Below are 56,416 nucleotides of genomic sequence, written 5' to 3'. Positions count from 1 at the left end.
GGTCGACGACTACATCCGCGAGCAGGTCGAGCGCCAGGAGGCCGCCTGATGCCGGGTCGCTCTCGCGCCAACGGCGAAGGCTCGATCTTCCCGTACCGGAACGGCTTCGCTGCATACGTCTGGGTGGAGAAGCCCGATGGGAAGCGGGGCCGGAAGTGGGTCTATGGCAAGACCCGCGAGGAGGTCCACGACAAGTGGATCAAGCTGCATGGGCAAGCGAAGGCCGGCCCCGTGGCGACCCACTCCCCGACGGTAGGGGAGTACGCCGGCTACTGGCTGCGCGAGATCGTCAAGCCGAACCTCACCCCGGGCAGCTACGTCACCTATGAGGTGGTGGTCCGGCTCTACCTCGTGCCTGGACTGGGCCGGAAGCGCCTCGACAAGCTCCGGGTCAGCGACGTGCAGACCTGGATCAACGAGGTCGGGCGGACCTGCCAGTGCTGCGCCCAGGGCAAGGACGAGCGGCGGAAGCCTGTCCAGCGTCGCTGCTGTGCCCTTGGCCGCTGCTGCCAGGATCTGCCCTCGGCGACCAGTGTCACGCATCTGCGGACGGTGCTCCGGACGGTGCTGTCCCAGGCGATCACCGAAGGGCTGATCACCCGCAACGTCGCGTCCCTGGTGAAGCTGCCACCGGTGCGGAAGCGCAAGCGGAAGGCGTGGACGAGCGACGAGGCGCGGCGCTTCCTGGAGTCGGCCCGTGCCGACGACGACCCGCTCTATGCCGCCTACGTCCTGGTCCTGGTGCTCGGTCTGCGCAAGGGCGAGATGCTGGGGCTCACCTGGGCTGACGTCGACCTCGACGCGGGCGAGCTGACCATCGATAGGCAGCTCCAGCGGGTCGGTGCCGAACTGCTGCACCGGGAGACGAAGACGGCCGCCTCGGACGCCACCCTGCCGCTGCCGGACATCTGCACCGTGGCCCTCAGCCGTCGCCGTGTCGCGCAGGCCGCTGCCCGCGATGCCGCCGGCCCCGCATGGCAGCCCTCGGACCTCATATTCACCACCCGCTACGGCCGGCCGGTCGAGCCGCGCAACTTCAACCGCTTCTGGGACCGGCGCTGTGACGCAGCTGGAGTCCGACGCATCACGGTGCGAGACGCCCGGCGGACTTGTGCCTCGCTCCTGGCGGACCTGGACGTGCACCCCCGGGTGGCGATGCAGATCCTCCGGCACGCCCAGTTCGCCATCACCATGGAGATCTACACGGTGGTTTCCTCGGCGGCCACCCGCGACGCCCTCAAGCGGCTCGGCAGCGCACTCGACCGGTGAGCCGTGATTCGTCTACGTCATCAAGTCCATAGGTGGTTACTGCTGTACTTCGCTGCTGTACGAGCCGTGCTGACGAAAACAGCGGCCCCGGGAAGGGCCACTGAGCTGGAACGGAGTGGGCCGCCAGGGACTCGAACCCTGAACCTATGGATTAAAAGTCCACAGCTCTGCCATTGAGCTAGCGGCCCGACGACCACCTAGGCTACCCGACCCCCACGGCGAGGCGCGCGGCTCTCAGGGCAGCTGCGCCGCAGCCACGAAATCGGCGGCCTTGCAGCTGTCCTTGCCCGGGGAGCGGAGTAAGCGCCGTCACTCACGCCGGGAGGCGATGAATCGTCTCCAACCTTCTTCCGAGTACGGCCCGGCTGCCCTGGCGGCACGTGTCGACCGGGCCGTGGGGCGCGAGCACGGTCTGGCCGCTGAGCAGACCCGAAGGAAGTTCGGAATCTCCGTCGGCTCCGCCCGAGCCTCGACGCTCGGGCACCGCCGGGTGGATCCGGCGCGTCCGGCACGCGGGCCCTCTTCCTGTTGCCCGGTTGAGATAGCGTGTCGCCCGTCTATCTGGGTTGGCCCCCAGGATCCGTCGGGGAAAGAAGTTGTCGCGTGTCACTTTGGAAGAAGACCACCGTCGTGGCCGTCTCCGCGCTCACCGCGCTCGCGGTCGGCGCCTGTGGCTCCAAGCCTGGGTCGTCGGAGGAGCCGAAGCAGCCCAGCGTGCTGGAGCTGCTGGCCAGCGACCTGAAGGGCTCGTTGCAGAAGACGATCGACGCCACCGACAAGAGCGACTCGGTGACCGTCGCGATGGAGGGCACGGCCGCCGGCCAGAAGCTCTCGATGCAGGGCGTGCTGGACCTCGGTGACCCGGTCAAGGCCGAGATGAAGACGACGGGCCCGGACGGTACCCCGGTGACCGTCCGGATGATCGGCACGGCCGTATACATCGAAGTTCCGGAGGCGGAGCGCGCCAACGCCGACGGGAAGCGCTGGATGAAGCTCGACCTGGCCGCCGCCGGCGCCCCGGCGGGGATGGACTTCTCCAAGCAGTTCGAGGACGTCGATCCGGCCAAGCAGGTCAAGACGCTGCTGGCCACCGACGGCGTGAAGGTCGTCGGCGAGGAGACGGTCAACGGGGCGCGTACGGTCCACTACACCGTGACCGCACCGGTGGCGACGTACCTCGGACAGGTCGACGCCGAGATGCGACCGCAGGTCGAGGAGCAGCTGGCGAAGCAGGGCGTCAAGGAGGTCACGGTCGACCTCTGGGTCGACGAGGAGTACCGGCCGCGCCGGACGCACATGGTCATGGGCACGATGAGCGACATGACGATCGACTACACCGACTACGGCAAGCCGGTGAACATCGACACGCCACCTCCGGCGGAGACGGCCGACCTGGCCGAGATGCTGAAGGGCCTCGGGGATCTGACCGCAGGGAACTGATCAGCGCCGAACGCTGCCCGGCCGGTGATAGTCACCGGCCGGGCGCCGTTTCCGGAACAAATCCTCTCTGGGGCGCGAGCGGCGGCTCTCGGCGAACCACTGTGCGCTCACCGCCCCAGTGATCTCCGTCACTGTCTTCTGTAGACGGACGATGATGCGTAACGGCCCCGACGCTCAGGACGCCGAGTCAGTGGTGGAAGTGAGCTCCACCACGGCCTTCCGATCGGACCGGCCGAACCAGCGACCTGAGGACGTCATGCAAGCCAGCGCACCCTCCCGCTCCATCCGTCGGGCCCTTGCCACCTCCGTGTCCGCGCTCGCCCTCGCCGGGGCCTCGACGGCGCTCGTTCCGGCCGACGCGGCGGCGGCCGGACGTACCGAACCCGACCTGTTCGTCAACCTGATGACGGTCGACGCGTTGAACCCGGCGGAGGGCGAGACCTTCCGCACCCAGATCGACGTACGCAACGGCGGCACGGGCACTTCGGGCCCGGTCAGCCTCACCGTGTCCGTGCCGGAAGGGCTCCGGACGGCGGAGCCCGGTTGGTCCGACGGTGCGTGGACCTGCACGGCGGTGAGCGGCACGAGCTACAGCTGCCTCCACGCGGAGCTGGCCCCCGGATGGGCGGAGCGGGTCTCGCTGCCGTTCGTGGTGGCGGGCGCCGAACCCGGCTCCCGCGTACCGGTCACCGCGACGGTCGAGCCCCAGCACAAGGAGAGCAACATCGAGAACAACACCACCTCGGTAAGGGTGCCGATCTCCGGCACCTGCGTGGTGCGGGGCGTGATCTGGCACGACCTGGACCGGGACGGGCAGCGCGACGAGGGCGAACCGGGCATCGCCCCAGGCCCGGACGGCGTGCTGAGTGTGAAGGTCGGGTCCCAGCAGAACGGGACCACCGGCGGGGGCACGGCCACGGTCAACCCGGACGGGACCTGGTCGCTCACCACCCGCACCGAGCTGCTCTACCGGGTCTGGATCGAGGCTGCCAACACGTACGACACCACTGCCTCGAACGTCGGCGACGACGCCACCGACTCGGACATGGTGAACACGTACGAGCGGGACCCCATCCTGTTGACCGCCAGCGCCGAGTTCAGCGCCACGAACGGCGGGGAGTACGTGGTCGACGCCGGCCTGGTCACCCGCAGCTGACCGGCGCGCATTACGCGGAGCGGCCCCGGTGCCGGTGCACCGGGGCCGTTGCGTCGGCGGCCGCCGGACCATCGGCGGTCGGCCGGTCCAGCGCCGTCAGTGCTGGTCGAGCCAGATCACGATGCCGGTCAGGTCGTTGAGCACGGCCGCCACGCCCGCCCGGATGGCCGCCGCGCAGCGTTCGGCGGTGAAGGAGTTCGCGTCGTACGTCGAGGACATGCCCAGCCCTTCGCCCCGGAACGACGCGCCGGACCAGTCGGCCGCCGTCACGTTCTGGGTGGGCTCGGCGACTTCCGCGCCGACGACGAGGAACTGCTGTGACAGGTGGCTCGCGGTGACCATCGCGAGCGGGTCGATCAGGTCGTTGCCGACGCTGACGATGAGGTCCGGGCTCATCTTGACGGCCCGGTCGATGCTCGGCACGAAGTCGTGCGCGTCCTTGGGGGCCACCGTCCGCAGGTCGACGTCCTCGTCCTCGGCCCATTCCTCGACCGCCTTGACGAGGGCCTTGGTGGGGGCGTCGTCGCCGGTGGTGAGCAGCACCACCCGGTAGCCCTTCGGCGGGTGGACCGAATTCCAGGACCCGGGCCGCGGCGTGATTGTCCCCTCAGGCTTGGGCGGGTCGGTGGGGTCGACGAACCCGGTGCCGAGGGCGCCGACGGGGCTGGGTTTGGGGCGGGGCAGCGACCAGTCGTCGCCGGAGCCACAGCCGGTGAGCAGGGCGGCGACCGCGGCCAGGGTCGCAACGGCCCGAAGCGGGGGACGCAAGGTGGTCGTCGTCCTCTCGAGGCGTACGGAAAGTGCGGGCTCCTTCCTATCCCAGGTCCTGCCGGATACCGACAGTCCAAGGCCTGACCTGGGTCTTTGTTTGCCAACGGTTCGTCGACCGCCCGGTTGCCGTTCATCCGCGACATGCACCGTGCACTGGCCAACAGAAGGAAAGAGCATGTCGCAACGTATTCGCAGGAGCCTCGCCGTCACCGTCGTCGGGCTCGCCGCCGCGGTGATCACCCTGCTGAGCGCCGGGCCGGCCCTCGCGCACGGGTTCACGTCGACCGTGTACGGAGACGTCACAGCCGGTGACGAAGGCCATGTACGGACGAAGCTGGAACTGGAGTACGACCTCTTCGTCGTCTCCGCCGCCGACTACGAGAAGGACGACCCGCTGTTCAAGCAGGGTCAGCCCGCCTTCGACGACCGCGACGCCGCAGGCATGGTCGCGGCGCTGAACGCCCACCGGAAGTCGACGGTCGGGTACGTCACGAAGCGCTTCTCGGTCGCGTCGAACGGTGTGACCTGCGTTCCGACGCAGGTCGGCGACTTCACTCTCGGTGTGCGGGAGGGGGTGCCGTACGCCGGAATGCTGCTCGACTGGGCGTGTGCCGACAGCGGCGCCGAGCACGAGGTGCGCAGCGGCCTCTTTCCCGACTCGGAGGAGTACGTCAAGGGCACCAAGACGATCCTCACGTACGACGTCGACGGCAGTTCGGGCAGTGCCGCGCTGGACGCCGAGCATCCGTCCTTCTCGACGGGCCAGGCCTGGTACGAGCGGTTCTGGGAGTTCCTGCGCCTGGGCGCCGAGCACCTGCTGACCGGGCTCGACCACATCCTGTTCCTGCTGGCGCTCATCGCCGGATCGCGGCGGTTGCGCGAGATCGTGCTCGCGGCCACCAGCTTCACCCTGGCGCATTCGGTGACGTTCATGCTCGCGGCGCTCGGTCTGGTCGACGCACCGGCGGGCATCGTGGAGCCCGTCATCGCCCTGTCGATCGCCGTGGTGGCCGCCTGGCACCTGTTCGGGATCTGGCGTCGCGGCAATCACGCGACGGATCTGGAAGCGGCGGGCCACGGACATTTCAGTCTGGACCGGGCGGGCTGGCTCCGTCTCGGAGTGGTGTTCTGCTTCGGCCTCGTACACGGTCTGGGTTTCGCGGGTGCGTTGGGCATCGACGAGGCTTGGTCCTGGCAGTTGCTGTGGTCGCTGCTGGTGTTCAACGTCGGAATCGAAATCGTTCAACTCGCGATTATCGCTGTCCTCTTTCCGCTGCTGGCGGTGCTGCGTCGGCGGTCGCCGAGGGTCGGCCTCTGGGCCACGGGCGCAGTTTCCGCGGGTGTGGCCGGTATGGGGCTTTTCTGGTTCGTGCAGCGCGTATTCGGATTCTGAGAAAACGCTGGTCTTCCTGGGCGCGATACCGACCGGCCGGACCGCATTCATGATCGGTTCACCGAACACCGCCAGGTTGAGGACGCTCTCGCAACACCTCTCATCCGAAAAGGACGGAAATTGATGAGACTGGGCACCTCGGCACAGGCCGCTCGGCTTGTGCGTCGTCGCGTGGCCACTGGGGCCGCCGCGGCGATCTTCGGCCTCGGCGTGGCCCTCAGCGGTGGCCTGACCACCGCCGCCAGCGCCGCCGACGCCACCTCCTACAGCGGCATCGTCCTCGGGGTGGGCGCCAACGAGACCCAGCGCATCGTCACCTGGTACTCCTCGGGTGACACCGCGCAGAAGGTCCAGGTCGCCCCGACGGCCTCGATCGTCAACGGCGAGTTCCCGGCCGATGCCGTCACCTTCGACGCCACCGGTGCGGCGAACACCTCCACCACCGGGTTCAACCGGCACGCCACGATCACCAGCCTGAAGGAGAACACGGGGTACTCGTACCGCGTCGGCTCCGAGGGCAACTGGTCCACGGCGTACGCCTTCAAGACGCAGGACTTCGAGGGCGACTACGACTTCCTGTTCTTCGGTGACCCGCAGATCGGCTCCTCCGGCGACGTCGCGAAGGACCAGGCCGGCTGGGCGGAGACCCTGCGTTACGCCACCACCGCGAACCCGAACATCGAGATGCTGGTCTCCGGTGGTGACCACGTCGAGTCGGCGAACAACGAGACCCAGTGGGACGCGTTCCTCGCCCCCGACCAGCTGCGGCAGTACCCGCTCGCGGCGACCATCGGCAACCACGACGTCGGTGGTAAGTCCTGGGAGCAGCACCACTTCACCCCGAACACGGACCGCTCGAGCCAGTACTACAACGGCGACTCGGCGACCCGCTCCGGCGGTGACTTCTGGTACGTCTACAAGGACACGCTGTTCATCGACATCAACAGCAACAGCTACGTCAACCCGTCCGACGGCTCGCTCGGCGGCGACGCGGCGCACGTCGCGTACGTCACGGACGTGATCAACAAGCACGGCGCCGAGGCGAAGTGGACGGTTCTGGTCTACCACCACGCGATCTACTCGGCGGCCACCCACTCCACCGACGGGGACAACAAGCAGCGGCGGAAGGACTTCACCACCGCCTTCTCGGAGCTCGGCGTCGACCTGGTGCTGCAGGGTCACGACCACGACTACTCCCGTAGCTACTCGATCAAGAACGGCCAGAAGGAGAACCCGGCCGAGCAGCCGGGCGCGGCCGACGTGTTCCCGGGCCCGGGCGGCGTCATCTACGTGACGGCGAACTCGGCTTCGGGCTCGAAGTACTACGACATCAAAAAGCCGGACAACTCCGGTACCGGTGTCGAGGGCCTGGGTCCGGACCCGCTGAACCCGAGCAACTACTGGTTCAACTCGGTGCAGAACCAGGAGCACGTCCGCACCTACGTCAAGGTTGGCGTGAAGGCCGACAAGCTCGTCGTGGAGAACATCCGCAGCGGCACCTGCGCGGCGCCGAACGCGGCTGTGGAGAAGGGCCTGTCCTGCACCAACACCGCCGAAGGCCAGCCGGTGGGCTCGATCGTCGACAACGTGACGATCCACCCGTACCACGGCAACGGCCAGGACATCCAGGTCAACGTGCCGAACGCGACCGGTGAGTTCGGCTGGACGATCGACGGCTACAACGGCCTGGTGGACCTGGGCACCGCGAAGGAGCGCGACGCGTTCTCCTTCGCGGCGACCGGCAAGATCAACCCGATCCTCGTGTCGGACAGCCGTTTCTCGCTCGCCCCGTGGTCGATCTCGGCCAACGTGAGCGACTTCAAGGACGGCGACAAGACCATCGCCGGCTCGTACCTCGGTTGGGCACCGCAGGTCATCTCGGCCGGGGCCGGTGCCACGGCCGGTGCTCCGGTGGCCTCCGGTTACGACGACCAGGGCCAGGGTCTCGCGATCTCGCGCGGCCTCGGTGCGGCCGACCAGGGTCACGCCCGGGGTACCGCCAAGCTCGGCGCCGACCTCGACCTCAAGTTCCCGAACGAGGTCGCCAAGGGTAGCTACCGCGCCACCCTCACGATCACTGCCCTGAGCAGCTGATCGAACCTGCTCCACCGGCGGGGTAGGCACCTTCGGGGCCTACCCCGCCACCCGTTTCGACCTCCCCAAGATCACATCTAGCAAGGACCAGAGATGCACGCGCCCGCAACGCGCTGGACGACCCGGACCGCCAAGCTCCTCCGTACGACAGTCCTGTCCCTGCTCGCCGCCGTCGCGGCCGCCGGCATGACCGCCGGTCCCGCGCTGGCAGCCGACGGCGACGTCACCTGGACGGTCAGAACGGCCTCCAACAGCTACGGCGCGACCCGGTCCAGCTACAGCTACAACGTCAACCCCGGCGGCACCGTCGAGGACGGGATGGTCGTGGCCAACCGTGGCACCGCCCCGCTGAACCTCACCGTCTACGCCGCGGACGGCTTCACCACCGAAGCCGGCCAGCTCGACCTGCTCACCCGGGACAAGAAGTCGGTCGCCATCGGCGCCTGGGTACACCCGGACAGCGCCAGCGTCGCGATCAAGCCGGGGAAGACCGCGACCGTACCGATCAAGATCAGCGTCCCGGACAACGCCACGCCCGGTGACTACGTCGGCGGCATCCTCACCTCGCTGACTCAGCCCGACCAGGCCGAGGGCATCAACGTGGACCGGCGGCTCGGCATCCGGATCAAGCTGCGGGTCGGCGGCGAGCTGAAGCCGGCCCTCGCGATCGAGGACTTCGACGTCGCCTACCAGGGCACCTGGAACCCGTTCGGCCGGGGCGACGCCACCGTCACCTACAAGATCCACAACACCGGCAACGCCGCACTGTCTAGCCAGCAGGCGGCCTCGGTCTCCGGCCCGTTCGGGCTGCTGCGCACCAAGGCCCACGACCTGCCGAAGACGCCGGAGCTGCTGCCCGGCGAGAGCTGGCAGGTCACCGTGCCGGTCAAGGACGTGAGCCCCGCGTTCCGGCTCGCCGCGACCGCGACCCTCACGCCCCTGCTCACCGACCCGTCGGGCTCCGTCACCCCGCTCGACAAGATCTCGGGCACCGCGCACACCTGGGTCGTCCCGTGGACTCTGTTGCTGCTGATCGTCGTGGTGGTCGCGGCCGTCGTCGTAGCGATCCGCCTCACCCGCCGCAACCGGGTGCGACGCAAGCAGCGCGAGGACGCCCGCGTGCAGGAGTCCGTCGAGCAGGCGCTCCGCGGACAACGGCAGCGGTGACCGCCGCGGAGCCGAGATGCGGCGACCGAATCGGCCACCACGAGACCCGGCGCGCTCTTGGCTTCGGGTCACGACGGTCCGGGACGGCGCGCCGTCCCGGCGCGGACAACGCGGACGGTTCAGCCGCCGGTGAGTCGTACGGTGGCACCAAGGTCAGCCCGGCGCGAAGACCCGGGACCGGTCGACCGCGGCCACCGCGACGAGGACGGCCGTGGTGACCGCGGTCGCCACGAGCAGTGGGAGATCCGCCGCGACGAGCCCCACGACAGCCAACGCGGGCAGCCCGAGCAGCCGGGGCAGCGAGAACCGCCGATCGATGGCGGCGGCGAGCAGCAACCGCCCGGCCAGGAAGAGCGCCGGACCGGCCGCGACGACAGCCACCGCCCCCGGCTCGCCGGGGTGGCCGATGGCCAGCTCTGCCCCCACAGCGGTGGAGACCACGCCAGCGATCATCACGAGGTGCAGAAGGTTGGAGGCCGCGCCGAGTCGCGCCGGTTCGGCGCGCTCGATGGCGGAAGCCAACTGCCGGCCGCCCGGCGTCACGTACAGGAGCCCCAGCAACACCGCCGTCGCGAAGATCAGCAGGAAGGCGCTGGTCTGCGCCACGCTGGTGCCGCTCTGGGCGTACGCGAGACCGGCCGACAGGATCAGCTCGCCGAGCGAGATGATGAAAACCTGCTGGAATCGCTCGGCGAAGTGAGCGCCACGGAGCCGCAGTTCCCCCGGCCGCGCCCGTCCCAGCCGAAGCGTCGGCCACCCCGCGGCCGGCCCGGCGTACTCGACGATCACGGCGAGCGCCCAGAGCGGGACGCGCGCCGCCGGCAGGAACAGCCCGGCCAGCCAGAACACACCGCTGACGGCGAACCAGCACAGGATCCGCGCGATGCGTCGGCGGAGCGGATGGCCGCGCAGTACGAAGAGGCCGAGCAGGCCCCGGACCGCGTTGACCGCGAGGTAGGCGCCGACGAAGAGCGCGGCCCGGCCCTCCAGCGCCGACGGGACGGCTGCTCCCATGAGCAGACCGCCGAGCGCCGACCCGACCAGCACCACTCGCACGACGGGCGCATCCGGGGCGTACCAGTCGGCCGACCAGGTGGTCGTCACCCAGAGAAACCAGACCGCGGCGAGCAGCAGGGTGGTCCGCAGCGCTCCGCCGACGCTCAGATCGGCCAGCAGGACAACGGCCACCTGGTTGAGCGTGAACACGAACGCGAGGTCGAAGAAGAGCTCCAGGAAGGAGGCGCTCACCGGGTCCTCGCGGTGCCGCAGCAGCCGCTCGGGCCTGCTCACCATCCGCGCTCCTCCGCCCGCCTCCCGCTGATGTCCTACCACCCGGCTGAACGCTCGCGTCGCGAAAACAGGGAGACGGCCGCACGGGCCGCGACCGTCCCCCACCTCCACCCGCGTTCTAGTCGAGTCTCGACCAGAACGCGTACGCGTGGTCACGGGTGAAGTCGGTAGCCGTCCAACGTTCCGAGGTCAGCGACTCGACGTACGGGCGACGCGGCGTGAACGCCGTCCAGCCGCGGTCCCTGCCGCCGTTCGGGTCGCCCGCCGTGGCGAACCGGGTCCACGCGCCGGTCAGCCGGTCGGCGAGCCGGTCCTGGGTCCGGTCCAACGGCAGGAAGAGGTCCATGTCGAACAGGTAGGCCAGCTCGGCCATGTGCTGCGCCCGCCACTCGAAGCTCGGTTCCCGGTAACCCGCGAACCATGGGGTGTCCTCCTCGGCGAACTCGAACATGTAGGTCCTCGTCCACCTCGACAGCAGAGCGGCGGTGTCGTAGGTCGGCTTCGCCCAGTTCCGGTCGGTGCCGAGGGTCGACAGCGCCAGGCCGGCCGAGGCGCCGTACGCGGACAGGGGGTAGCGGGCCAGGATCGCGTCGGCGTCGTCGCCGTACTCCGCACGGACCGCCGGCTCGTACGCCTCAGCGGGGATGGGCGCGCCCCCCGGGTTGACCTCCTGCCCGGCGTACCTGCCGTTCTCCTCGTCGTGGTTCGCTCCGATCAGGACGGGAACCCGGTGGAACCGCCCGGTGCGGAAGGCCTCGGCCGGCGAGAGCGGGAGCAGTGGCGTGCCGGACACGGGCCGCGGCTCGCCCCACGGGCCGTACGCCGTCAGCAGTTCGGCGACGGTCGTCTCGTCCGACCGCAGGCAGGCGGCCACGTCGGTGACGCCGGCGCAGCCGACCGCCTGGATCACGGCGGCGCTGTCGGCCTCCGCCTCCGCGCGCGTGCGGGACCCGCCGGTGGCGCAGGGCGCGCTCTGGACGACGGCCCGGTGGAACAGCCCGGCCGACATCGGGGACGCGAGGTGGTCGCAGACGGCGTAGCCGCCACCGGACTGACCCATGATCGTGACGTTGCCCGCGTCGCCACCGAACGCGCCGATGTTGGCCCGCACCCAGCGCAGTGCGGCCTGCTGGTCCTCCAGGGCGAGGCTGCCGGAGCCGTACGCCGTGCCGGCGTCGAGCGCGGGGTCGGTGAGGAACGACATGACGCCGAGCCGGTAGTTCATGGACACCACGACCGTGTCCTCGGCGAGGCGCTCCGGCCCATACATGTCGCCGGTGCCGAACATCATGCTGCCGCCGTGGATCCACACGATGACCGGCAGGTCGTCCCCCTTCCGGCCGGTGGTGGTGACATTCAGGTAGAGGCAGTCCTCCGCCTCGCTCGGCACACCGATCGGCAGCCCCTGGGGTTGGGCGCACGGCGGCCCCGGACGGGTGGCGTCGCGGATGCCCGACCACGGCGCGGCAGGTTGGGGAGACGCCCAGCGGCCGGGCGGCGCGGCGTAGGGGATGCCCTGGAAGCTGCGGACGGCACCGGTCACGGTGCCGCGGACGGCGCCTTTGTCGGTCTCGACCAGGGCGGGCCGACCGGGGGCGGCGGTCGTGGGACCGGCCGCGCCCACCGTCGTCGTCAGGGCGGCCAGGACGAGGCCCGCGAGGACCCGCATCCGGCGCCGGAGTGACGTGTTCATGGCGGTTCTCCTGTCTGGTCATGCGACCTGAGGTGGTGTCGAGGAGAACCGTAGGGCAGATTTGGGCGATCGCGCAAGGCAATCGCCTAAGGCGTGCGCCTAAGTCAATTGATCCAGGGTGTTGGTAGCCTGGCGACATGGGAAACCGGGAGGCCCTGCTGGCCGGGGCGAGGACCTGTCTGCTGGAGAAGGGCTTCGACCGCACCACCGTGCGCGACATCGCGACCGCGGCCGGCGTCAGCATGGCCGCGATCGGCTACCACTTCGGATCCCGGGAGAACCTGCTGTTCCAGGCCCTGTTCTCGATCCTCGACGAGTGGGGTGACCTCGCCGGGCGCGCACTCGTCCCCGCCGAGACGCCCGACCTCAATCCCGCCGGGGCGTACGAACGGATGTGGGACGACCTGCTCGCGCAGGCCCGCGCCTACCCCCGGATGTGGCTGGCCTCCCTGGAGTTGTTCATGCAGGCCCAGCGGCAACCCGACCTGCTCCCCCATCTCATGGAGGGGATCCGGCAGGGGCGTAGCGGCATGGCGGCGATCCTGGAGAGCGTCCCCGAGGCGGACGTGTCCGCGCGTTCCGTACGCACCCTCGGCATGGTCCAGGTCGCGCTGATGTCCGGCGTGGTCATCCAGATGCTCTCCGATCCGGAGAACGCACCCACCGGAGCCGACGTCGTCGAAGGACTCCGCGCGCTCGCGAAGATCACCGGGTAGGTCGACGTACGTGCCGGATCGGCGGCCGGCACGGTGCGGGACGACCCGGTGGGAGGTCGTGTCGTTGATCCGGCTGCACCCCACGACACGCGCGAACCACGGTGGGGGCACCGACCGTCGAGGAGGACGCCGATGACCAGTCAGCGGGAGACCGTCCAGGTCGAACCGGACCTGTTCCGAGCCGTCTACGAATCGCCCGCCGCGCTACCCGGCCGGCACCGCTGGACCACCCCCGAGTCGGACGTACGGCGGTTGGAGAAGTTGCTCGGCATCCCACCGCGCAGCATCGGCGCCCCGCTCTGGGTCAGCGGCGACGAGCCGGACTGCCCGAAGTGCGGCCGGCGGCTGACCTGGTACGACATCGTGTCGTCCGCGCTCGACGGCGTACACGATCGGACGATGATCGCCATGGTGATCCTCGGTGAGCGCAAGTACGTCAACACCGAGGTGCCCGACGCGATCCCCAACATCCGCTGCAGCGACTGCCACACCGCCATCGACGGGCTGCGCAGCTTCAAGTGCCACAACTGGGCGTACGCCTTCGAGGCGCTGGAGAAGGTCCGGGAGCGGATGTCCGGCGGGCTGGAACAGTCCTGATCCTCAGTCGACTCTCCCGGGTCGTGGCCGACCCGCCCGTGCGGCTGGTGGGACCAAGGTCAGGTGAATCTCCTGCCGTTCGGCACTGCCGTTGAATCTCGGTGATCCGTACCCTTCATCAGGATTAACGGAGTATGAACGGTTGGTGAGGTGATTCATGGTGAAGACCGGCACGCTCGATGTACCGGAGTTCAGCGCCGACTGGTATCAGGACATCGTCGACGCGGCGGCAGGCAGCCCGCAACCAGTGCAGTGGTTCGCCGGGCACTTCACCGAGGGGGCGATCGTGCTGCTCGGCCTGCTGCTGCTGGCCGCCGCGGTCACCCGCCTCGGCGCCGGCCCACGGGACCGGGCGCTCGCCCTGGTCGCGCCGATCCCGGTCGTCCTCGCGTACGGCTGCAGCGAAGGGCTCAAGACCCTGGTCGACGAGGAACGGCCGTGTCGCGAGGCCGTTCAGGCGATCATCGCCGGATCCTGCCCGCCGACCGGTGACTGGTCGTTCCCGAGCAACCACTCGACGGTGGCGGGTGCTCTGGCGGTCGCCACGCTGCTGCTCGCCCGCCGGATCGGCCTCGTGGCGCTGCCCGTGGCCGCGCTCGCCGCTTTCTCCCGCGTCTTCGTCGGCGTGCACTATCCGCACGACGTGGTCGCCGGTCTGCTGCTCGGCACGGGCGTGGTCCTGCTGCTCGTCCCGCTGCTGGTGCGGCCGGTCGCCGTGCTGCTGCGCCGCCGGTCGCCCGCCGAACCGCCGCTCGCCGACCCGATCGGTGGTTCCACCCGCCGCTGACCGGTCGCGGCCGCTCGGTGCTCATCCCGTCATGAGCAGCGCGGCGATCGTGCCGAGCACGAGGAACGGACCGAACGGCACATGACCGGACCAGCGGACCCGGCGGGCCGCGAGGAGCCCGAGGCTGACCAGGGCGGACAGCCCGAGCGCGAGCAGCAGCCCGGCCACCAGCACCGGCCAGCCGTGCCAGGCGAGCAGCGCCCCGACGCCGAGCGCCAGTTTGGCGTCGCCCAGCCCGAACCCCCGCGCGCCCAGTAGCAGGGTGGTCACGGCGAAGAAGAGCGCGAGCCCGACGCCGCCCAGCACGGCCCGCAGCCAGGGGCTCGCTCCGACGCCGGTCATCGCCGCCGGCCCGAGCAGCGCCCCGACCCCGGCCGCCGCCGGCCAGGTGAACCGGTCCGGCAGGCGGTGCACGGCGACGTCGATGAAGCACAGCGGCAGAACCCAGCCGAGCCACCAGGCGACGGCGAGCGTCTCGGCCGTGGGCGGACCGAGCAGCACCAGCACCGCAATCGCCGCGATCGCGGCCAGCTCGACGGCGCCTGGTGGCGCCCCCACTCGGGCCCGGCAGCGCCCGCAGCGCGCTGCCGGGCCGAGCTCCGGCCACGGTCGCCGCAGGTCGACGGGCTCACCGCAGGCCGAACATCCGGCGCGGAGGGCGGATCCGGCCGGTACGGAGTGCCGCAGCACCGCCAGCCGCAGCAGCGGGGTGAGCGTGAGACCGGCGAGCGTGGCACGCCGGGCGCCGGGTCGTCCGGCACCGCTGGGCGGTACGCCGCGCGACGTCGACGCACGCTCCCGATCGGATCGGGGCGGGCTACCGCTCAGCTCCATGACCACCGCCAGGCTTGATCACCCGAGCCGCCGAAGGCGAACACGGAACGTAACTTAACGATCGCTTGGGTGTAGCGGATGGCGCGGAAAGTGACCGGGCGCCTCCACTGCGCGACGGCGCGCGCGGCGGCGGCGACCTGCCGGGGCGGGCGCGGCGATCCCGATCGACGACGAGGGGACGGATCGGGCGAGATGCCGCGAGCGGGTCGAGTCGCCTCCACCGTCCGGCCAGCGCGGATCCCACCCGGCGTCGATCCACGCCGCCGGCCGGAGCGCGGGCCGATCCGTCGGTGCGCGACCGGGCCGGACTGGTTGGTCGCCACCCGCCACCACCACCTGTCATTACTCAGCGTATTCACGCGGGTTTCCTCTGTTGCATCGGCGAACGTCAGCCTATGCTCGCCCCTTGGGTGTGACGCAAGCCTCACCGACACGATGGGATGGCATCGAGCTTCGCTTTTACAGGAAATCCGTGAGGGTAAATGCGGTCGCGCATTCCGCAGCCCCGGATGTGACCATTCGGGCGCGCTTCCGCATGCCCGGCGGCGACGAGGAGGTGACCGCCGGGTCGCCACCGAGGAGGCACGGCGGTGCGAGGAAGGCAGCTCAGCCGAGCGGCAATCTGCCTGATGACGGTCACAGCGACGACGTCGATCACGGCGTGCGGCGCGGGCAGGGAGGCGGTCGTCCGGCCGCCGGCACCTGCGGCTGCCGAAGCCGACGCGGACCGGGACGCTGATGAACAGGCCGCGAGAAAAGCCGCGCTCGACGCGTATTCCGGCTATCTCACCGCGTCCCGTACGGCGAGTCGACACAGCGATCCGTACGCGCCGGAACTGTCCAGGTTCCTCGCGGATCCGCTGTTGACCCGGGTCCGAATGGCAATTCGTGACGCGAAGGAGCACGGCGCGATGCGTACCGGAACGTTGAAGTCCGACCCCACCGTGACCGCGGTGAGCCTGATCGGCGTACCGGCCACCGTGGAGATCCAGGACTGCCTTGACGCGACCGGATACCGGCTGGTCTACACGAAGGACCGGCGGGCCGTCCCCGGCAGCGGCGGGAAACGCTACCTCGCCACGGCCACCGCCACCCGGTACCCCGACGGCCGCTGGTTGATCAGCGCCGGCGCCGCCCACCAGGATCAGCCGTGCTGACTTGGGGAGGAACGGCTGCCCCGGCCCGATCCCCGCGGACCGGGGCAGCCCGCCGGGCCGGCACCCGACACCGGACGGCCCGGGTCGCCGGTCTCGGTCTGGCAGTCGCGCTGGTCGCCGCCGGCATCGGGCCGGCGACCGCCGCCAAGCGGGCCGACCCGGGCGGATCGTGCCCGCCGGAGCAGTACGACTGCAGCGTCTGGGACGACGATCCGGGCACCCCCGGCGGAGGCGGGGACGGTGGTGGCGACGGCGGCGGCGGGGACTCCGGCGGCGGGGGCGGCGGCAAGTGCCAGTGGAACGGCCGCACCGTGAAGTGCTACGACGACCTGCTCGGCTGGTTCAACAACGCCGACGGCTGCTACTACAAGCTGGAGCATCCCCAGCCGCCGGACACGCCCGAAGGCAAGCAGTGGTACCTGGTCACCTGCAACGGCGGGGACCGCGGCGACCAGCACCCGGAGTTGCTCGACGGTCCCCCGCCCGGCTACGGCGTCCCGCCCGACCCCGAGGAACTGGCCCGGCGCGCGCTGGCCCGGATCAGCATCCGGCCGCCCCGGATCGCCGTCGCACCCCGCCGCGCCACCGGCCCCGGACTGGTCGGCCTGCCGGTCTGGCTGTGGGGCGAGAACACCCGGCAGACGTTCGGCCCGGTGATCTCCGACGCCGAGACCGAACGGGGATTGACCGTCGAGATCACGGCGGTCTTCGACCGGATCGTCTGGGACATGGACAACGGCGAGCAGGTCACCTGCACCGGCCCCGGCACCGAATACAAGGTCACCGGCCCGCACGCCGGCAAACGCTCGCCGACCTGCGGCTACCACAGCGGCTACCCGAAGGCCGACACCTACGAGGTCAGCGCCACCACGTACTGGACGGTGACCTGGGAGGGCGGCGGCGAGACGGGAGTGATCCCGGTGCAGCGCAGGACGGGGATCGTCCCGATCCAGATCAATGAACTCCAGGTGGTGACGCGATGAGCGCGAGAAACGAGCCGATCGGAACGGCGGTGACCGGGTGAGCCTGGCGACGCGCAACGCAACGAGCCCGGCCGAGGCGCCGGTCACCCCGCCCAGGGTGGTCCGGCAGCGGCGGATACGCCCCGGGCTGCTCGGCCTGGCCGTACTGCTGATCGCCCTCGGTGGGCTGGGCGCCGCGTTCGCGGTCACCTCGGTACGCGCCACCGGTAGCTACCTGGCGGTGGCCCGCCCCGTGGAGGTGGGCCGGCAGCTCAGCGCCGACGACCTGAGGCCGGTGCAGGTGGCCGGCGGACAGGGGCTCAGCCCCGTGCCGGCCGACCGGATCGACGAGGTGCTCGGCAAACGGGCCGCGATGTCGCTGGCCCCGGGCACCCTGCTGACGATGGGGCAGCTGACCGACGCCCCGCTGCTCGGCCCCGACCAGCAGCAGCTCGCGCTCGGCCTGGGCCCGGCCGAGGTGCCCGCCCGGCAACTGCACCCCGGCGACAAGCTGCTGCTGGTCAGCACCCCGGACGGCAGCGCCGGCGGCTCCGCCGCGGCCGGCGGCACCCGCTTCCCGGCCACCGTGATCGACACGGGTACCTCCGACACGAACGACGACATCGTGGTCTACCTGGCGCTGGCCGTCCGGGACGTACCGGCGGTGGTGGCGTTGAACGCGCAGGACCGGATCGCGGTCGTGCTCACCGGGACGGCCTGACCATGGCGATCATCGCGCTCGTCTCCGCGAAGGGCTCACCGGGCGTCACCACCTCCGCGTTGGCCGCCGCACTCACCTGGCACCGACGGCTCGTACTCGCCGAGTGTGATCCGGCCGGCGGTTCGATACTCGCCGGCTTCCTCGGCGGCGCGCTCGACGGGCCACGCGGCATAGGTGAACTCGCCGTCGGCGAACTGCGCGACGGGAACCTGGAGACCGCGTTCTGGTCACAACTGGTCGACCTGGACGCGCCGCGGCGGGAACGGCTGCTGCTGCCCGGGGTGGTCGACCCGGCCCAGTCCGGCAGCGTCGCCCCACTGTGGCAGCGGTTCGCCGACTTCCTCACCGGCCTGGAACGAGGCACACCCCCGTACGACGTGCTGGTCGACTGCGGTCGGCTGCACGTGACCAACCCGCCCTGGCCGCTGCTGCGCGCCGCCTCGGTGGTGCTCGTGGTCACCCGTGCCGAACTGCCCGACCTATCCGGCGCGCAGGCCATGGTCAGGGCGATCGAACGGGACTTCACCGAGCATCGGGTTCCGCCGGGCAACCTGCGGCTGCTGCTGGTCGGTGACGGGCACGGGCGCACCGAGATCAGTCGGGTGCTGCGCCTGCCGGTGATCGCCCGACTGCCGTACGACCCGCGTACCGCCCGGGTGCTCGCGTTCGGCGGAACCGTGCGCGCCGGACGACCGCTGATGCGCGCGGCCGCCGCGCTGGAGGTGCCGGTCGGCGCGCTACTGGACCGGCGCCGGGCCCGGCTGGGCTGGCCCGTCCCGCAGGGAGTCCCCCATGCGCTTTGAGCCCGTCTCAGCCGACCCGCGGCAGCAGCCGCCGGCCGTCGGCCCGGTCGCGCCGCCGAGCGCCACCTCGGTCGCGCCGCCGCTCGCCCCGGCAAACGGCCGGCACCAGGCACCGCCGCTCCCCGGCGCGGCCACCACCTCCCCGCCCCGGCCACGGGTCGACTTCCAGGTGGTCCGGGAACTACGCCGACAGCTCAGTGAACGTCTCACCCTGTGGCAGCGCGGCCGGGAGTTCACACCCGACGAGGAGGACACCGAGCGGGCCCGGCTCGCCGTGGCGGTCGTCTCGGAGTACGCCGACTCGGTCCGCCGGGCCGGTACGCCGATGCCCGCCGACGAGGAACGGAACCTGCTCGACCAGGTGACCGCGGAGCTGGTGGGGCTGGGCCGGCTACAGACGCTGCTGGTCGACGAGACCATCGAGGAGGTGCACATCCTCGGCTGTGACCAGGTGCGCATCACCCGGCACGGCGGCGGCTCCGACTGGGCCGAGCCGATCGCCGACAGCGACGCCGAGCTCGTGGAGATCCTCCAGGCGGCGGCCCGGCGGGCCGGGGCCACCGAACGCTCGCTCTCCACGTCGAAGCCCACCCTGGACCTGCAACTTCCCGACGGCAGCCGGCTCGCCGCGGTGTTCCTGGTCAGCCACCGCCCGTACGCGGTCATCCGCAAGCACAACACGTTGGACGTGAGCCTGGACGACATCGCCGGCTCCCGGCCCGACCTGGACGAGATGATCGATCCGCTGCTGCGCGACTTCCTCCGCGCGTCCATGCGCGCCGGGTTGAACATCATGGTCGCCGGGCTCGCCGGTGCCGGGAAGACGACGGTGATCCGGGCTCTCATGAACGAGATCCCGCCGGACGAGCCGTACGTGCTGCTGGAGGAGAGCCGGGAACTGCTGCCGGCCCGTCGCCAACCGCGGCACCGGGCGGTGATGAGCTTCGAGGCCCGCGAGGGGCACGGCGAACGGGGACACGACGGCCGTCCGGCCGGTGAGGTCACCATCGCCGACCTGATCCCAGTCTCGCTCCGGATGGGCGTACTGCGGATCATCGTCGGCGAGGTCCGGTCCCGGGAGATCGTGCCGATGCTCCAGGCCATGACGACCAGCCGGGGCTCGATGTGCACCATCCACGCCCGTACCCCGGCCGGAGTCGGCGAACGGATCGTGGAGCTGGCCCTGGCGCACGGCCGGGAGATGACCGTCGACCAGGCACGCCGGATGGCGGGCAACGCGCTCGACCTGATCGTCTACGTGACCGTCGAGGACGAGACCGCGATCGGTGGCCGCAAACACCGGTTCGTCTCGCACGTCGAGGAGGTGATCGGTGCCGGCGACGCCGGCCGGATCACCACGACCACGGTGTTCGGCCCCGGTCCGGACGGCCGGGCGGTCCCCCGGCATCTGCCGGAACGCGTACGCGACCAACTGCTCCGGGTCGGGTACGACGCGCGGTTGCTGACCCGCTGGATCGAGGCCGGCGCCGGCGCCTGGCGGCGGCCACGGCAGACCCGACTGGCCCGGCGGTGACGGCGTGCGCGACGACGTCGAACTGATCGCGGTGGTCTCCGGCGCCGCCTGCGTGGCCGGGCTGGTCCTGGCGGTGGTCGCGCTCGTCGGCACCCGGCGCCCGCCCGGACCTGCCCCCGGCGCCGGGCCCGGGCTGCGCCGCCTCTGGTACGGGTCGGGCGGCACCCCCGGCGAGCGGCGCAAACACCAGGCCCTGCTGATCGGCGCGCTGGTGGCCGGAGCGGCGGCGTTCCTGCTCACCGGCCTGCCCGTGGTCGGTCTGCTGGTCGCGGTCGCGGTGCCCGGCACTCCCTGGCTGTTCAACGTGGGCCGGGCCGAGCAACGCGCCATCGCCCGGGTCGAGGCGGTCGGCGAATGGACCCGCCGGCTCAAGGACGTCTCCGCCACCGGGCAGGGACTGCAACAGTCGATCATCCATACCGTCGACACCGCGCCGGAGGAGATCGAGGAGGAGGTACGGCTGCTCGCCGCCCGGCTCCAGGCCGGCTGGCTGGCCCGCGCCGCCCTGCTCGCGTTCGCCGACGAGATCGGCGACCCGGTCTGCGACCAGGTGGTGGCCGCGCTGATCCTGCACCTGACCGACCGGGGCGACCGCCTCGGCGACGTGCTCGGCTCGATCGCCGCCGCGGCGGCCGCCGAGGTGGCCACCCGGCGGGAGATCGAGGCGAAGCGCACCCAGCCTCGGTTCGCGGTGCGGTTCCTGACCGGGATGACCCTCGCCACGCTCGGCTACGGGTTACTCAACAGCGAGTACATCCGCCCGTACGCCACGCCGATCGGCCAGCTGGTGATGGCGGCGCTCGGTGCGATCTTCATCGGCCTGCTGGCCTGGGTGCGGTCGATGAGCCAGCCGCAGCGGCCGGCCCGCTTCCTGCCCGCCCCCGATCCGGAGGAGGCGATCGCGTGAGCGCGAGGAGCGGACCCGTGGAAACCACGGGTGGGAGGCCGGGCCGGTGATCACCTACCTGAACTGGCAGCTCGGGATCGCCGTGGGCGGTGGGGCAGCCGTCGGGCTCGGCCTGTTCCTGGTCGTACGCGAGTTGGTGCCGGCCTCCCCGGCGCTCGGGCCCGCGCTCCGCCGGCTGCACCAGCCGGCGGGCACGACATCGCTCGCCGTCCCGGCCGGACGACGCCTGGACTGGCTCAGCGGGTTCTCCCGGTGGCTGCGCCCGCCGCACCGGCAACTCGCGCTGATCGACCAGACCCCCGAGCAGTACGCGCTGTCGCTACTGCTGTCCGCGCTGGTCGGGCTGGCCGCGCCGACCCTGCTGGGGGTGGCCTGCCTCGTACTCGGCATCTCCCTGCCACTGGCGCTGCCGGTGCTGGGCAGTCTCGGGCTCTCCCTGGTCGCGGCGCTGCTGGCGCACCGGTCCGTGCTGGCTCGGGCCGCCAAGGCTCGGGAGGAGTTCCGGCAGGCCGTCTGCACCTACCTGGACCTCGTGGCGTTGCAGCTCTCCGCCGCGCACGGACCGGTGCAGTCCCTGGAGCGGGCTGCGGCGGTCTGCGACGGCTGGGTCTTCGACCGGATCGCCGAGGCGCTGCGGATCGCCCAGATGCAGATGCACTCACCCTGGGACGAGCTGCGGGACCTCGCCGACCGGATCGGCATCCCCGAACTCGGCGACGTCGGCGCGATCATGCGCTCATCCGGCAGCGAGGGGGCGCAGGTGCACGAGACCCTGCGCAGCCGGGCCGACTCGCTGCGCGACCAGATCCGTACCGACAACCTCGCCCGGGCCGAGGGTGTGACCAGTCGCCTCGACATTCCCGGCGCGCTGCTCGTCTTCGTCCTGCTCGGCTTCGTCGTCTACCCGTTCATCGCCCGCATGTGAACCCCCGACCCGAGAAGGAGCACGCCATGTCCCTCTTCACCTACGTGCACGTCGCGTTGACGACCCGCCTGGCCGAGTTGCGCCGCGACGGCGAACGCGGGGACAGCCCCGTGCCGACCGCCGTCATCATCTTCGGCCTGGTCTTCGTGGCGACGATCGTCACCGGTCTGGCCCTCGCCAAGGCGGAGGACTGGATGAACGGCATCCCGGCCCACAGCAACCCGACCAAGCCGTAACCGCCGATGCACCGGGCCGCTCAGCGCCGGGGGCACCGGACGGTACCCACCGTCCGGTGCCCCCGCACGTCCATGACCGGCCGCCTCGCGCGCCGTGCCGCCCGCCGGCTGGCCGGCGCGGCGCTGCGGCGGGCGACCGCCGGCGGCGCGGACCGCGGCGCCAGCCCGGTCGAGTTGGCGGTGGTGATGCCGGTGATCCTGGTGCTGCTCTTCGCCTCGGTGCAGATCGCCGTCTGGTTCGTGGCCCGATCGACCGCGCTGAACGCCGCGCAGAGCGCGGTGAACGCGCAGCGGGTGCACCAGGCTCCCGCCGACGCGGGTGCCCGGCGGGCCACCCGCTTCCTCCGCGCCTCGGGTGACTGGCTGGTCGGCTGGGAGCGGCCCGGTCCGTCCTGCCAGGCCGGTGCCGCCGAGGTGACCTGCACCGTGCGCGGCCGATCCCTCTCGGTGATCCCGCTGGTGAGTTTCCCGGTGGTGCAGACCGCCCACGGGACGAAGGAACGGTGGACCACGCCGTGACCCGCGACAAGGGACGCGGTTCGGTCTCCATCGAGGTGGCGGTGCTCGCCCCGGCGTTCATCGCGCTGATCGTGCTGGCCGGGGTTACCGGCCGCAGCGCGGTGGCGGCCGAGGCGATCGAGGCCGCCGCCCACGACGCGGCCCGGGCCGCCTCCATCTCCCGGGACGCCGGCACCGCCCGCGACGAGGCGCGCAGAGCGGCCCGGCAGCAGCTGAAGTGGGAGGACATGACCTGCGTCGACGGCCCGACCTTCACGTTCAGCGGCTCGGTCGCCGGCCGTCCCACCAGCTTCCGCGCGGCCTTCCAGAGCCGGGCCGGCCGCGAGGCCACGGTCACCGTCGAGGTGAGCTGCACCCTGTCCTACGCGGACCTGCACCTCTCCGTACTGCCCCGCATGCCGAGCGGCAACGCGGTCTCCGCGAGCTTCACCTCACCGCTGGACCGGTACCGGAGTCGCGGATGACCGCCGGGCCGGGCCGCGACGCCGGGCGGGTGAGCATCTTCCTCGCGGTGGCGATGGTGGGGGTGCTCGCCATCATCGGGCTCTCCTACGACGGGGCCGGTCAGCTGCGTACCCTGCAACGCGCCGACAACCTGGCCGCCGAGGCCGCCCGGGCCGGCGGGCAGGCCGTCGACCGGGCCACCGCGATCGCCGGCGGGCCGAAGCGGATCGACAAACGGCAGGCCCGCGCCGCGGTGGCCGACTACCTCGCCGCCGCCGGCAGCGCCGGACACACGGTCGGTTTCCCGGTGATGGACGGCGAGACCTTGATCCACGTACGCGTCACCGTCACGTACCGCAGGTCGATGCTCGGCCTGTTCGGCCTCGACGACACCGTCACCGTCACCGGTGAGGCGACCGCTCGTGCCCTCACCGGACCGTAGAAGGAAGGCAGCCATGGGTCGCTCCGCTCTACGCCGGACCGGACGGATCCTCACCGGGTTCGGCGCGCTGATCGTGCTATGTGCGGTGCTGGTGGGCGCCCCGGTGGCGCTGCTCGCCCTCGCCGGCAACCCGCTCCCCGACCACGTACCGGCTCTCGCCGAGGTCGGCGCCACGCTGACCAGCCGCGACGACGGGCAACTCTTCCTGCGGGCGTTGGCCGTCGTCGGCTGGTTCGGCTGGGCCACGTTCACCCTCTCGGTGCTCATCGAGCTGGGTGCGCAGGCGCTGCGCCGGCCGGCGCCCCGGCTGCCGGGTATGAGCCGGCAGCAGCGCGCGGCGGCCGCTCTGGTCGGCTCGGTCGCGCTGATCGTCGCCGCCGCCCCGGCGGCCAGCGCCGCCACGGTCGCCACCCAGGCGTACGCCGGACCGGCTACGAACCTCACGGCCACTACCACCCAGGCGTACCCCGGACCGGACGCCGCCGGACTGCGGGCAGCTCCCTCGGGCGCGCGGGTCACGTTCTCCACCGCCCCGGCGGTCGCTTCCGGTGCGGGCTCGGCGGTGATCTCGAACGTGCGGGACACGTCGACCGGAGCACCGCCCGTGTACCGGGTCGCGAAGGGCGACTACCTCGGCGCGGTCGCCGACCGCTACCTGGACGAGTTCGCCGACTACCGCGAGCTGGCCCGGATCAACCAGCTCGCCGACCCCGACCGGATCCGCCCGGGACAACTGCTCAAGCTACCCGAGCAGGCGACCGACCGGGGCGTACGACCCCATGCCACCGGTCGCCTCGTGGACCGTCCCTCGCCACGTCCCACGCCGGCCCCCGAGCGGGTCGCCGGGGCACACGAGACCCGGCCGGCGCCGGGCACCCCGGATGGCGGGAACTCGCACGGCGACTCCGCGCGGTCCGACTCCGAGGCGCCCGCGATGGCGGTGGGCGCGGCCCGCGCCGGTGAGCCGGACCGGCTGAACCGCCCGTTGGCGGTCTCCGCCGTACTCGCCGTGGCCGGCATCGTCGGCGCGCAGATAGGTGCCGTCCTCGGACTGCGCCGCCGCCCGGCCACCGCCGGCACCCGGACGGGCGCCCCGAGTGCGGCGACGCGCGGACGGACGGGTCCGCCGGCGACCAGGGTGGTACGCGCGCTGCCCAGCGGCCAGGCCGGGGCGCACGCCCGGGCCGCCGGTGAACTACCGGGCGGCCGACACCGCCGCGACTGAACCGGTCCCGACGCCGCCCGCCGCCCGGCAGAAGGCGTGCCCCGCCCGCTCCGCCGCACCGGCGCGCCGCTCAGGGCAGTCGCGCCTCGAGCATGCCGTTGCGGACGCGGGTGGGCAGCACCTGCGCGTCGTTGCCGGACGGGCCGTGCACCACCTCGCCATCGTCGAGCCGGAAGGTGCTGCCGTGCCACGGGCAGACCACGCAGTCGTGCCCGTCGACCTGCTGCACCTCGCCCTGGCCGAGCGGGCCGCTCTGGTGCGGGCAGCGCTCCAGCATCACTGTCACGTCGTCGCCGTGCCGGTAGAGGATGACCGAGACGTCGTCGATCTCCTTGGTGATCAGCTGCCGCTGCGGGAGACTCGCCATGTCACCCAGCGCGTGCCAGCCCTGGCTGATCAGGTGCAGCTCGGAGATGCTCTGGCTGACCTGAGCGCCCTGCTTGTACGCCAGGTGCCCGCCGATGTAGGCGCCGAGGCTGGCGACACTGAGGCCCGCCATGCCGAGCGTGCGACCGAGCCGGTGCTGACCGGAGAAGCGCGCGGCCAGCGAGCCGGCGTAGCAGGCCACCGCCAGGGAGTTGCTGGCGGCGTGCACCAGGCCGACCCGGCGCTGGTCGGGTGCCAGCGCCGCCCAGTCGTTGAACCCGGCGACGGCCGCCGGGACGGCACTCACCGTGCCGACCGCGGTCAGGGTCGTGGCGGCCCGGCGCTGCCCGGGCATCAGGTCGAGGATCGCCGCGCTGATCCAGGATCCGATCGTCACCTGCACCATCGCCGGGTGCAGCGGGTGGCCCAGCGGGACGCCGTGCAGCAGGTCTCGGATCCGCTGCGGTCGCAGGACCGCCTGGACCGCGCGCTGCAACGGGTCACCCACCCGGTCCAGCCGGGTGTTCTGCTCGATTTTCGTCAGGAGTGCTCGCACGGGTACCGACTTCCCGGTCCTCGCCGTCGCAAACCGGTCGCCGGGGACGGATTCGTAGCCGGGCGTGACCACAGTGCGATCCCGCCGTGACGGGTTCCGCAGGTGACACCGGCGGCCCGGTCAGTCGGCCGCCGGCCGCCAGCGCTCCGCGTGGATGGCCTCGGCCAACGGACGCTTCTGCCGCCAGCCGTGGCGGGCCAGGTCGGGCACCTTCTCCAGGTGGGTCACGGGCCCGACGCAGAGCCAGGCGATCGGCCGGATGCCGGCTGGAATGCCGAGCAGTTCGGCGAGCCAGGGCTCCCGGTAGAAGGAGACCCAGCCGACGCCGAGCCCTTCGGCGGTGGCGGCCAGCCAGAGGTTCTGGATGGCGAGGCAGGCGGAGTAGAGGCCGGTGTCGGCGATCGCGTGCCGGCCGAGCACGGTCGGTCCGCCGCGGGCCGGGTCGTACGTGACCACGATCGACAAGGTGGACTCCCGCACCCCTTCGATCTTGATTCGCGCGAACCGCTCGGCGGCCTCCCCGGTGAGCGTGCCGGCGAAGGTGTCCCGCTCGGTGCTGACGTGCTCGTGGAACCGGTGCCGGGTGTCCGGGTCGCGGACGACGATGAAGTCCCACGGCTGGGAGTAGCCGACGCTCGGCGCGGCGTGCGCGGCGGCAAGGATCCGGTGCAGCGTGTCGTCGGGCACCGGAGCCCCGGTGAACTGACCCCGCACGTCCCGGCGGCGATGGATGACGTCGTACAGGTCGGTGTTCACGGCACCCCTCATGATCACTTTCGCGGCATGGTAGCCCCTGGCGTACCGGAACCGCCGCGGGCATGCTGTGTCGATGGGCGTACGGGTCGAACGTCACGGACCGGTGACCACGGTCATCCTGGACCGGCCGGCGGCGCGCAACGCCGTGGACGGGCCGACCGCGCGGGCGCTGGCCGACGCGTTCCGCGCCTTCGACGCCGACCCGGACGCCTCGGTCGCGGTGCTCTGGGGCGCCGGCGGCACGTTCTGTGCCGGCGCCGACCTGAAGGCGATCGGCACGCCGAGCGGCAACCGGGTGGAGCCGGACGGGGACGGACCGATGGGCCCCACCCGGCTGGCCCTGGGCAAGCCGGTGATCGCGGCGATCTCCGGGTATGCCGTCGCCGGTGGTCTGGAGCTGGCGCTCTGGTGCGATCTGCGGGTCGCCGAGGCCGACGCGGTGCTCGGCGTGTTCTGCCGACGCTGGGGCGTCCCACTGATCGACGGGGGCACCGTCCGGCTGCCCCGGCTCATCGGCGAGAGCCGGGCGATGGACCTGATCCTCACCGGCAGGCCGGTGCCGGCGCCGGAGGCGTACGCCATGGGTCTGGTCAACCGCCTGGTCGCGCCGGGCACGGCGCGGGCCGAGGCCGAGCAGCTGGCCGCCGAGCTGGCGCGGCACCCGCAGCCCTGCCTGCGCAACGACCGGGCGGCGGTGCTCGCCGGTGCCGGGCTGCCCGAGCCGGCGGCGATGGCAACCGAACTGGCGTACGGGATGGATTCGCTGGCCGCCGACGCGGCGGCGGGCGCGGCCCGGTTCGCCGCCGGCGCCGGCCGGCACGGCGCCCCGGCCGGCTGACCGGAACGGCGGACGCCGCCGGGAGAGTGCTCTCCCCCGGCGGCGTCCAGGTGTGGGCGGTCAGTTGCGGATGATGGTGAACGTCGAGGTGGTGTTCCTGATGTCGACGTCGTTGCCGGTCAGGCGGAGGTTGTTGAAGGTCGCCGAACCGACCGCCGGGCCCTGACCCGGCTCGGGCATCTCGTTCGCCCAGACGGCGAAGCCCGACTTGGCATCGAAGGCGTCACCGCTGCGCCGCGCCCCGGAGATCGAGACGTTGGTGAAGACGGTGTCGGTGACCGGGTTCTCCGGCTGGCTGCCGGTGTACTTGGTCTGGAACATGATCCCGGAGTACGTCGGGTCCACGATGTCCACGTCCGTGATCCGGATGCCGCGGAACTCCTTCGACGCCGAGAAGACCCAGATCGCTGGGAAGGTCTGCGCACCCCAGAAGTGACCACCGGACCGGATCAGTGAGATGTTCTCGAACCGGGTGGGTGGGCTGGCTCCGAACCCGATGAACGGGTAACCGAAGTCCAGCGAGCTGATCGTGATGCCGGAGTACGTCAGCTGGTCGGCGATGTAGAGGTTGCGGAACACGTTGTCGTAGCCGCCGTACACGGCGATGCCCGCCGCCCGCCAGGTCAGCGTGGCGGTCAGGTTCTCGAACACGTTGCCGTGATTACCGGTCGACGCGCCCTGGTCGGTGGCGGAGAAGAGCGCGAACGCGTCGTCACCGTTGGACCGGCCCTCCGAGTTGGCGACCAGGTTGCCGGTGCTGCCGTTGGTCATGTTCACCGCGTCGGCGAACGTGTTGCGGAACCGGCTGTTCGTGATGGTGAGACCGCTGACGCTGACCCCCCAGTACGCGCAGACGGTGTGCTCGACCCAGACGTTGTCCAGGGTCATGTCGTCGACGTCCTTCAGCTCACCCCAGACCTTCCCCGGCCCGTCGATGCGGTTGGTGTAGTTGCCGAAGAACGCGAGGTGCTCGAAGGACGACCCGCTGGCCGAGGGTTCCACCCGGAACCCGGCGTCGGTGTTCTGCTGCGACGTCGGCGTCTGGAAGCGGGTGAACCACATGCCCGCGCCGACGACCTTGACCGGCTTGCCGTAGACCTGGAACTTCTGCGACGTCTCGTACGTGCCGGCCGGCAGGTACACCCCGGTCAGCGTGCCGGAGGTGTCCATCCGTACCGCGTCCAGGGCGTTCTGCACGTCGGAGTGGCTGAACCCGTTCGGTACCGCGTACCGCGCCGGGTCCGGGTTGGCCCGCGGCGACACCTGCTCCAGGTTGATGAAGTCGATGGCGTACGTGGTGTTGTTGGCCGGGTCCTTCTGAAGCCGGATCCGGCTGCCGGCCGGGATCGTGGAGTTCAGCAGGACATTCGCCTCGTCGTAGAGGTGCCGGGGCGGCCCCGCGCTCGGCGAGTCGCTCGGGCCGGCCTCGGCGCCGTACAGCCAGATGTGCTTCGAGGTGAGGCCGATCGGCTTGTGCAGCACCCCGTCGACGTAGATGTTCAACGTCGAGTCGATGCCCCCGCCGCCCGGCGCGTCCGGGATCGAGAAACGGGTCACCAGCGCGTTGGCCGGGGCCTTGGTGGTCCACTCGACGTACGCGCCGGTGTTGTTGAGGGTGACCGCTCGTCGGCCGGACGCCTCACCGGCCAGGTCGCCGATGGTCCGGTTCGGCGCGAGCACCTGCGCCCCGCCACCGACCGTGCCCTCCTCGGCCTCGTACATGTCGTACGGCAGGTTCGCCCCGCGCCCCACGAAGAGCGGTCGCTCGCTGGTGTTGTTCTGCCGCTTCACCGGCAGCTCGTTGGCGTCGTCGGCGAGCACCACCCGGACGGTGTACCGGCCATTGGCCGCCGTCCAGCCGCCGAGGCTCACCGGTCCGGCGGTCGCACCGGCGGCGATGGTGCCGCTGTACGAGCCGGTCAACGTGCGGACCACGCTGCCCGAGTCGTCGACCACGGTCAGCGTGATTCCGTGCGCGCCGCCCGCCGAGGCGACAGTGCCCTGGTTGCGGATGGTCACCGCGAAGTTGACCGTGGCTCCCGCGCTCGGCGTGCCGGGCGACCAGGTCACCGCCGAGGCCACCAGGTCGGAGCTGGCCACCGGGCTGACGGTGAGCGCGTTGGGGCTGGTGTAGCTGTTGTTCGCCTCGTTCTGCTCGATCACCGTGTCGGCCTCGTCGACCTTCGCCACGAGTTCGTAGCTGCCCGCGTTGCGCGGGCCGATGTTCGCCGAGACGGTGGTCGACGCGCCGGCGGCCAGCGCGCCGACGTTGGCCGTGCCGACCTTCGTCGTACCCAGGTAGAGGCCGACGGCGGTGGCCGCGGCGCCCGCGGTGCCGGCGTTGCGGACCGTGGCGGAGAGGGTGATCGAATCGGTCTCCACCGGCGACGCGGGCGACGCGGTGAGGCCGGTGACCGTCAGGTCCGGGTTCGGCGCGGGCACCCCGATCACCTGGAGCTCGGCGACCTGCCCGTTCGACGAGCCGGAGTTCGCGGTGAACTGGAGCCGGACGTCGGCGGCGGTCGCCGAGACCGGGATGGTCACCGTGTTGCCGCTCGCCGGATTGAACGAGTAGGTGGCCGACCCGGCCAGCGTGCTGAACCCGGAGGCCGACTGCTCCCGGCCGAGCACCTGGAACGTCTGGGTACGCGGTCCCCAGACCGGATCGGGGTTGAGCTTCACCACCAGGGAGCTGATCGTCGCGTTCGCGCCGAGCGACACGGTCAGCGTGCTCGGGTACGCCCCGGGCGCGCCCTCCCAGTAGGTGGTGACGTCGTCGTCGTTGGCGTTGACGGCGTTGAAGATGTGCACCACCGAGGAGGCGGTGATCGGCTTGCCGACGGCGAGGTTGGTGCCGCCCGGCGTGCTGCCGGGGCGGGTGACGATGTTGCTGTTCGCCGACACGTTTCCCGCCGCGTCCCTGGCGCGAACGAGGTAGGAGACGGTCGCCGACGCGGGTTGGCTGTCGGTGTAGGTGAGCGTGGAACCGTTGATGCTGCCGCGCAACGTGCCGTTGGCGTACACGTCGTAGCCGGTCACCCCGACGTTGTCGGTCGACGCGGTCCAGGTCAACCGGATCTGGCCGCTCGCCGGCTGCGTGTAGGCCAGGTTGCCCGGCGCGGTCGGTGCCGTCGTGTCACCGGTCTCACCCGGACGGGTCACCGAGTTGCTGTTCGCCGACTGGTTGCCGGCGGCGTCCCGGGCCCGTACCTGGTAGGTCACCGTGGCGGAGGCGGGCTGGGTGTCGGTGTACGTGAGCGTCGAACCGCCGACGCTGGTGCGCAGCACCCCGTTGGCGTAGATGTCGTAGCCGGTCACGCCGACGTTGTCGCTCGCCGCCGTCCAGGTGAGCCGGACCTGGTCGGCGGCCGGTTCGGTGAAGGCGAGGTTGCCGGGTGCCGAGGGCGGTTCGATGTCGCCGGTCGCCGGGCCGTACACCTCCAGCTCCGAGAGCTGCCCGGCGGGCCAACCGGTGTTCGCGGTGACCAGCAGGCGGACGTACCGGGTGGCGGTGTTGGGCACGTCGACCGTGACGGAGTTGCCGGAGCCGGGGTTGAAGGCGTACGACGCCGAGGCGACCAGGGTGCTGAAGCTCGACCCGTTGGTGCTGCCCTGCACGGTCAACGTCTGGCTGCGCGCGCCCCAGCCGCCGGGCAGTTTGAGCACCAGCCGGTTGACGTTCACCGTGGCGGCCAGGTCGACCTGGATCCACTGCGGGAAGGCGTTGTTGGCGCTCTCCCAGTAGGTGCCGGCGTTGCCGTCGTTGGCGTTGCCCGCGCCGTAGACGTCGGCGTGGCTGCTCTCCCCCATCGTCCTGCCGAGCGCCAGGTTGGTCGACGAGGTCGCCGCGCCGTACACCTCCAACTCGGCGAGCTGGGCGGCCGACCAACCGGTGTTCGCGGTGACGTGGACGCGGACGAACCGGGTGCTGGTGGCCGGGAAGTCGATGGTCACGGTGTTCCCGCCGGCCGGGCTGAACGACCGCCCGGCGGCGGAGACGATGGTGCTGAAGCCGCTGCCGTCCGCGCTGCCCTGCACGGAGAGCGTCTGCGTACGTGCCTCCCAGCTGCCGGGCAGCTTGAGGACCACCTGGTCGATGGAGTGGCTGGAGCCGAGGTCCACCTGGGCCCACTGCGGGAGGGCGCCACTGCTCTCCCAGTAGCTGCCCTGGTTGCCGTCGGTCAGGTTCGCGGCGACGTACGGCGCGTTGGTGCTGCTCGCGGTGGTGTTCCTACCGGCGGCGAGGTTAGGGCCGCCCGCTGCGGCGGCGGGTGGCGCCGGGGCCGCGGTGACGGTCAGGCCGATCACGGCCAGTACCGCGATCGCTCGGGTACGGAATCTGGACATGGTTGCGGACACCTTCTTCCCGGGGACGTGGAGAGGCGTGTGCGGTGTGCGGGGTGTGTTGCGGGCGCGCCGGTGGGGCTCCGGTCGGCGGCGGAGCCCCACCGGCGCACGTCAGGTGGCGTAGACCTCGAACTCGGCGAGCTGGCCGGCCGGCCAGCCGGTGTTGCCGGTGAAGGTCAACCGGACGAATCGGCGGTCGCCCGCCGGCACGGAGATCGACACGGTGTTGCCGGACGCCGGGTCGAAGGGGTAGCCGGCCGGGCCCTTCAGCGTGCTGAACGAGGAGCCGTCGGTGGAACCGAGCACGGCCAGCGTCTGCGTACGCGTCCGCCAGGCCGATGCCGGTGGGAGCTTCAGCACCAGCCGGGACACCGGTCGGGCGCTGCCCAGGTCGACGGTCACCGACTGGGGGAAGGCGTTGTTCGCGCTTTCCCAGTAGGTGTTCGGGTTGCCGTCCACCGCGTTGCCGGCGACGTACACGTCGGCGTGGCTGGTCGCCGAGACCGGCCGTCCCGCCGCCAGGTTCCCGGTCGGCGGGGTGGTGGGCGGCGGGGTGGACCCGTCGCCGTACACCTCGAACTCGGCGAGCTGGCCCGCCGGCCAGCCGGTGTTACCGGTGAACGCCAGCCGGACGAACCGGCGGTCGCCCGCCGGCACGGAGATCGACACGGTGTTTCCGGACGCCGGGTCGAAGGGGTAGCCGGCCGGGCCCTTCAGCGTGCTGAACGAGGAGCCGTCGGTCGAGCCGAGCACCGCCAGCGTCTGCGTACGCCGTTCCCAGCCGGCCGGCAGCTTCAACTGCACGCGGTCGACGTCGCGCACCGCGCCCAGGTCGACGGTGAGGGACTGGGGGAAGTCGTTGTTCGCGCTCTCCCAGTAGCTGGCGGCGTTGCCGTCCACCGTGTTGGCGGCCACGTAGTTCTGGGTGGAGCTGGTCGCGGTGACCGGCCGGCCCAGCGCCAGGTTCCCGCCCGTCGGCGGCGGATCGGTGGGCGGGGGGTCGGTCGGCGGCGGGTCGGTCGGGGGCGGGTCGGTCGGACCGCCGCCCCACTGCGGGTCCGGCCACGGACCGCAGTACGGCGTGGGCGTGTACCAGCCGGAGTTGCCTTGACCCTGGGTGATCTGGAAGCCGCTGCCCACGCAGTTGTGGATGGGGTTCGACTGCGCGATCCCGGTGGCCCGCACGTTGGTGAACGACACCTGGCTGGTCGCCTGCACCTGCAGGGCGTACGTGCCCGTGCCGTCGATGCGGACGTTGTCGAAGTTGATCCCGCTGGTGGCGCCCTCGATCCAGTGCAGCGCCGCGTACGAGCTGTCCAGGACGTCGGTGTCGGTGACGTTGATCGTGGCGTTCTGGATCGGTTCGTTGAGCGCGGAGAACCAGATCGCGCCCACGCCGAACCGCCAGTTGTAGTCCGAGTTGCCGTTGCGGATGAGCGTGTTCCGGGCGACGGTGATGGTGCCTGCGACCGCCGTCGGGCCGTTCACGCCGGGATAGCGGTTGGCGACGTGGATCCCGCCGCCGTTGGTGACCGAGTCCGCGGTGACGTTGTCGGTGATCTTGATGTCCCGCCCGCCGTAGGTCACCAGATGGTTGGCGAGGACGGTCACGCCGATCGTGTTGAACGTGAACGAGTTGTTGACGTTCGGGACGTTCTGCGCCCACATGGCCAGCGCGTCGTCACCGGTGTTGCGTACGAACGTGTTGGTCACCGTCGAGTTGGTGACCCCCCAGTGGAAGTTCACCCCGTCCGCGGTCTGGTCCAGGATCCGGCTGTCGCGGATGGTGAAGTTGTCCATCGGGCCGTCCATCCAGGCACCGACCTTGGTGTGCTGCATCCAGACGTTGTCCACCACCGAGTCCGACATGGCGCCGCCGATGGCGTTGACCTGGTCCTCGTCCACCCGCTCCCGGATGTCGCCGATGATGGCGAAGTCCCGCAGCGTCACGTTGCGGCTCGGACCACCGGCCTCGTGGGAGCGGATCTCACCGCTGTAACCACCGCCGGGGACGTACTTGCCGTAGATGCCGGCGGCACGTTTGCGGTCGGTGGGGTGCCGGCCACCGAGCACCGAATACCACGGACCGGCCCCACGCAGGGTCACCCCGTCAACGACCACGTGATCCCAGAGGGTGAAGGTGCCGGACGGGATCCAGACCGCGCGTCCCTGCGCCTTCCCGGCGTCCACCGCCGCCTGGAACTCGGCCGTCGAGTCGGTGGCGCCGGTCGGGTCGGCACCGAAGTCGGTCACCACGTCCAGCACGTCGGCGGGCTTGTCGATCGGCGACCCGACCAGCTCGAAGTCGGCCAGGTCGATGGTGAAGCTCGGCGACTGGGCGGTCGAGGAGACCTGGAGCCTGATCTTCGTACCGGCCTGGTAGGTGGTCCCGAACACCGTCCGGGCCTCGTCGTAGAAGTGGTGCGGGTTGGTGTCGCCCGGGTTGTTGTTGAACGGGTAGCCGCCGTAGTACCAGCCGTACCGGGAGGTCACCGGCACGGCTTTGACCAGCGCGCCGTCGGCCCGCAGGTCGATGCCGGCGTCCCGCCCGGTGCCTGCGGCGTTGTCCGGGATGCTGTACCGGAAGGTGACGGCGTTGGCCGGCTCGGTGAGGGTGAACTCGACGTACTCGCCGACGGCGTCCAGGGTGACCGCCTCGCGGCCGGACGCCTCGGACGGCAGCGTGCCGTAGTACCGGTCCGGTCCGATCTTCGTGCCGGTGTGGGCGGACTCCTCCGCCTCGTGCTCGACGAACGGGACGTCGGCGCCCCGCCCCGGGATGTCGAACGGGGACAGCCCGGCCGCCTGGGCCGGGGTCGCGGTGCTGGTCAGCGCGATGGTGGTGAGCGAGGTCGCGGTGAGGGCGGCGGCGAGAGCGGCCGCCCCCGCGCGGACGCGGGCTTTTCGGGGTGGGTGGGCGGTGGCGTGGTCGGGCATGAGCTGGGCTCTCCCTCTCGTCGGTGGTCCAGGTCCCCCCGTGCGTTGCGGTCCCCCCGATGTGTTTGCGGTGTGCGGCGGCTACCTCCGGGTCGGTCTCGGCCGGCCGGGCCGGCGGGCGGGTGGAAAGCCGGCGGCGGGACGGCGCCGCCGGCACGGCCGGATCAGGCCGGGTCGGAGCCGGCGGGGATCGGTTCGGCGGTACGCAGCCAGACGGCGGTGTCCGGCGGCAGCAGGTCGTCGTCGAGCGGGCCGCTGGCGAGCAGCCGCTCGGTGTGCGGCGGCAGGGGCACCGCCGTGGCGGAGATGTTGACCAGGCAGGTGAAGCCGGGCGAGCGGTGGTAGGCGAGCACCCCCTTCGGGGCGGGCAGCCAGGTCATTCCACCGTCGCCGAGCGCCGGTTCGGACCGGCGGACGGCGATCGCCCGCCGGTACAGCTCCAGCATCGATCGCTCGTCGCCGGCCTGCGCCTGCGCCGTCCGGTCCTTCCAGTCGGCCGGCTGGGGAAGCCACGGCGCACCCGTCGCCTCGTCCGGGCTGAAGGCGAACGGGGGCGTCTCGCCGGACCAGGGCAGTGGGACGCGGCACCCGTCACGACCCGGGTCGACACCGCCCGAGCGGAAGTGCATCGGGTCCTGCCGCAGCTCACGCGGAATGTCCTCGACCTCCCAGAGGCCCAGTTCCTCGCCCTGGTAGACGTAGGTCGCGCCGGGCAGCGACAGCGACAGCAGCGCGGCGGCACGGGCCCGCCGGGTGCCCAGCTCCAGGTCGGTGGGGATCCCTTCGCGTTTCGCGGCGAAGCTGAACGTGGTGTCGGCCCGGCCGTAACGGGTGACGTGCCGGGTCACGTCGTGATTGGAGAGCACCCAGGTGGCCGGCGCGCCGACCGGGGCGTGTGCGCCCAGCGTCCCGTCGATGCTCTCGCGCAACGCGGCGGCGTCCCAGGCGCAGCCGAGGAAGTCGAAGTTGAACGCCGCGTGCAGCTCGTCCGGACGCAGGTAGTTGGCGAACCGCTGCCGGTCCGGCATCCACACCTCGCCGATCAGCGCCCGGTCGCCGGGGTACTCGTCGGCGACCCGCCGCCAGGCGCGGTAGATCTCGTGCACGCCGTCGAGGTCGCGGAACGGGTGCGGCTGCCCGGGCAGGGTCTCCGGCAGCGAACCGTCCTTGATCAGCAACCCGGCCGAGTCGATCCGGATGCCGTCCACTCCCCGGTCGAACCAGAACCGCAGGATGTCCTCGAACTCCGCGCGCACCCTCGGGTGGTCCCAGTTGAAGTCGGGCTGCTCGGCGGTGAACAGGTGCAGGTACCAGTCGCCGGGGGTGCCGTCCGGATTGGTGGTGCGGGTCCACGTCTCGCCGCCGAACTCGCCGATCCAGTCGGTGGGCCGCTGATCGCCGTTCGGGCCCCGGCCGGGACGGAACCAGAACAGATCCCGCTCGGGCGCGTCCGGTCCGCCGGCGAGTGCCGCCTGGAACCAGGGGTGCGCGTCGGAGCAGTGGTTCGGCACGACGTCGACGATGGTCCTGATGCCGAGCGCGTGTGCCTCCGCGATCAGCGCCTCCGCCTCCGCCAGCGTGCCGAACACCGGGTCGATGTCGCGGTAGTCGGCCACGTCGTAGCCGGCGTCGGCCATCGGGGAGGGGTACCAGGGGCTGAACCAGATCGCGTCGACGCCGAGCGTGGACAGGTAGTTGAGCCGGGACCGGATCCCGGCGATGTCGCCGATCCCGTCGCCGTTGCCGTCGGCGAAGCTACGCGGGTAAATCTGGTAGATCACCGCTCCACGCCACCACGGACTGCCGTCTGCTGTGGACACGAGCACCTGCTTTCTGCGTTACGTCGGCGGGTTTCGCCGGACCTGGATCTGTACCGGGCGAACGGTCGTTGTTCGCCGCGGGAGGGGTCACGCCGGTGCGTCCGGCCTCGTCGGGCGCAGCCGAGGACGCGCAGCGCCCCGGGGACGGGAGCTAACCCTTGAGGCTCCCCGTGGTCAGCCCGGACATGATGTTGCGCTGGAAGATCAGGAAGATGATCGCGGTCGGGATCGCGGCGATGACCGACGCGGCGATCACCACGTTCATCGGCGTACCACCCGCGAAGGCGTAGATGCCGACGCTGACCGTGCGCGTCTCGGGCGACGGCATCACCAGCTTCGGCCAGAGGAAGTCCTTCCACACCGCGGTCACGGCGAAGATCGAAACCACCCCGAGGATGGGACGCGACATCGGCAGGACGACCGACCAGAGCGTACGCAGCGCCGTCGCCCCGTCGATGAGGGCGGCCGCCATCAGATCCTCAGGGATCGAGTCGAAGAACCGTTTGAGGAGGAAGATGTTGAACGCGTTCGCGACCAGGGGCAGCCAGATCGCGAACGGCGAGTCGAGCAGGTTGATGTGCAGGATCGGCAGGTCGATCACCGTCACGTACTGCGGCACGATGAGGACCATCGCCGGGATCATCAACGTCGCCAGCATCATGGCGAGGATCGCGTTGCCGAAGATCGGGCGGAGCTTCGACAGGGCGTACGCCGCCGCGGTGTCGAGGACGAGTTGGAACAGCACCGCGCCGGCCGCGTAGTAGAACGTGTTGAACAGCAGCTTCGCGAGAGCCAGGTTGTTCCACGCGTCGGCGTAGTTCTGCCACTGGGGCTCCTGCGGGAACAGCGACGGCGGAGTCTGCGCGATCTCCTGGCCCGACTTGAGCGCGCCGGTGACCATCCAGTAGAGCGGCCCGAGGAACACGAGCGTGAAGCCCACGACCACGACCGCGATCAGCGTCCAGTAGATCGCTCTGCCGCGCCCCCGCCGGAGCTGGGCGTGCGAGATGAGGGTCCGGGTCCCGGAGTCCTGTGCCATTCCTCGTCCGTCCTAGTCCTGTTTCGCCGTCAGCCGCAGGTAGACCGCGGAGAAGCCGGCGAGCACCACGAGCATGATCACGCCCAGCGCCGCCGCGCCGTTGAGATCGTTCTGGAAGAACCCGTGCTGGTAGATGAGGTACGCGACCGAGGTCGCCGAGTCCTCCGCCCCCGCGCCGTTGGCGAGGATCAGCGGCTCGATGAAGAGTTGCATCGTGGCGACGATCTGCATCATCGCCAGGAGGGCGAGGATCAACCGGGTCTGCGGGATGGTCACGTTCCAGATCCGGCGCCAGATCCCGGCGCCGTCCAGCTCGGCCGCCTCGTAGAGCTCGCCGGAGATGTTCTGCAGCGCCGCCAGATAGATGAGTACGGCGCTGCCCATGTTCATCCAGGTCGAGGCGATCACCATCGCCGGCATCGTCATTCCCGGGGACTGCATCCACTGGGAGGTGGGCAGGTGCAGGGCCTTGAGAATCGCGTTGAAGAGGCCCGCCTCGCTCGGGTCGTACGCGTAGAACTTGAAGAGGAAGAGCGCCGAGGCCGGCGGCAGCATCACCGGCAGGTAGACCAGGATCCGCAGATACCCCTTGGCGTGGCGCAGCTCGTTGAGCAGGATCGCCACGAAGAACGGCACCGCGTACCCGATGACCAGCGCCAGGACCGTGAAGTAGAAGGTGTTCTTCCAGGCGGTCCAGAAGCTGGGATCGTCGATGATGCGGGTGTAGTTGTCCCAGCCCACCCAGGTGGTGACCCCGCGCCGGGTGCGCTGGAAGCTCATCACGATGCCGCGGATCATCGGATACCAGGAGAAGAGGGCGAAGCAGAGGACCGCACCGATCAGGAACGCGTGCCCGGTGAGGTTGTCGCGTACCTTGCGGCCCAGGCTCGTGCGCCGTGGCCGTTGCACGTACGGCGATGAGGGGCGGCCCGGTCTGGTGGTACCCGGGGCGGTGGTGATCGCCAAGGCATCTCCTGGTGAGTCGGTGACCGGACGTACGGCAACGGGGTGTGGGGGCCGGCGCGCCGGCCCCCACCCGGATCAGCCCTCCGCGGCGAGGAGCTGGTTGACCTTCTCCTCGGCCGTCTTCAGCAGCGCGTCGATGTTGGCGTTCGAGTTCGTCAGCACCCCGGACATCGCCGCGTCGAGCACCGCGTAGATCGCCTGCGCGTTGCGCGGCTCGCCCTTGATCGGGATCGGGTTCGCCTCGAAGAGCGCGAAGTTCGCCGTGTCGAGGTTCGCGTTCGCCTTGCGCAGCTCGAACTCCTGCTTCTGGGCCTCGCTGCCGTTGGCGAAGAGCAGCGGCTGCGGCAGCCCCACCGGGTAGTTCTGCGGCTTGGCCCGGACGTAGTCGAACTGACCCTTGCCCGGCGTCAGCTTCTGGTACGCGATCCACTTCAGTCCGGCCTTGACCTGCTCCGGGGCGAGGCCCTTCTTGAAGAAGTAGCCCTCGCCACCGCCGAGCGTCCCCTTCGCCGGGCCGTCCTGGCCGGGCAGCGGGGCCATCGCCCAGTCCTGGAACTTGCCCTGGAACTGGCTGACGATGGCCTGGGTGGTGTCGGGCGCGCCGATGAACATGCCGACCTTGCCGGCGGCGGCGTTGGTCAGCAGGTCGCCCCACTGGAGCAGCTGTCGGCTGCCCATGCTGTTGTCGCCGTACCGCATGTCCTTGAGGTTCTGCAGGACCTGCTTGCCCATCGGGTTGTTGAAGTCGGCCTTCTTGCCGTCCTCGGTGAGCACCTGGCCGCCCTGGGAGTAGAGCAGGGAGGTGAAGTGCCAGCCGCCTGTGTTCCCGGCGCTGTACTCCGCGTAGCCGGCGATGCCGTCATCGAGCGCGGCGATCTTCTTGGCCGCCTCGCGGACCTCGGGCCACGTCTTCGGCGGGTTGTTCACGTCGAGCCCCGCCCGCTGGAACAGGACCTTGTTGTAGACCAGACCCATCGAGTAGTTCTTCACCGGGACGGCGTAGAGCTTGCCGCCGTCGGTGAAGACCTCCTTGAGCGCCGGGTCGACACTGTCCCAGGTGGAGACCGTGTCCTTGTTGGCGAACTCGGTGATGTCCATCGCCTGACCGGAGTCGAGCACCTGCTGGAGATCGGTCATGTATCCGTAGAACACGTCGGTGACGGTGCCGCCGGACAGCCGGGCTGCGAAGTCCGGCGGGTTGTTGCACTGCTCGCCGACGCTCACGCTCTTGATGATGATGTCGGGGTTCTGCCGCTGGAACTCGGCGACGTCGTCATTCCAGTTCTGCAACAGCTCCTTCTGAGCGCCGACCGGCTGGCAGTCGACGGTGATGGTGACCTTGCCGCCTGCGTCGTTCGACGTGTCGTCACTCTTCGTGGAGCAAGCCGTGAGGCTGATTCCCAGGCCGGCCACGAGCGCTAGCGCCGCAGCCTTCCGGTACTGCGGTACGGACATCTGTCCATCCCTTCGGGAACGGGTGTCTCCATGACCTTCGCTGAGCTGCGGTGATCGCCACCGCGGCGATGCCCTGCCACTGATCTGCATCCGCAATGCGACCTGGCTCGATAGATGTACGTCGAGGCCAGGTGTGAGTGGAGTCACTGTAACGAGGTGGACTCACGGCGGCAAGGTATGGATCTCATGATGAAAAGACGCGACTTGATTACGAGATATCATGACAGGATCTTGAAAGCAGACCGAATGATGCGGTTTTGCAGCTCTTCAGGCGCCCGCCCGGCTAGGCGCTCCCCGCAGCCACCCGGACGGCTACCGCCGACCGCCGACGGCCAGCCCGCCGACCGACCGCCAGCAGACGGCGGACGCAGCTCGATGCGCGGCGGGCACAGGAAAGGCCGCCGACCGCTGATCGCGGTCGGCGGCCGGGGCGTCGTTCGGCAGCCGAGGGTGGGTACGTCGTCCGGCGGCCGGGCCTCCTTCGGCCGCCGGGATCTCGATCAGCCGCCGGTGGCGGGTGCGTCGATCAGCCGCCGATGGCGGGTGTTCCGATCAGCGGCCGGGGGCGGGGGCGGTGGAGCCGCGCACCACCAGTTCGGGCTCGAACAGCAGCTCGTCGTGCAGCACGCCGGCGCCCTCGATCTGGGTGACCAGCAGGTCCACCGCGGCCTGCCCCATCGTCTCGATCGGCTGCCGGACGGTGGTGAGCGGCGGATCGGTGCAGGTCATGAACGCCGAATCGTCGTAGCCCACCACCGACACGTCGCCGGGCACCGAACGGCCCAGCCGACGCACCGCCCGGATCGCACCGAGGGCGAGCACGTCGCTGGCACAGATCACCCCGGTCACCCCGCGGTCGACCAGTTTGCTCGCGGCCACCCGGGCACCCTCCATGGAGAAGCTGGACCGTTCGACCCACTCGGCCGGGTCGGCCCAGCCGGCGATCCGCGCCGCCGCGGCGAGCTTGCGCCGGGACGGAACGTGCCCCTCCGGACCGAGCACCATGCCGATGCGCTCGTGCCCGAGCGAGCGCAGATGCCCGTACGCCTGTTCCACGGCGACCGCATCGTCGGTGGACACCCGGGGGAAGCCCAGTTCGTCCACACCGGCGTTCACGAGCACCACGGGAAGCCCCCGGTCGGTCAACCGGCGGTAGTGGTCGTGCGGTGCGTCGGCCAACGCGTACGAGCCACCCGCGAAGATCACGCCGGAGACCTGGTGGTCCAGCAGCATCTCGACGTAGTCCGCCTCCGAGACACCGCCGATGGTGCGGGCGCAGAGCGCGGGGGTGAACCCCCGCTGCGCCAGTGAACCGGTGACCACCTCGGCGAGCGCCGGGAAGATCGGGTTCTGCAGCTCGGGGAGGACCAGCCCCACCAACCGGGCACGCTCACCGCGCAGCTTGGTCGGTCGCTCGTAGCCGAGCACGTCGAGCGCGGTGAGCACCGCCGTACGCGTCGTCTCGGAGACGCCACCACGCCCGTTGAGCACCCGACTGACGGTGGCTTCGCTGACGCCAGCCTTCCGGGCCACCTCGGTCAACCGTTTCGTCACGGCGCAATCCTATGCCGGACCATTGCAAGAACTGAACAGGCTGGTGCCGCCACACGTCAGATCAGTGCAGCTCATGCAGCGCGGCCTCGATCGTCCGATGAAACGTCGGGTACGCGTAAATCATGTGCCGCAGCAGGCTGAGCGGCACCGCCGCGTGCACGGCGACGACCAGCCCGGAGAGCACCTCGCCGCCGGCCGGTCCGGCCGAGGTCGCCCCGATCAGTACGCCCTGGTCGGCGTCCGCGATCAGCTTGATGAAGCCCTCGTCGCCGACCTGGTGGATCCAGCCTCGGGTCGAGCTGCTCAGCTTGCTGAAACCGACCTGGACGTTGATGCCCCGGGAACGGGCCTGCTCCTCGGTGAGGCCGACCGCGCCGATCTCCGGGTCGGTGAACGTGACCCGGGGCAACGCCCGGTAGTCGGCCCGGGGAACGGTGCCCGCCGTTCCACTCGACCCACTGGCGCCGAGCGCGCTGGCCGCGCCCATCGCACCGCCGACCACGCTCGCCGTGCCGCTGGGGTCGGCGCCGGGCCGGGTGTGCCGGGCACGGTCGAGCACGTCCGCGATCACGATCGCCGCCTGGTACATCGCGATGTGCGTGAACGCGCCCTCGCCCGTCAGGTCGCCGACCGCCCAGATTCCGTCGGCGACCCGCATCCGGTCGTCGACCGGCAGGTAGCGCTGGTCGGCGTCCACTCCCACGCTGTCCAGCCCCAGCTCGTCCAGGTGTGCCCGGCGCCCGGTGACCACCAGCAGCTGTTCCGCGGTGAACTCGGCCCCGCCCTGGGCGTAAAGGGTGAACCGTTCACCGTCGTGGTCGACCCGCTCGGCCCGTACGCCAGTGTGGATCTCGACGCCGTCCGCGCGCAGCGCCGACGCGGCCACCGCCGACGACTCCGGCTCCTCGACGGCGAGCACCCGATCCAACGCTTCGACGATGGTGACCCGTACGCCGAACCGGGCGAAGACCTGTGACAGCTCCATCCCGATCGACCCGCCGCCGAGCACCAGCAGCGACGCCGGCAGCTCCTCCACCTCGATGGCCTGGTGGTTCGTCCAGTACGGCGTCCCGGCCAGCCCTTCGACGGGCGGCACCGACGGGCGGGTGCCGGTGCCGAGCACGACGCCGTACCGGGACTCGAAGACCTGGTGGCCGACCCGTACCCGGCCCGGTCCGTCCAACCGGCCGCTGCCCCGCACGAACCGACCGCCCCGGCCGACGAACCGCTCGACCGCGACCCGGTCGTTCCAGTTGTCGGTCGCCTCCTCGCGGATCCGCCTCGCCACGGGCGCCCAGTCCGGTCGCACCTCGGCGCTGCCGGCCAGCCCGTCGATCCGGCGGGCCTCGGCGAGGGCGTTCGCCGCCCGGATCATCATCTTGCTCGGGATGCAGCCCCAGTACGGGCACTCGCCGCCGACCAGGTCCCGCTCGATGCCGACGACGCTCAGGCCGGCCTCGGCGAGTCGCCCGGCCACCTCCTCGCCGCCGACGCCCAGGCCCACCACGATCACGTCCACCTGCTCCGACTCCACCACGGACCCAGCATCCCCCAGTCGGACCGAACCCAACCGTCGGGGTGACCGCTGCACCCGGTTGCCCATCGAGTTGTCGCCGATCGAATCCGCGGGTCGCGGCGAGAAATTCCTGATCAATGTGGGCAAGGTCGTGGCGCGCCCGAAGGCCGGCGGATGGTTCCGGTCGGTGGTGCTCAGGAGGTGGCCGGTCGGGGCAGGGGCCGTTCGGCTGCCGCTGCTCGGGGTAGCGGAGGCCCGGGGAGGACCACCGGCGTGCCGGTCGGCGCGAGCAGGGAACGGGCGGCCACGCTGAGCCGTCGCCGCCCGGGCACCACGGCCCGCCGGGCGAAGACGTCGTAGTCCTGTGCGGCGACCTCGTCGAGGATCCCGCCGTAGAGGGCGTACGCGGTGCGCATGCAGGCCTGCGAGGCCGGCGCGAGCATGGTGATCCCGGGTGCCGCCGCGGCGTAGTGCGCCTGCGCCCGGGTCACCTCGAAGGCGACGAGCGCCCGGATCGCCGGGGTGGACCGGCCCAGCGCGGACGCCTCAACCAGCTCGTGCCGGGTCACCCCGAACCGGTCCAGGTCCTCGTCGGGCAGGTAGGTCCGTCCCCGGGCCAGGTCCTCGCCCACGTCCCGGATGAAATTGGTGAGCTGGAAGGCGAAACCGAGCTGCCGGGCCGGCTCGCGGGCCGCAACGGGGTCGGAGCTACCGAGGATCGGCAGCATCATCGTGCCGATGGCCGCCGCCGAACCCTCCATGTAGTCGAGCAGGTGCTGATAGTTGGGGTACGAGCTGACGGTCAGATCCATCGCCATGCTCTTGAGGAACGCGGCGAAGTCGTTCCGGTCGAGGTCGAACACGGCGATGGTGTGCAGCACGGCGGGGAGCAGCGGGTCGTCGACCTGTTCGCCGTGCAGGCCGGCGAGGAAGCGGCCCGCCCAGTCGTCGAGCCGGCTGGCCCGCTCGGCCGTGGAGAGGCCGTCGGTCCGGTCGACGATCTCGTCGGCGTACCGGGTGAAGCCGTAGAGCGCGTGAACGTGTCGGCGTTTCCACGCGGGGAGCAGTCGGGTGGCGAGATAGTAGGTGCGGCCGTGGCGTCTGTGCAGCTCACGACATCGGTCGTAGGCGACGGCGAGTTCCGTGTCCACCGGCCCTCCTCCAGTAATCGACGCACTAATCGACGCAACTCGTTACTCTAGGGTACGCTCGGCCGCATGGCCAAGGATGCGGACAGGACGGACACCACCCACACAGCGGGGATGCGCCGTGATGTACCCGCGGATCCCGCCACCACCACTGATCGGCGGGCATGATGGGCGGTCTCGCGCGAAGAGGTGGTGGCATGCGGACGGTGGACGGACGTACGGATCGGGTGGTGGTGGTCGGCGCCGGTCTCGGTGGCCTGGCGTGCGCGCTGCACCTGGCCGGGAGCGGCCGGCAGGTGACCGTGCTCGAACGCGAACCGGTGCCCGGCGGCCGGGCGGGCCGGCTCGGCGTCGACGGCTACGAGTTCGACACCGGCCCCACGGTGTTCACCATGCCGGAGCTGATCGCCGAGGCGCTCGGCGCGGTCGGCGAGGAACTCGGCGACTGGCTGGACCTGACCCCGCTCGACCCGGCCTACCGGGCGTACTACCCGGACGGCTCGACGCTCGACGTCATCACCGACACCACCCGGATGGCCGCCGAGATCTCCCGCGTCTGCGGCCCCCGCGAGGCCGACGGCTACCTGCGCTTCGTGGACTACGCCCGGCGCCTCTGGCAACTCGAACGGGCCGACTTCATCGAGCGCAATCTCGACAGCCCGACCGACCTGCTCACCGGCAACCTGCTACGGCTGCTGGCCGGGGGCGCCTTCCGCCGGCTGCACACCAAGATCGGTCAGTTCTTCCGCGACCCGCGCACCCAGCGCATCTTCTCCTTCCAGGCCATGTACGCCGGCCTCGCCCCACACGACGCCCTGGCCATCTACGCGGTCATCGCGTACCTGGACTCGGTGGCCGGGGTGTGGTTTCCCCGCGGCGGCATGCACAGCGTCTCCCGGGCGATGGCCGGCGCGGCCGAGAAGCACGGGGTGCAGATCCGCTACGACACCACGGTGACCCGGGTGGAGACGGCGCACGGCCGGGCCACCGGGGTGCTGACCGCCGACGGCGAGCTGATCCCGGCCGACGTGGTCGTGCTCAATCCGGACCTACCGGTCGCCTACCGCGACCTCCTGCCACCCGCGCCCCAGCGCCGGCTCAGCTACTCGCCGTCCTGCGTCGTGTTGCACGTCGGATCGACCCAGGGGTATGGAAGGATCGCCCACCACAACATTCACTTCGGACGATCCTGGAGGGGCACCTTCGATGAGGTCATCCGCCGGGGTGAGCTGATGTCCGACCCGTCTCTGCTGGTCACCAACCCGAGCCGCACCGACCCTTCGGTGGCGCCCCCGGGCCGGCACACCTACTACGTCCTCGCCCCGGCACCCAACCTGGAGCGGGCCCCGCTCGACTGGCGGGGAGGCCTGGCCGGCCGCTACGCCGACCAGCTCATCGGCACGCTGGAGGAGCGCGGCTACGTCGGGTTCGGCTCGGGCATCGAGGTGCTGCGTACGGTGACCCCCGCCGAGTGGGCCGACCAGGGAATGGCCGCCGGCACCCCGTTCGCCGCGGCGCACAGCTTCCGCCAGACCGGACCGTTCCGCCCCAGCAACCTCCACCGGACGCTCCCCAACGTGGTCTTCGTCGGCTCTGGCACCCAGCCCGGCGTCGGGGTGCCGATGGTGCTGATCTCCGGCAAGCTCGCCGCCGGCCGTGTCACGGGAGGCAGCCAATGAGCGAACGCAGTGAGCGAATCATCGGGCACAGCGCGTCCGAGCCTCAGGACGGCACCGACCGCAGGGAGGTGCCGGCATGAGCGAACGCAGTGAGCGAATCATCGGGCACAGCGCGTCCGAGCCTCAGGACGGCACCGACCGCAGGGAGGTGCCGGCATGAGCGAACGTGAGAAGCATCTCGTCGAGCTGGTCGACGAGGTCGGGCAGGCCCACGGCGAGATGACGGTCGCGGCCGCCCACCAGCCGCCGGGCCGGCTGCACCGGGCCTTCTCCGTCGTGCTCGTGTCGCCGGACGGCCAGGTGCTGCTCCAGCGCCGCGCCGCCGTGAAGACCCGCTTTCCGCTGCGCTGGGCCAACTCGTGCTGCGGCCACCCGTTGCCCGGCGAGTCGCTGGCCGAGGCCGCGAACCGGCGGCTCCACGAGGAACTGGGTGCCGGCCCGGTCGAGCTGACCGAGGTCGGGGTCCACCTCTACCAGGCCGAGGATCCGATCACCGGCCGGGTCGAATTCGAGTACGACCACGTTCTCCGGGGCGAGTTCCGTCCCGGCGCGCCGCTCGCGCCCGACCCGGCGGAGGTCGCCGAGTTGCGCTGGGTGGAGCCGGCCGCGCTGGAGGTCGATCTCGTCGCCGACCCGCGGTCGTACGCTCCCTGGCTCGGCGGCGTCGTGAACCGGCTGCTGCGACCCACCGTCCCGGGTTCTCCCGTGCCCCCGTCCGCCGCCGCCGCACGCGTTGCGGCCGGGCCGGACGCCGCCACGGTCGGATCGGGCGCACCGAGCGATGAGGCGCCGGAGCGGCCGGGTGGCCGTTGAGGCGCTGAGCGCGGGGGCGGTGGCCCGCAGGCTCGGCGTCGCGGTGACCACGCTGCGCACCTGGCACCAGCGGTACGGGCTCGGGCCCAGCCAGCACACACCCGGCCAGCACCGCCGCTACACCGCCACCGATCTGGCCCGGCTCGAGGTAATGCGGCGGCTCACCGCCGACGGGGTCAGTCCCGCCGAGGCGGCCCGCTGGGCACGACAGGCCCCCGAGTCGGTACGCGCCGGTGAGGTGCCCCGAGCCCGCCCGGCCGCCGCTCGTGACGGTGGCGGCCAGACCATCCCGGTGGGTCGCGCGGGGCCGGCCGCCCGGGGCCTCGCCCGCGCAGCCATGCGGCTGGACTCCGTCGCGATCGGGGACACGGTCGCCCGCGCCCTCACCGAACACGGCGTGGTCGCCACCTGGGACCGGCTGCTCCGGCCGGTACTCACCGGCATCGGCGACCGGCACGCCGCCACGTCCGCCCTGGTCGACGTGGAGCACGTGCTGTCCCGCTGCATCTCGGAGGCGTTCGCCGCCGTCGCCCGCACCGCCTCGCCGGCCGGCCCCCAGCGGATCCTGCTCTCCTGCGCCGACGAGGAGCAGCACTCGCTGCCGCTGGAGGCGCTCGCCGCCGCGCTCGCCGAAGCCGGGGTGGGCTACCGGATGCTCGGGGCCCGGGTACCGCTCCCGGCCTTGTTGGAGGCGGTCGACCGGACGGGTCCGGCCGCGGTGGTCCTCTGGTCGCACACCCCGGCCACCGCCGACCCGGGCCAGCTCGGGGCGCTGCTCGCCGCGCCCCGCCGGCCGCTGCTGGTGCTCGCCGCCGGCCCGGGCTGGGCGGCCGTGACCTTGCCCCCCGGGGTGCTGCGCCCCGGCCAGCTCGCCGAGGCGGTCGCCCTGGTCGGGGCGGTGCAGGACGCGTTGGAGCAGTCACCCGGGCGCTGACCGCCGTGTCGCCCGCGGGGGATGTCCACTAGCGTCGGGTGGTCCGCGTACCCCGACCCCTTGCGGGAGCGAACAGATGAACGCCCGAGCCGTGCTCGCGTGCGCCCTGGGCCTGGTCCTGGTCCTCGGCGGCTGCGCCGACACGGACCGCCGGACCGCCGACGGCCCCACCCCGAGCACCGCGACCACGCCACCGTCCCCCAGCCCGAAGCCGACCGTGTCGCCGAAGCCGACCCGGACCAGCCCCACCAGGCAGCCGCTGCGACCCCGGCCCACGAAGATGCCGACCGGCCTGCGCCGCACCACTGGCGTACGTCAGGTCGCGCTGACCTTCGACGACGGCCCCAGCCCGGCATGGACGCCGAAGATCCTCGACCAGCTGCGGTCGGCCAAGGTGACCGCCACCTTCTGCCTGGTGGGAAGTGAGGTGCGGCACCACCCCGAGCTGGTCCGCCGCATCGTCCGGGAGGGGCACCAGCTCTGCAATCACAGCTGGCGACATGACATCGACCTCGGCCGGCGGACGGCGGCCGAGATCCGGGCCGACTTGGAGCGTACGAACAAGGCGATCCGAGCGGCCGTCCCGAACGCCAAGATCAACTTTTACCGACAACCCGGCGGGGTGTGGACGCCCGAAGTCGTCGCGGTGGCCAAGCAGTTCGGCATGAGCCCGCTGCACTGGAGCGTCGACCCGCAGGACTGGCGGAGACCGCCGGCGAAGACGATCAGCAAGCGGGTGCTGGCCGCCGTCCGCCCCGGTTCCATCGTCCTGATGCACGACGGGGGCGGAAATCGGGCCGCCACAGCCGCCGCCTGCCAGAGCCTGATCGGCGAGCTGAAGCGCCACTACGGCGTGACCCGGCTCAGCTAAGCCCCTCTGACCTGCGGTTTCTCGGGTCAGCACAGATAGACCCATACCGGTTTGGTCGAGCGCCCCGGCATCACGTATGCTTTCCAAGCCCCCGGCGGGGCCGGATGGGAGCAAGTCCGCTTAACCTTGCGAATGTGCAATGATGGCGGGGCCGCCCTCATCGTCTAGCGGCCTAGGACGCCGCCCTTTCAAGGCGGTAGCACGGGTTCGAATCCCGTTGGGGGCACTGCCGGCGCAAGCCGGTGCAACAGAGCTAGGTCCTGTGGAGCAGTTGGAGTGCTCGCCGCCCTGTCAAGGCGGAGGTCGCGGGTTCAAGTCCCGTCAGGACCGCAGCGCTAACGCCGCGCGAAAGTTGCGCGGCGTTCTGTGTATCGGATCAGGGTGCCCTTCCGGCGGTTGAACCGCCCTCCGGGTAGCATGGTCCGAGCAACCCGGCCAGGTAGCTCAGTTGGTACGAGCGTCCGACTGAAAATCGGAAGGTCGGCGGTTCGACCCCGCCCCTGGCCACATAGCCTTTCGCCGGGCTATTAGAGCGCCGACCAGCGGAAACGCCGGTCGGCGCTCTTGCGTTTCCGGCTCGTCGGCGGCCCGCTGGTTCGACCCTGGTCGACCGCTGATTCCCGACGATCGTCCGCCTGTCGCAGGTAGATCGCCCAAATCGGCGACAGCGCCTGCTCGACACCGGTCACCGGTCACTACCAAGGTTCGCGTCAACGCGGCGCCACCCGGCGCCGTCGCCGATTTGGGCGATCTGCGCACAGCACCCGGTTCCTGCCGGCATCAGTGGAGCACACGTTGCGTCGCGAGCTCGAGCGAGGCTTGATGGCGCTCGCCCTCGCCTGCGTCATGCGGTTGAGGCGGGCGCCGCCACGGCGGCACGGGTAGGGCCGTGTTCGCGGAGCATGGTCAGCAGCCCGGGAAAGCGTCGCTCCACATCGTCGTAGCGCAGCGTGACCAGCCGGCGGATCCCGTCGACGCGCGTGCGGATCAGGCCGGCGTCACGCAGCACCTTCATGTGGTGCGACAGCGTCGACTTGCCGATGGTGACGCCGGTGTTCTTGAGGATGTCGCTGCCGCACGTCCAGTCCCCGGCGGCGTCGAGAGCGCGCACGAGCGTGAGCCGCACCGGGTCGGCAAGCGCGCTGAGCACGACGTCGATCGTCACGGTTTCGATGGCGGGTTCGATCACCTCGGTCACGAAACGAAGCCTAGCCGGATCTTGCGGAAAGTTCGACTCGCATCGTACTGTTCGACGCAGCTTGAACAGTACGATGCAGATCGAACATTGGATAGATCATGAAGGCGATCATCTACCGCGACAACGGCGGCCCCGACGTTCTCCAACTCGTCGAGCGTGACCGGCCCGCGCCCGAACCCGGCGAAGTCCGTGTCAGGGTTGCCGTGTCCGGGGTCAACCCGACCGACTGGCAGGCCCGGTCCGGCATCGCCCACCGCAAGCTGTTCTCCGAGATCACCCCACACCTCGACGGTGCCGGTGTGGTCGACGCCGTCGGTGACGGGGTTGACCCGGGCCGGGTCGGTCAGCGTGTGTGGCTGTTCATGGCCGCCGCCGGGCGGCCCACCGGCACCGCCGCCGAGTTCACCGTCGTGCCCGCCGATCAGGCTGTGCCGCTGCCAGACGAGGCGAGTTTCGACGTCGGCGCCTCGCTCGGCGTCCCTGCGCTCACCGCACACCGCGCACTCACCGTTGCCGAGGACGGACCACGCCGCCTGCACCCCGGCGTACTCGACGGCAAGGTGGTACTCGCCGCCGGCGGGGCCGGCGCGGTTGGGCACGCAGTGATCCAGCTGGCCCGATGGGCAGGCGCCACCGTGATCGGCACAGTCAGCGGCCCGGAGAAGGCGAAGCTGGCCAGCGCGGCCGGAGCCCACCACACAATCAACTATCGCGAGGGCGACCCGGCCGCCGCCATCCGCGCGATCGCCCCTGACGGTGTCGACGTCGTCGCCGAGGTGGCGCTGGGCGCGAACCTGACTCTGGACCTGGCCGTGCTGCGTACGCGCGCAACGATCGCGACGTACGCCAACGACGGCGGGCATGCGGTCGAGCTGAACGTGGGGCAGAACATGGTGCTGAACACGCGCTTGCAGTTCCTGGTGCTCTATACGGCTGGCCCGCAGGCGCGCGCCGCAGCCGTCGAGGACGTCGCCGCCGCGATCCGTGACGGCGCCTTGCCGGTCGGTGAGGAGCACGGCCTGCCGCTGCTTCGCTTCCCGCTGCACCGCACTGCCGACGCTCACCGAGCGGTGGAGACCGGCGCGGTCGGCAAGGTACTGGTGGACGTCACGCCCTGAGGTTCAGCCAGCTACCGCATCTTCGACTCGCATCGAAGCGGGTCCGCGCCCCGGCGCCGGCACGGCGGCGGGCCGAGGGCCTGCCCTCGACTTCCTTGAAGTCGGGGCTTCCTGCCCGGTGGACACCCCGACTTCAGGGAAGTCGAGGCACGTGGCCTCGATGGCACGGGTCTGGGCCGCCTCAGCTCTTCGATTCGGGTCCGTGCTGGGCCATGCCGGCTCGGATCGCGTCCCAGACGCTCCGGCCCACCTGCCTCAGCGCCTCACCGGCCTGCTCGGCGAGATCGCCCGGCACCGGCCACCCGGCGCCGTCCGCATGACCCTCGCCCGGCCCACCCCGGCCGCCCTCCGGCTCACGCGGCGCCTTACCTGCTCCTCGCTCCCCGCCCGGCACGCCACCGCCAGGCTGCTGCCCGCGGGCCTCCCCGCCGGCCGGTGGGCCCGGCGGCCGCTGACCGCCCTCACCCATCCGCTCCCCACCTTGGCGCTCGGCCCGCCGTGGCTCGGACACCTCCTTGGCGACCGTGCCCTCCCCTGTCCACTCGGCGCGGGCGCTGATCGAGCCGATGTCCCGTCCCAGCCGGTCCACCACCCGGTCGAGGTGCTCCGCGCGGCCGGTCACCTGTTGCGCGGCCCGCCCGGCGTCGTCGAGCGCGGCGTGCGCGCTGTTCTTGATCGACTCGATGAGCTGCGGATTCTGGTCGAGAGTGTCGAGCGCCCGGTCGAGGATCTGCACGAGCCGCTCCAGCCGCACCTTGAGCAGGACTTCGGCTCGTACGTCGTTGATGTCGAGCTCGACCGCGTTCAGGCGTACCCGGACACCGGCGTCCAGCACGAGAAGATTCGCCAGCCGCGCCCGGAGGGAGAGGTCGGCGTCCAGGCCGTCCACGGCCAGGCGCAGCTCACCGACCCGCAACTCCGGCACGTCCAGCAGGACGTCCGGCTCACCGTGCCGGCCCGGCCCTCGCTCGCCCTCAGCGGGCCAGCGCCCCTCCCGTACGTGCCGTTCCGGCTGCCCGCCCGCGGCGCGGCTCTGCTGATCCTGGGCGGGCCGTTTCGGGCCCTGTCCCGCCTGTCCGCGCTCGCTCCCGCTGCTCATCCCGTCCCGCTCCCGGCTCGGCTGGCCCGGCCCGCCCGGCCCCGACCGGGCGCGCATACCCGCTTCCCCCCTCGCCATCCCTGGTACGGCCACCGGCGTGGCTGTCCGGAACCGGGCAACCCTGGCCCGCTGCACAGGCGGGCATCAGCCGGTATGGTCCGGGCCTATGGGACAGGAGATGGCGGACCAGGCCGACATCCGGCAGGACGTCGACCAGTTCGCAGTGCGGTGCAGCCTGCTCATCTCCGCCCCGACCGAACGGGCCTTCGCGGTCTTCACCGGCGCGCTCACCGACTGGTGGGTCAGGGAATACACCTGGTCCGGTCCCGAGGCGCTGTCCGAGCTGGGAATGGAACCTCGGGCAGGCGGGATGCTCTACGAGATCGGCCCGTACGGCTTCCGAGCCGACTGGGGCCGGGTGCTCATCTGGGACCCACCCCGTCGGCTGGTCTTCACCTGGCAGATCGGGCCGGACCGCTCACCGGTTCCGGACCCGGCCCGGGCGAGCGAGGTCGAGGTGGTGTTCCTCACCGAGGCACCGGGGCGGACCCGGGTGGAGTTGGAGCACCGCCACTTCGACCGGCACGGCGCGGCGGCCGAGGGCTACCGGCAGGCGCTCACCGCCGGCTGGCACGAACTGCTTTCCCGCTACGTCGCGACGGTCGACGGTCACCGCCCACCTCTCGGCTGATCGCGCCCCGCGAGCCCGGTGCGGTTGCGGCGCGGCGGTACGGCCGCTCAGCGGCCGAGGCGGCGATCGGAGCCCGGTCCCGTACCTACCTCGGGGCTGCTCAGGTCGGCCCGCCGCCCCGCGTCGGCGCCCGAGGCGAACCCGGTGCCGGCGAGCCTGCGGGGCGGCGCGGTACGTAGCCGTGGATACACCTCGGCGAGCCGCCGCTGCACGCGGTCGGAGCGGTCGGCCAGGACGAGCGCCACGCCGGGCGTACCCGAGCCGGTGGCCGCCGCCGTCTCGGCGGCCCGCAACCGTGCCCCGATCACCTGGGCGAACCCGGCCAGCCATGAGCGGCGGAAGGTGCCGGGCTGCTCGCCGGGCGGTACGGGTGTTCCGGCCAGCCCGTGCGCGGCCTGCACCAGCAACGAGGTGTAGAGCAGTTCGGCCCGCTCCAGGTCGCTGGCGAAGCCGAACAGGTGCATCTCGAAGCCGCTGCCGTGCCGGCGACGTACGCAGCGGCAGCGAAGCGGATCTGCGACGGCGGCGAGCAGACCGGCCTTGTCGCGGGCGTACGGCGCGACCACCTCGACCATGCGGTCGCCGACCGGGTCGCTGGCCGGGTCCCGGACCGCGAGCAGCGCACGGTCCACGCCGTAGCGGGCGATCAACTCCGTCGCCTTGGACATGAACGCCGCCGACTCGGCGGGGGTGCAGGCCGGGTCCTCGGCCTGGGCCAGCAACTTGCGCACCTTGCTCAGCATGGCCTCGGACATGCCCTCAGAGCTATCACACGTGGCTGCTGGGCCGCCCTGTCACCAGTCGCGGCTGCGCAGGGTGGCGACCGTCGAGCCGGCGAGGGTCAGCAGGCAGTCGGGCAGCAGGCCGTCGGCGGCGGCCGCGCCGAAGAGGGCCTGACCGGTGTCGGCGTCGCGGTTGGCGTACGCGCTGACGAAGCGGGCCACCCAGCGGGTGTCGTAGCCAGCCTCGTCGATGCCCGGGAAGTCCAGTGCGCAGGAACCGGCCGGGCCGGGGTCGCCCACCATGGTCGCCGCGAGGCACCACGCCACCCCGTACGCCCCGGCCAGGCCGGCCCGGTCGACCACGTCGTCGAACGCGCCCACCACGGCATCACCGTCCCCGGCCAGCGCCGAGCGGAGCACGGCGGTCGCGTCGTCGAGCGTCTGCTGTGGCAGGTCGGTCACGCAGGGCACAGTAGGCGGGCGGGTCAAGAACAGCCAGGCACCTCCATCGATTGCTACTCTCCGTGACTAATGGGGGCGACCTGCGGAATGACCAGGCTCCACGGTCCCGCGTCCGAAGCCGGCACGCTAATGTGCGCAGCGGACCTTCGCCGATGGAAGGACGACCATGCTCGTATCGCGCGGCTCCCGGACGGCCGCACTGGCCGCCTGTGCCACGATCCTGCTCGCCACCAGCGCATGCGGGAGTGACAAGCCCGAGGAGACGACGGCCCAACAGGCGCGTCTCTACGGGACCGACGGAAACATGCTCAACTCCTTCCCGGCGGAGTTGAAGGACCGCGCCGACCTGGTCAACGGCATGAAGGGCACCACTCCGGCGACGCCCTTGCCCGAGGAGTTCAAGAGCCGGTTACAGTCCGTCGATCCGAAATTGGGCGACTACCTCTACTCGGCGGAGACGTACGACGCGATCGTGATCAGCGCGCTCGCCGCGCAGCTGGCGGGCAGCACGGACTCCGTCAAGATCGCCCAGCAGGTCATCGGCGTCACCAACGGCGGCGAGCGGTGCGAGAACGTGGCCGCCTGCATGACCCTGGCACAGGCGGGGCAGGACATCGAGTACCGCGGCGTCTCGCTGACCCGTTCGGGTTTCACCGACGCCGGGGAACCGGCCACGACGAGCTACGCCACCCTGCACTTCGACGATCAGCGGCTCAACGACGGCAAGACCGAGTTCGTGGGGGCCGGAGACGAGTCGGCTGCGAGCACCAAGGCCCCGCCGAAGGCGAGCAAGCAGGGCAAGGACCCGGTACCCGGAACGCCGCTGGTCATCGCCGGCCTGTTCCCCAAGACCGGTGACCTGGCCCTGGCCTATCCGCCGATGGCCGCCGGCGCGACGCTGGCGATCGAGGAGATCAACGCCGCGGGTGGCGTGCTCGGCAAGAAGGTGACCTGGCTCGAGGGCGACGACGGCGCCAGCGCCACGAAGGCGAAGGCGACCGTGGCGGAACTGATCGGAGATGGCGCGGACGTCATCATCGGCGCGGCCAGCTCGGGTATCACCCTGGCGGTGCTGCCCGAGACGGTCCGGGCCGGCAAGATCCTCTTCTCCCCGTCCAGCACGGACGACGGCCTGACCACGGCCGAGGACGACGGCCTCTTCTTCCGCACCGCTCCGCCGGACAGCCTCCAGGGCCGCGCCCTGGCCGACGTGATCCTTCGGGACGGCTCCCAGCGGATCGCGATCGTCGCCCGTAAGGACTCGTACGGCGAGGGCCTCCAGGCCGTGGTGAAGACGGAACTGGAGAATGCCGGCATCGCCGGCGACCGCATCAAGCTGCTGACCTACGTGCCGGCGGAGGGCGAGTCGGCCCCGCCGGTGGACTTCGCCACCGGTGCCGAGGAGGTCAAGGACTTCGGCGCCGACGCCGTGCTGGTGATCGGCTTCGGCGAGTCGGCCCAGGTGATCCGCGCGCTGGCCGATGCCGGCATGAAGATCGGGAACTGAGCAGACCGCAGGACCGGCAGGAGAGCGGCCGCATCGGGGAGACCGGTGCGGCCGCTCTCTTCGTCCGTACCTGCCGACCAGCCGGGCCAGGCGGCCGGCTCGGCGGTGCCGCCGGCTCGGCCGCCGGGACGACGCCGGCCGGCGGTGCGGCGAACCCCACCGCCGGACGGCACCGGTGTCAGCGGGCGCGCCGCCGCTCGAGGAACTCCGTCATGCGGCGGTGCTTCTCCTCGTCCTCGAAGAGCACCGCCTGGCTGACCAGGTCGAGCTGCGGATGGGCGGCCGCCGGGGCGTCCACCGCGAGCTTCGTCAGCCGCAGGGCCAGCGCCGACCCCTTGGCCATCTCGTCGATCAGGCCGTGCGCGGCCGGCAGCAGGTCGCCCGGCTCGGCCACTACCCGGTTCACCAGCCCGATCCGCAGCGCCTCCGCGGCGTCGACCCGCCGACCGGTGAAGAGCAGCTCCTTGGCCCGGGCCTCGCCGATCAGCGCGGGAAGCCGGTGGGTCGCGCCGGCGCCGGCCAGGATGCCCAACCGCACCTCCGGCTGGCCGAAGACCGCACGCTCCGTGCAGACCCGCAAGTCGCAGGCGTACGCCAGCTCGGCGCCGCCGCCGAGCGCCGGCCCGTCCACGGCGGCGACGGTCGGCATGGGCAGCGCCCGGATCCGGGCGAAGGCGGCCGAGTTGATCGCGGCGAGAGCGTCCAGCCGGCCCCGATCACGCAGCTGCCCGATGTCGGCACCCCCGGCGAAGATGCCTTCCGTACCACCGGTGAGCAGCAGCAGCCGGGGACGGGCCTCCAGGTCGGCACAGACCGCGTGCAGCTCGGCGATCAGGTCCGCGTCGATCGCGTTGCGCTTCTCCGGCCGGTCCAGGGTCACCACGAGCCGGTCCGGGTGCTCCTCGACCCGCAGCCCACTCATCGGCTCCACCTTCCGTTCGC

At 71.3% G+C, this 56,416-nt stretch carries 50 protein-coding genes and 4 tRNA genes (1 of these 54 running past the window's edge); 33 read left to right on the top strand and 21 right to left on the bottom strand.

The features are described from left to right. Together ABZS42_RS02265 and ABZS42_RS02260 are read left to right on the top strand one after the other, a co-directional pair. Nucleotides 1-49: the 3' end of an excisionase family DNA-binding protein gene (locus ABZS42_RS02265; protein WP_355141650.1), read on the top strand. The gene continues 149 nt to the left of window position 1, outside the view; the window shows 49 of its 198 coding nt (coding positions 150-198); the start codon falls outside the window, past its left edge; it ends in the stop codon at nt 47-49. Further along, nucleotides 49-1,269 (top strand): site-specific integrase, encoded by a 1,221-nt coding sequence (locus tag ABZS42_RS02260; RefSeq protein WP_355141648.1) that lies wholly within the window; start codon nt 49-51, stop codon nt 1,267-1,269. The genes ABZS42_RS02265 and ABZS42_RS02260 overlap by 1 nt, the downstream gene beginning before the upstream one ends. A gap of 116 nt (nt 1,270-1,385) precedes the next feature. Here ABZS42_RS02260 and ABZS42_RS02255 read toward each other — a convergent pair. Beyond that, nucleotides 1,386-1,457, bottom strand: a tRNA-Lys gene (locus tag ABZS42_RS02255). A 415-nt stretch (nt 1,458-1,872) separates the two neighbouring features. Here ABZS42_RS02255 and ABZS42_RS02250 point away from each other — a divergent pair. Together ABZS42_RS02250 and ABZS42_RS02245 are read left to right on the top strand one after the other, a co-directional pair. Beyond that, nucleotides 1,873-2,709 (top strand): LppX_LprAFG lipoprotein, encoded by an 837-nt coding sequence (locus ABZS42_RS02250; protein WP_355141646.1) that lies wholly within the window; start codon nt 1,873-1,875, stop codon nt 2,707-2,709. 256 nt (nt 2,710-2,965) lie between these two features. Further along, nucleotides 2,966-3,865: an SdrD B-like domain-containing protein gene (locus tag ABZS42_RS02245; protein ID WP_355141644.1), complete on the top strand. Its 900-nt coding sequence runs from the start codon at nt 2,966-2,968 to the stop codon at nt 3,863-3,865. 96 nt (nt 3,866-3,961) lie between these two features. Here ABZS42_RS02245 and ABZS42_RS02240 read toward each other — a convergent pair whose 3' ends face one another. Further along, nucleotides 3,962-4,633 carry a hypothetical protein gene (locus ABZS42_RS02240; RefSeq protein WP_355141642.1) on the bottom strand — a complete coding sequence of 224 codons (672 nt, stop codon included), beginning with the start codon at nt 4,631-4,633 and terminating at the stop codon, nt 3,962-3,964. Nucleotides 4,634-4,811: 178 nt separating this feature from the next. Between ABZS42_RS02240 and ABZS42_RS02235 the strand changes: the two genes are divergently transcribed. The 3 genes from ABZS42_RS02235 (at nt 4,812) to ABZS42_RS02225 (ending at nt 9,290) form a co-directional block, all read left to right on the top strand. Beyond that, nucleotides 4,812-6,029: a HupE/UreJ family protein gene (locus ABZS42_RS02235; RefSeq protein ID WP_355141640.1), complete on the top strand. Its 1,218-nt coding sequence runs from the start codon at nt 4,812-4,814 to the stop codon at nt 6,027-6,029. A 123-nt stretch (nt 6,030-6,152) separates the two neighbouring features. Continuing rightward, nucleotides 6,153-8,123, top strand: a complete 1,971-nt coding sequence (locus tag ABZS42_RS02230) for a metallophosphoesterase family protein (protein WP_355141638.1) — start codon at nt 6,153-6,155, stop codon at nt 8,121-8,123. Between the two features lie 93 nt (nt 8,124-8,216). Beyond that, a complete protein-coding gene (locus tag ABZS42_RS02225) occupies nt 8,217-9,290 on the top strand; it encodes a DUF916 domain-containing protein (RefSeq protein ID WP_355141636.1) in 1,074 nt (357 codons plus the stop codon). 153 nt (nt 9,291-9,443) lie between these two features. Here ABZS42_RS02225 and ABZS42_RS02220 read toward each other — a convergent pair whose 3' ends face one another. Next, nucleotides 9,444-10,583 (bottom strand): low temperature requirement protein A, encoded by a 1,140-nt coding sequence (locus ABZS42_RS02220; protein ID WP_355141634.1) that lies wholly within the window; start codon nt 10,581-10,583, stop codon nt 9,444-9,446. 115 nt (nt 10,584-10,698) lie between these two features. Beyond that, nucleotides 10,699-12,273 carry a carboxylesterase family protein gene (locus ABZS42_RS02215; RefSeq protein ID WP_355141632.1) on the bottom strand — a complete coding sequence of 525 codons (1,575 nt, stop codon included), beginning with the start codon at nt 12,271-12,273 and terminating at the stop codon, nt 10,699-10,701. A 137-nt stretch (nt 12,274-12,410) separates the two neighbouring features. Between ABZS42_RS02215 and ABZS42_RS02210 the strand changes: the two genes are divergently transcribed. The 3 genes from ABZS42_RS02210 to ABZS42_RS02200 all read left to right on the top strand — a co-directional run bounded on the left by ABZS42_RS02210 (nt 12,411) and on the right by ABZS42_RS02200 (nt 14,373). Continuing rightward, nucleotides 12,411-12,989: a TetR family transcriptional regulator gene (locus ABZS42_RS02210; RefSeq protein WP_355141631.1), complete on the top strand. Its 579-nt coding sequence runs from the start codon at nt 12,411-12,413 to the stop codon at nt 12,987-12,989. Between the two features lie 132 nt (nt 12,990-13,121). Continuing rightward, entirely contained in the window at nt 13,122-13,586 is a 465-nt protein-coding gene (locus ABZS42_RS02205; protein ID WP_355141629.1) for a hypothetical protein, read from the top strand. A gap of 157 nt (nt 13,587-13,743) precedes the next feature. Next, complete coding sequence (locus ABZS42_RS02200) at nt 13,744-14,373, top strand: phosphatase PAP2 family protein (protein WP_355141627.1); 630 nt, start codon at nt 13,744-13,746, stop codon at nt 14,371-14,373. 21 nt (nt 14,374-14,394) lie between these two features. Here ABZS42_RS02200 and ABZS42_RS02195 read toward each other — a convergent pair whose 3' ends face one another. Next, nucleotides 14,395-15,207: an A24 family peptidase gene (locus ABZS42_RS02195; RefSeq protein ID WP_355141625.1), complete on the bottom strand. Its 813-nt coding sequence runs from the start codon at nt 15,205-15,207 to the stop codon at nt 14,395-14,397. 629 nt (nt 15,208-15,836) lie between these two features. Between ABZS42_RS02195 and ABZS42_RS02190 the strand changes: the two genes are divergently transcribed. From ABZS42_RS02190 to ABZS42_RS02135, 12 genes are all read left to right on the top strand, one after another. Next, nucleotides 15,837-16,364 (top strand): hypothetical protein, encoded by a 528-nt coding sequence (locus ABZS42_RS02190; RefSeq protein WP_355141623.1) that lies wholly within the window; start codon nt 15,837-15,839, stop codon nt 16,362-16,364. A gap of 110 nt (nt 16,365-16,474) precedes the next feature. After that, nucleotides 16,475-17,347: a hypothetical protein gene (locus tag ABZS42_RS02185; RefSeq protein ID WP_355141912.1), complete on the top strand. Its 873-nt coding sequence runs from the start codon at nt 16,475-16,477 to the stop codon at nt 17,345-17,347. A gap of 37 nt (nt 17,348-17,384) precedes the next feature. Further along, complete coding sequence (locus ABZS42_RS02180; RefSeq protein ID WP_355141621.1) at nt 17,385-18,047, top strand: SAF domain-containing protein; 663 nt, start codon at nt 17,385-17,387, stop codon at nt 18,045-18,047. Nucleotides 18,048-18,049: 2 nt separating this feature from the next. Then, on the top strand, nt 18,050-18,850 hold the full coding sequence (locus tag ABZS42_RS02175; RefSeq protein ID WP_355141619.1) for a ParA family protein: 801 nt from the start codon (nt 18,050-18,052) through the stop codon (nt 18,848-18,850). Beyond that, complete coding sequence (locus tag ABZS42_RS02170) at nt 18,840-20,384, top strand: ATPase, T2SS/T4P/T4SS family (RefSeq protein WP_355141617.1); 1,545 nt, start codon at nt 18,840-18,842, stop codon at nt 20,382-20,384. The genes ABZS42_RS02175 and ABZS42_RS02170 overlap by 11 nt, the downstream gene beginning before the upstream one ends. 4 nt (nt 20,385-20,388) lie before the next feature. Next, nucleotides 20,389-21,291 carry a type II secretion system F family protein gene (locus tag ABZS42_RS02165; protein ID WP_355141615.1) on the top strand — a complete coding sequence of 301 codons (903 nt, stop codon included), beginning with the start codon at nt 20,389-20,391 and terminating at the stop codon, nt 21,289-21,291. Nucleotides 21,292-21,349: 58 nt separating this feature from the next. After that, nucleotides 21,350-22,216, top strand: a complete 867-nt coding sequence (locus ABZS42_RS02160; protein WP_355141910.1) for a type II secretion system F family protein — start codon at nt 21,350-21,352, stop codon at nt 22,214-22,216. A gap of 26 nt (nt 22,217-22,242) precedes the next feature. Next, entirely contained in the window at nt 22,243-22,452 is a 210-nt protein-coding gene (locus tag ABZS42_RS02155) for a hypothetical protein (RefSeq protein WP_076468877.1), read from the top strand. A 72-nt stretch (nt 22,453-22,524) separates the two neighbouring features. Beyond that, on the top strand, nt 22,525-22,971 hold the full coding sequence (locus ABZS42_RS02150; RefSeq protein WP_355141613.1) for a TadE family protein: 447 nt from the start codon (nt 22,525-22,527) through the stop codon (nt 22,969-22,971). Then, entirely contained in the window at nt 22,956-23,435 is a 480-nt protein-coding gene (locus tag ABZS42_RS02145) for a TadE/TadG family type IV pilus assembly protein (RefSeq protein WP_355141611.1), read from the top strand. Before ABZS42_RS02150 ends, ABZS42_RS02145 begins: the two co-directional genes overlap by 16 nt. Further along, on the top strand, nt 23,432-23,857 hold the full coding sequence (locus ABZS42_RS02140) for a hypothetical protein (RefSeq protein ID WP_355141609.1): 426 nt from the start codon (nt 23,432-23,434) through the stop codon (nt 23,855-23,857). Before ABZS42_RS02145 ends, ABZS42_RS02140 begins: the two co-directional genes overlap by 4 nt. Nucleotides 23,858-23,870: 13 nt before the next feature. Continuing rightward, nucleotides 23,871-25,082 (top strand): LysM peptidoglycan-binding domain-containing protein, encoded by a 1,212-nt coding sequence (locus tag ABZS42_RS02135; protein ID WP_355141607.1) that lies wholly within the window; start codon nt 23,871-23,873, stop codon nt 25,080-25,082. 70 nt (nt 25,083-25,152) lie between these two features. Here ABZS42_RS02135 and ABZS42_RS02130 read toward each other — a convergent pair whose 3' ends face one another. After that, complete coding sequence (locus ABZS42_RS02130; protein ID WP_355141605.1) at nt 25,153-26,004, bottom strand: Rieske 2Fe-2S domain-containing protein; 852 nt, start codon at nt 26,002-26,004, stop codon at nt 25,153-25,155. A gap of 120 nt (nt 26,005-26,124) precedes the next feature. Beyond that, the gene (gene bluB / locus ABZS42_RS02125; RefSeq protein WP_355141908.1) at nt 26,125-26,772 is read right to left on the bottom strand and encodes a 5,6-dimethylbenzimidazole synthase; all 648 of its coding nucleotides are present in this window, start codon (nt 26,770-26,772) and stop codon (nt 26,125-26,127) included. 61 nt (nt 26,773-26,833) lie between these two features. Here bluB and ABZS42_RS02120 point away from each other — a divergent pair, with 61 nt between their 5' ends. Continuing rightward, on the top strand, nt 26,834-27,598 hold the full coding sequence (locus ABZS42_RS02120) for a crotonase/enoyl-CoA hydratase family protein (RefSeq protein ID WP_355141603.1): 765 nt from the start codon (nt 26,834-26,836) through the stop codon (nt 27,596-27,598). A gap of 60 nt (nt 27,599-27,658) precedes the next feature. Here the strand turns inward: ABZS42_RS02120 and ABZS42_RS02115 are convergent, their stop codons facing one another. From ABZS42_RS02115 to ABZS42_RS02075, 9 genes are all read right to left on the bottom strand, one after another. Continuing rightward, the gene (locus tag ABZS42_RS02115) at nt 27,659-31,945 is read right to left on the bottom strand and encodes a discoidin domain-containing protein (RefSeq protein WP_355141601.1); all 4,287 of its coding nucleotides are present in this window, start codon (nt 31,943-31,945) and stop codon (nt 27,659-27,661) included. 111 nt (nt 31,946-32,056) lie between these two features. Next, nucleotides 32,057-34,882 (bottom strand): discoidin domain-containing protein, encoded by a 2,826-nt coding sequence (locus tag ABZS42_RS02110; RefSeq protein ID WP_355141599.1) that lies wholly within the window; start codon nt 34,880-34,882, stop codon nt 32,057-32,059. A gap of 164 nt (nt 34,883-35,046) precedes the next feature. Then, a complete protein-coding gene (locus ABZS42_RS02105; protein WP_355141597.1) occupies nt 35,047-36,702 on the bottom strand; it encodes an alpha-amylase family glycosyl hydrolase in 1,656 nt (551 codons plus the stop codon). Nucleotides 36,703-36,853: 151 nt separating this feature from the next. After that, nucleotides 36,854-37,741, bottom strand: coding sequence for a carbohydrate ABC transporter permease (locus ABZS42_RS02100; RefSeq protein ID WP_355141595.1), 888 nt, complete (start codon nt 37,739-37,741; stop codon nt 36,854-36,856). A gap of 12 nt (nt 37,742-37,753) precedes the next feature. Next, nucleotides 37,754-38,707, bottom strand: coding sequence for a sugar ABC transporter permease (locus tag ABZS42_RS02095; RefSeq protein ID WP_355141593.1), 954 nt, complete (start codon nt 38,705-38,707; stop codon nt 37,754-37,756). 75 nt (nt 38,708-38,782) lie between these two features. Further along, nucleotides 38,783-40,162: an extracellular solute-binding protein gene (locus tag ABZS42_RS02090; protein ID WP_355141591.1), complete on the bottom strand. Its 1,380-nt coding sequence runs from the start codon at nt 40,160-40,162 to the stop codon at nt 38,783-38,785. A gap of 552 nt (nt 40,163-40,714) precedes the next feature. Then, nucleotides 40,715-41,716 (bottom strand): LacI family DNA-binding transcriptional regulator, encoded by a 1,002-nt coding sequence (locus tag ABZS42_RS02085; RefSeq protein WP_355141589.1) that lies wholly within the window; start codon nt 41,714-41,716, stop codon nt 40,715-40,717. Between the two features lie 61 nt (nt 41,717-41,777). Further along, the gene (locus ABZS42_RS02080; RefSeq protein ID WP_355141906.1) at nt 41,778-43,250 is read right to left on the bottom strand and encodes an NAD(P)/FAD-dependent oxidoreductase; all 1,473 of its coding nucleotides are present in this window, start codon (nt 43,248-43,250) and stop codon (nt 41,778-41,780) included. Nucleotides 43,251-43,426: 176 nt separating this feature from the next. Next, on the bottom strand, nt 43,427-44,383 hold the full coding sequence (locus ABZS42_RS02075) for a phytoene/squalene synthase family protein (RefSeq protein ID WP_355141587.1): 957 nt from the start codon (nt 44,381-44,383) through the stop codon (nt 43,427-43,429). Nucleotides 44,384-44,577: 194 nt separating this feature from the next. Here ABZS42_RS02075 and crtI point away from each other — a divergent pair, with 194 nt between their 5' ends. The 7 genes from crtI to ABZS42_RS02040 all read left to right on the top strand — a co-directional run bounded on the left by crtI (nt 44,578) and on the right by ABZS42_RS02040 (nt 49,184). Continuing rightward, nucleotides 44,578-46,059 (top strand): phytoene desaturase family protein, encoded by a 1,482-nt coding sequence (gene crtI / locus ABZS42_RS02070; RefSeq protein WP_355141585.1) that lies wholly within the window; start codon nt 44,578-44,580, stop codon nt 46,057-46,059. 156 nt (nt 46,060-46,215) lie between these two features. After that, nucleotides 46,216-46,872: an isopentenyl-diphosphate Delta-isomerase gene (gene idi, locus ABZS42_RS02065; RefSeq protein ID WP_355141583.1), complete on the top strand. Its 657-nt coding sequence runs from the start codon at nt 46,216-46,218 to the stop codon at nt 46,870-46,872. Next, nucleotides 46,862-47,806 (top strand): MerR family transcriptional regulator, encoded by a 945-nt coding sequence (locus tag ABZS42_RS02060; RefSeq protein ID WP_355141581.1) that lies wholly within the window; start codon nt 46,862-46,864, stop codon nt 47,804-47,806. The genes idi and ABZS42_RS02060 overlap by 11 nt, the downstream gene beginning before the upstream one ends. 76 nt (nt 47,807-47,882) lie before the next feature. Then, a complete protein-coding gene (locus ABZS42_RS02055; protein WP_355141579.1) occupies nt 47,883-48,677 on the top strand; it encodes a polysaccharide deacetylase family protein in 795 nt (264 codons plus the stop codon). Nucleotides 48,678-48,830: 153 nt separating this feature from the next. Beyond that, nucleotides 48,831-48,903 (top strand) — tRNA-Glu (locus ABZS42_RS02050). A 30-nt stretch (nt 48,904-48,933) separates the two neighbouring features. Further along, nucleotides 48,934-49,007, top strand: a tRNA-Asp gene (locus tag ABZS42_RS02045). A 103-nt stretch (nt 49,008-49,110) separates the two neighbouring features. After that, nucleotides 49,111-49,184: transfer RNA gene (locus ABZS42_RS02040), tRNA-Phe, on the top strand. A 337-nt stretch (nt 49,185-49,521) separates the two neighbouring features. Here ABZS42_RS02040 and ABZS42_RS02035 read toward each other — a convergent pair. After that, entirely contained in the window at nt 49,522-49,875 is a 354-nt protein-coding gene (locus ABZS42_RS02035; protein WP_355141577.1) for a metalloregulator ArsR/SmtB family transcription factor, read from the bottom strand. A gap of 98 nt (nt 49,876-49,973) precedes the next feature. On the opposite strand from ABZS42_RS02035, the gene ABZS42_RS02030 reads away from it, so the two are divergent. Further along, on the top strand, nt 49,974-50,993 hold the full coding sequence (locus ABZS42_RS02030) for an NADPH:quinone reductase (protein ID WP_355141575.1): 1,020 nt from the start codon (nt 49,974-49,976) through the stop codon (nt 50,991-50,993). Nucleotides 50,994-51,174: 181 nt separating this feature from the next. Here the strand turns inward: ABZS42_RS02030 and ABZS42_RS02025 are convergent, their stop codons facing one another. Beyond that, entirely contained in the window at nt 51,175-52,092 is a 918-nt protein-coding gene (locus ABZS42_RS02025; RefSeq protein ID WP_355141573.1) for a hypothetical protein, read from the bottom strand. Nucleotides 52,093-52,258: 166 nt separating this feature from the next. Here ABZS42_RS02025 and ABZS42_RS02020 point away from each other — a divergent pair, with 166 nt between their 5' ends. Beyond that, complete coding sequence (locus ABZS42_RS02020; protein ID WP_355141571.1) at nt 52,259-52,783, top strand: SRPBCC family protein; 525 nt, start codon at nt 52,259-52,261, stop codon at nt 52,781-52,783. Nucleotides 52,784-52,830: 47 nt separating this feature from the next. On the opposite strand, the gene ABZS42_RS02015 is transcribed toward ABZS42_RS02020, so the two are convergent. Together ABZS42_RS02015 and ABZS42_RS02010 are read right to left on the bottom strand one after the other, a co-directional pair. Further along, entirely contained in the window at nt 52,831-53,538 is a 708-nt protein-coding gene (locus tag ABZS42_RS02015) for a DUF2786 domain-containing protein (protein WP_355141569.1), read from the bottom strand. Between the two features lie 39 nt (nt 53,539-53,577). Beyond that, the gene (locus ABZS42_RS02010) at nt 53,578-53,967 is read right to left on the bottom strand and encodes a hypothetical protein (RefSeq protein WP_355141567.1); all 390 of its coding nucleotides are present in this window, start codon (nt 53,965-53,967) and stop codon (nt 53,578-53,580) included. Between the two features lie 166 nt (nt 53,968-54,133). Here ABZS42_RS02010 and ABZS42_RS02005 point away from each other — a divergent pair, with 166 nt between their 5' ends. Further along, the gene (locus ABZS42_RS02005; protein WP_355141565.1) at nt 54,134-55,474 is read left to right on the top strand and encodes an ABC transporter substrate-binding protein; all 1,341 of its coding nucleotides are present in this window, start codon (nt 54,134-54,136) and stop codon (nt 55,472-55,474) included. A 178-nt stretch (nt 55,475-55,652) separates the two neighbouring features. Here the strand turns inward: ABZS42_RS02005 and ABZS42_RS02000 are convergent, their stop codons facing one another. Further along, entirely contained in the window at nt 55,653-56,396 is a 744-nt protein-coding gene (locus ABZS42_RS02000) for an enoyl-CoA hydratase/isomerase family protein (protein WP_355141904.1), read from the bottom strand. Nucleotides 56,397-56,416 lie beyond the last annotated feature (20 nt).

This window comes from Micromonospora sp. NPDC005367, from assembly GCF_040606825.1.
GTDB lineage: Bacteria > Actinomycetota > Actinomycetes > Mycobacteriales > Micromonosporaceae > Micromonospora.
This window is presented reverse-complemented; position numbering and strand designations above follow the sequence as displayed.

Excerpts from the sequence above, each read along its gene's own strand:
- ABZS42_RS02005 (WP_355141565.1), top strand. The coding sequence starts at position 54,134 with ATGCTCGTATCGCGCGGCTCCCGGACGGCCGCACTGGCCGCCTGTGCC.
- ABZS42_RS02190 (WP_355141623.1), top strand. The coding sequence starts at position 15,837 with ATGACGGTCACAGCGACGACGTCGATCACGGCGTGCGGCGCGGGCAGG.
- ABZS42_RS02195 (WP_355141625.1), bottom strand. The coding sequence starts at position 15,207 with ATGGAGCTGAGCGGTAGCCCGCCCCGATCCGATCGGGAGCGTGCGTCG.
- ABZS42_RS02245 (WP_355141644.1), top strand. The coding sequence starts at position 2,966 with ATGCAAGCCAGCGCACCCTCCCGCTCCATCCGTCGGGCCCTTGCCACC.
- ABZS42_RS02025 (WP_355141573.1), bottom strand. The coding sequence starts at position 52,092 with ATGAGCAGCGGGAGCGAGCGCGGACAGGCGGGACAGGGCCCGAAACGG.
- ABZS42_RS02020 (WP_355141571.1), top strand. The coding sequence starts at position 52,259 with ATGGGACAGGAGATGGCGGACCAGGCCGACATCCGGCAGGACGTCGAC.
- ABZS42_RS02205 (WP_355141629.1), top strand. The coding sequence starts at position 13,122 with ATGACCAGTCAGCGGGAGACCGTCCAGGTCGAACCGGACCTGTTCCGA.
- ABZS42_RS02230 (WP_355141638.1), top strand. The coding sequence starts at position 6,153 with ATGAGACTGGGCACCTCGGCACAGGCCGCTCGGCTTGTGCGTCGTCGC.
- ABZS42_RS02175 (WP_355141619.1), top strand. The coding sequence starts at position 18,050 with ATGGCGATCATCGCGCTCGTCTCCGCGAAGGGCTCACCGGGCGTCACC.
- crtI (WP_355141585.1), top strand. The coding sequence starts at position 44,578 with ATGCGGACGGTGGACGGACGTACGGATCGGGTGGTGGTGGTCGGCGCC.
- ABZS42_RS02140 (WP_355141609.1), top strand. The coding sequence starts at position 23,432 with ATGACCGCCGGGCCGGGCCGCGACGCCGGGCGGGTGAGCATCTTCCTC.
- idi (WP_355141583.1), top strand. The coding sequence starts at position 46,216 with ATGAGCGAACGTGAGAAGCATCTCGTCGAGCTGGTCGACGAGGTCGGG.
- ABZS42_RS02155 (WP_076468877.1), top strand. The coding sequence starts at position 22,243 with ATGTCCCTCTTCACCTACGTGCACGTCGCGTTGACGACCCGCCTGGCC.
- ABZS42_RS02030 (WP_355141575.1), top strand. The coding sequence starts at position 49,974 with ATGAAGGCGATCATCTACCGCGACAACGGCGGCCCCGACGTTCTCCAA.
- ABZS42_RS02215 (WP_355141632.1), bottom strand. The coding sequence starts at position 12,273 with ATGAACACGTCACTCCGGCGCCGGATGCGGGTCCTCGCGGGCCTCGTC.
- ABZS42_RS02220 (WP_355141634.1), bottom strand. The coding sequence starts at position 10,583 with ATGGTGAGCAGGCCCGAGCGGCTGCTGCGGCACCGCGAGGACCCGGTG.
- ABZS42_RS02150 (WP_355141613.1), top strand. The coding sequence starts at position 22,525 with ATGACCGGCCGCCTCGCGCGCCGTGCCGCCCGCCGGCTGGCCGGCGCG.
- ABZS42_RS02235 (WP_355141640.1), top strand. The coding sequence starts at position 4,812 with ATGTCGCAACGTATTCGCAGGAGCCTCGCCGTCACCGTCGTCGGGCTC.
- ABZS42_RS02260 (WP_355141648.1), top strand. The coding sequence starts at position 49 with ATGCCGGGTCGCTCTCGCGCCAACGGCGAAGGCTCGATCTTCCCGTAC.
- ABZS42_RS02135 (WP_355141607.1), top strand. The coding sequence starts at position 23,871 with ATGGGTCGCTCCGCTCTACGCCGGACCGGACGGATCCTCACCGGGTTC.
- ABZS42_RS02015 (WP_355141569.1), bottom strand. The coding sequence starts at position 53,538 with ATGTCCGAGGCCATGCTGAGCAAGGTGCGCAAGTTGCTGGCCCAGGCC.
- ABZS42_RS02115 (WP_355141601.1), bottom strand. The coding sequence starts at position 31,945 with ATGTCCAGATTCCGTACCCGAGCGATCGCGGTACTGGCCGTGATCGGC.
- ABZS42_RS02210 (WP_355141631.1), top strand. The coding sequence starts at position 12,411 with ATGGGAAACCGGGAGGCCCTGCTGGCCGGGGCGAGGACCTGTCTGCTG.
- ABZS42_RS02055 (WP_355141579.1), top strand. The coding sequence starts at position 47,883 with ATGAACGCCCGAGCCGTGCTCGCGTGCGCCCTGGGCCTGGTCCTGGTC.
- ABZS42_RS02090 (WP_355141591.1), bottom strand. The coding sequence starts at position 40,162 with ATGTCCGTACCGCAGTACCGGAAGGCTGCGGCGCTAGCGCTCGTGGCC.
- ABZS42_RS02200 (WP_355141627.1), top strand. The coding sequence starts at position 13,744 with ATGGTGAAGACCGGCACGCTCGATGTACCGGAGTTCAGCGCCGACTGG.
- ABZS42_RS02110 (WP_355141599.1), bottom strand. The coding sequence starts at position 34,882 with ATGCCCGACCACGCCACCGCCCACCCACCCCGAAAAGCCCGCGTCCGC.
- bluB (WP_355141908.1), bottom strand. The coding sequence starts at position 26,772 with ATGAGGGGTGCCGTGAACACCGACCTGTACGACGTCATCCATCGCCGC.
- ABZS42_RS02120 (WP_355141603.1), top strand. The coding sequence starts at position 26,834 with ATGGGCGTACGGGTCGAACGTCACGGACCGGTGACCACGGTCATCCTG.
- ABZS42_RS02225 (WP_355141636.1), top strand. The coding sequence starts at position 8,217 with ATGCACGCGCCCGCAACGCGCTGGACGACCCGGACCGCCAAGCTCCTC.
- ABZS42_RS02170 (WP_355141617.1), top strand. The coding sequence starts at position 18,840 with ATGCGCTTTGAGCCCGTCTCAGCCGACCCGCGGCAGCAGCCGCCGGCC.
- ABZS42_RS02000 (WP_355141904.1), bottom strand. The coding sequence starts at position 56,396 with ATGAGTGGGCTGCGGGTCGAGGAGCACCCGGACCGGCTCGTGGTGACC.
- ABZS42_RS02100 (WP_355141595.1), bottom strand. The coding sequence starts at position 37,741 with ATGGCACAGGACTCCGGGACCCGGACCCTCATCTCGCACGCCCAGCTC.